The organism is Micromonospora avicenniae (assembly GCF_900156065.1).
In the GTDB taxonomy this organism is placed as follows: domain Bacteria; phylum Actinomycetota; class Actinomycetes; order Mycobacteriales; family Micromonosporaceae; genus Micromonospora; species Micromonospora avicenniae.
Map to the genome: position 1 here is coordinate 344,560 of NZ_FTNF01000002.1, position 57,391 is coordinate 401,950.

Here is a 57,391-nt window from a genome sequence, read left to right on the forward strand (position 1 = left end):
CGGCCGCCCGCCCCGGCGTTGTTCGGGGACTCGACGGCCGGCCGTCCCGGCGGCGGCCCGTCGCACGGCAGGCCCGGCGGCGGCCCGTCGCACGGCAGGCCCGGCGGCGGCCCGTCGCACGGCGGGCCCGGCGCACGGTGGCCGGGGACGTGGCGGAACCCGGCGACGGCGCAGAAAGCGTCGTACCCCGGGGGTATCCAGTAGGCAGCGCGGGTGGCGCCGGCCGCGGCCGGACTCCACGGGGGGCCGTGCGGGGGTCGCCGTTGTCAGCGGCGGTGCGGTCGGCCGAAGGGCGGGCCGTGACGCCGTACCCGCGACCGTTCCGGAGGACCGATGGCCTCGCCCCCGCCCGACGGCCCGCTGCTGTTCGGGCCGCTGCTCACCCAGCTGCGGCTGGCCCGTGGCTGGAGTCAGCGGCGCATCGCCGCCGAGCTGTGCGCCGCGGCCGGCATCCCGACGCTGAGCCGGCACGAGGTGTCCCGGTGGGAACGGCAGGTACGGGTGCCCGGCGACTTCTGGCTGCGCTGGCTCGCCGTCGTCCTCGCCGTGCCGGTCGAACTGCTGGCCGACGCGGCGACCCGCGCCCGCCGGCTCGCCCCGTCGGCGACCGGGCCGACCGGCGCCGGTCGGTCCCGCGCCGCGCTGCTCGGCCTGGCCCAGCGCTGGTGCGCCGACCCGCACGCCCCACTGTTGGTCACCGCGTCGGGGCGGTTCGCCGGGCCGAGCCGTTCGGGCAGCGGGTACGGCCCGGTTCCGACGCCGCCGACCCTCCCCGCCGACGTGCCCCGGCCACCGGGCCGGGCGTACGCCGTCGACCTGGCCGGGCTGCGGCGGCTCGACGACCTGGCCGGTGGGGTCGACCTCGCGCCGCTCGGCACGGACCGGCTCCGCCGGGCGGTGCGGGCGCTGCCCCGGTCGAGTCCGGCCGGTCGGCGCCGGTTGCTGCCCCTGCTCGCCGAGTCGGCCCAGCTCGCCGGCTGGCTCGCCGCCGACGCGGGTGACCCGGCCGGTGCGCTGGACGCGTACCGGCTCGGGCTGCGTGCCGCCGCGGCCGCCGGCGAACCGGCCCTCGCCGGGCACGTGCTCGGCTCGGCCAGCCACCTGCTCGCCGGGGCCGGCGACCCCGAAGGCGCCCTCCTGCTGGCCCGCACCGCGTACGCCGGCAGCCGACGGTGGGCCAGCGCCGGGTTGCGCGCCCTGCTGCTGCACCGGGTGGCGTTCGCCGCGGCGCTCGCGGAACGCCCCGACACCGCCGCGCAGGCCCTGCTCGCCGCCGACCGGGTCGGTCCGGCTCCCGCCGCCGGGCGTGAGCCGGGCTGGCTCTACTGGCTCGACGCGGCGGAGTTGGCGGCGATGACCGGACGGACCCTGGTCGCCCTCGGGCGGCCCCGGCGGGCCGAGGCCCTGCTGGGCGGGGCGGCGCGGGAGTCCGGGCGTCCACGCCGCGCGGCGGTGTACGGCGGTTGGCTGGCCCGCGCGTACCTCCAACTCGGCGAGGTGGAGCTGGCCTGCGAGACGGCGGGTACCGCCCTCGTCGACGCGGTCCGCGCCGGGTCGCCCCGGGCGCTGGCCCAGCTGGCCGAGGTACGGCGCGGCCTGGCCGCTCACCGCCGGGCACCGGCGGTCCGCCGTCATATGGCGCTGGTCACGGCCGCCCGCCCGTACCTGCCCCGCCCGCTCTCGCCGGGGCCCGGGCGGGGCCGGTGCGGGCGAGGTGGCGCCCACCCGGATACTGGCGGGTACCGGATGCCCGACCGGACCGGCTAGCGTTCTCGCGTGAACGACGCAGCTTCCGTCTCCCCCGTCGACCGTGCCGGACTCCGGCAGCGAGTCGACAAGGCCCTCACCGAGTTCCTGGCCAACCAGCGGATCTGGATGGCCGGTGTCGACGACGCCCTGGCGCCCCTGGCGGAGGTGATCGAGGCGTTCGTGCTGGGTGGCGGCAAGAGGCTGCGGCCGGCGTTCGCCTACTGGGGCTACCGCGGTGCGGGTGGTGTCGACAGCGACCAGGTGCTGGGCGCGCTGGCCGCGCTCGAGCTGGTGCAGGCCAGCGCTCTGATCCACGACGACCTCATGGACCGTTCCGACACCCGGCGCGGTGAGCCCGCGGTGCACCGCCGATTCGCTGCCCGGCACCGGCGGTCCGGCTGGGGCGGCGACCCGGACGGGTTCGGCGACGCGGCGGCGATCCTGCTCGGCGATCTCTGCCTGGTCTGGTCCGACGAACTGCTGCACTCCGCCGGGCTGGAACCGCGCATGGTGGCCCGGGCCCGTCCGGTCTTCGACGAGATGCGTACCGAGGTCACCGTCGGGCAGTACCTCGACGTCCTCGCTCAGGTGACCCGGGACACCTCGGTGGAGCGGGCCGGCAAGGTCGCCCGTTACAAGTCGGCGAAGTACACGGTCGAGCGGCCGCTGCTGCTCGGCGCCGCGCTGGCGGACGCCCCGGCGGACGTCGAGGCGGCCTACTCGGCGTACGGGTTGCCGCTCGGTGAGGCGTTCCAGCTCCGCGACGACGTGCTCGGCGTCTTCGGCGACCCGGCGCAGACCGGCAAGCCGGCCGGTGACGACCTGCGCGAGGGCAAGCGGACCTACCTGGTGGCGGCCGCGTTGGAGGCGCTCGACGACGCCGACCGGGAGCAGCTCCGGACCGGGCTGGGCGACCCGGGACTGGACGAGGAGGGAGTCGCCCGGTTGCGCGGGCTGATCACCAGGAGCGGCGCGCTGGCCCGTACGGAGCAGCGGATCGGCATGCTGACCGACAGCGCGCTCGCGGCGCTCGCCACGGTCGACCTGGACAGCGAGGCCCGCCAGGCACTGGTCGACCTGGCCGCGGCCGCCACCCGCCGCACCGACTGACCCCCACCCCTCCCCTGGGTTCCCGGGCCCCTGGCCCTTCCCGGGGGCTCCCGAGGCTCCCGAGGCTCCCGAGGCTCCCGAGGCTCCCGAGGCTCCCGAGGCTCCCGAGGTCGATCATGAAGTTATTGCTCCGAAAACGCCGGTGCTGCCGGTAATAACTTCATGATCGACGCGCCCCGCGCCCAGCGCCGGCGCGCCACGCACCCCGGGGCCCGGGGCCGGGGCCGGGTGGGGTTAGAAGCCGAGGGCCTGGGCGCGGCGTTTGACCTCGCGGGCCTGGTCACCGCCGAGGGCCACCGCCGGGGTTCCCGGCAGGGTGTCGTCCGGCTCGTAGAGCCAGCGCAGCGCGGCCTCGTCGTCGTAGCCGGCGTCGGCCAGGAGGTTGAGCACGCCGGGCAGGTGCTTGAGCACCGTACGGTTGGCCACCAGGTCCGCGGGCACCCGGCGGACGCCGTCGCGGCGGACCGCGAGCAGTTCCCGGTCGCGGACCATCTGGTGCACCTTGCTGATCGACACGTCGAGGCGCTCGGCGACGTCGGGCAGGGTCAGCCAGCCTGTCGCGTCGACGGGACCAGCCTGGTCGGGGCCGGCCGCGGCCCGGTCGGCGGGTAGGGATTCGGTCACCTGAACACCCTGCCACGGGGTGACCCCGGCAAGCCAAACGGCACCCCGGATGCGCCGAACCGGCACGGAAAGTGACAACATCGTCGCCGACGTCGATGGCGGGTTGGCCCGTACACCAGCCGGCGGAGCTGACCGAGAGGAACGTTCGAGCAGGTCAGTGCCGTTTTGTGCGGCGGCTGAGCGCGGCGGACCGACGAGGTTCGACCTCGGCTGTAGCATCCTGTTCAACCTTTGCCCTCCGGACACATAGACTTCCTGCCGATGGACACACAGGTCGCCGACACGTTGCTGGGCTCGCTGATAGACGGGCGCTACCGCATTCGCGGTCGCGTGGCCCGTGGCGGGATGGCGACCGTGTACACCGCCACCGACGAGCGTCTCGAACGCACCGTCGCAGTCAAGATCATTCATCCGACCCAGGCTCCCGAGGCTCAGGCCCGGATCGCGGGGTTCGTGGAGCGCTTCACCGACGAGGCGAAGACCATCGCCCGGCTCACCCATCCCAATGTCGTCGCGGTCTACGACCAGGGCACGCACGCCGGCCTGCCCTATCTGGTGATGGAGTACGTGCGCGGCCGCACGCTGCGCGAGGTACTCGCCGAGCGGCGCCGGCTCAACCCGGACGAGGCGCTGGCCATCTTCGAGCAGATGCTCGCCGCGATCGGCGCCGCGCACCGGTCCGGGGTGGTCCATCGCGACGTCAAGCCGGAGAACGTGCTGGTGGCCGAGGCCCCCACCGGCGGCATGGCCAACCTGGTCGACAGCGTCGTCAAGGTGGCCGATTTCGGCCTGGCCCGCGCCGTCGAGGCCAGTGCCGAGGAGGAGAGCGGCAACCAGCTCATGGCGACCGTGGCGTACGTCGCCCCGGAGCTGGTCACCAAGGGCTACGCGGATCCGCGTACGGACGTCTACTCGGCCGGCATCGTGCTCTTCGAGATGCTCACCGGCCGGGTGCCCTACGACGGTGGCCGGCCGGTCGACATCGCCTGGCAGCACGTCGATCGTGACGTGCCGTCCCCGTCGACCCTGGTTCCCGGCCTGCCACCGGTCCTCGACCGCCTCGTCGCCCACGCCACACGCCGCGACCCGGGGGCGCGGCCCGCCGACGCCGGCGCGCTCCTCGCCGAGGTGCAGGTGGCCCGCGACGACCTGGGCAACTCGAACGGCCACACCACCGTGCTGCGTCGGGTCACCGCCGCGCCGCCGGTCTCCGAGCCGACCATGGTGGTCGCGGCGGTACGTCCGGCCGAGCGACCGGCGTGGGCCCGGCTGCCCGAGGGCGGCCAGCGGGCCGGCCGACGGCGTGCCGCCCCGGAGGAGAGCGACGGCCTCGGCTCCCGGTTCGGTGGGCTGTTCACCAGGCTGGCGGGGGAGAATCGTGGCCGCCTCGCGCTGATCGCCGCCGCGGCGGCGATCGTGCTGGTCGCCGCGCTCGCCGGGTGGTACCTCACGATGGGTCGCTACACGGACGCCCCGCAGCTGGTGAGCCTGACCAAGGCGGAAGCGGAGGCACAGGTCGCCCGCGCGGGCCTCGTGCTGAAGTACGCCGAGCCCCGCTACGACGCCACCGTCCCGAAGGACAGCGTCCTGCTTCAGGTCCCGGCCTCAGCCGATCGGATCATCAAGGGCGGCACCATCACGCTGACCCTGTCCCTCGGCCCGGAGCAGTTCCCGGTGCCGGATGTGGTGGGCAAGGAGTTCGAGCTGGCCGAGGCGGATCTGGTCAACGCCGGTCTGGTGGTGGTCAAGGGCACCGCCCGCTACGACGACAACCTGCCCGCCGGGGTGGTGGTGGCCACCAACCCGAAGGTGGGCGCCGAGGTCAAGCCGGGCGCCAAGGTGACGGTGATCCTCAGCAAGGGCAAGGCCCCGATCAGCGTGCCCAACCTGGTCGGCAAGAACCTCAACGAGGCACGGAGCGCCCTGTCCCAGCTGGGCCTGGTCGCGGTCGAGAACTACAAGGACTCGGACAAGCCCAAGGACGAGATCATCGGGCAGAGCCCGTCCGACGGCACCGGCGTGGAGCGGGGCGCCGAGGTCAAGCTGGACATCAGCAAGGGCCCGCCGCTGGTGGTGGTGCCGCGGGTCATGGACCTGCCCTGCCAGCAGGCCAAGCAGGTGTTGGAGAGCCAGGGCTTCCCGGTGACCGTCCAGTTCAACCCGAACGCGGTCGTCCGGTTCCAGAACCCGAATGAGAACTCGCAGGTGCCGCCCGGCACCCCGGTCACGATCGGATGTCTCTGACATGCCGGTGATCGGGGGACGTCCGGTCGGCACGCACACGCCGACCTCGGGCGGCCTGGCCAAGGCGGCTCTGCCCTACCTCGACGCGACAGGCGCCGAGGTGGTCCAGGTGTACGTGTCCAACTCCCGGGGCTGGGCGTTGCCGCCGGGCGATCCCGCCCAGGACGAGCTGTTCCGCGCCGGCTGCGCCGAGCGGGGCGTGCCGGTCTTCATCCACGCGTCCCTGCTGGTCAATCTCGGCTCCCCCACGCCGGCCACGGTCGAGCGGTCGGCACAGACGCTGGCGCACGCGCTGCGCCGGGGCGCGGCGATCGGCGCGCAGGGTGTGGTGTTCCATGCCGGCAGCGCGGTCGACGCCGGGCACGCCGAGGCGGCGATGCGGCAGGTCCGGGAGGCGCTGCTGCCGCTGCTGGACTCGGTCGCCGCGTCCGGTGGGCCGATGCTGCTGGTCGAGCCGAGCGCGGGCGGCGGGCGATCGCTCGCCTCCCGGGTCGAGCACCTCGGCCCCTACCTGGACGCGGTCGACCGGCACCCGTCGCTCGGCGTCTGCTTCGACACCTGCCACGCCTGGGCCGCCGGGCACGACCTGGCCGTCGAGGGCGGCATGACCGCCACCCTGGACGCGCTGGTGGCCACGGTCGGGGCGGACCGGCTGCGGCTGGTGCACGCCAACGACTCGAAGGACCTGTGCGGCTCGACCAGGGACCGGCACGAGAACATCGGCAAGGGCAGCATCGGCGAGCTTCCGTTCGCGGAGCTGATGACCCACCCGGCCACCGCCGGTGTGCCCGTCGTGGTGGAGACCCCGACGGAGAAGCACGTCGGCCACGACGCCGACGTCGCCACCCTCAAACGCCTACGCCCCTGATCCCTCCCCGCCCCCACCCCGCCCCCTCCCGCCCCTCCCCGCCCTCACCCCGCCGCGGTGATCAAGAGGTTTGCGTCATCCGCGGCGCGTTTCCCGACGCGAACCTCTTGATCACCGCGGGTCGAGGGGAAGGGGAAGGGGAAGGGGGTCGAGGGGAAGGGAAGGGAAGGGAGGGGGGTGGGTCAGGCGCGGAGCACCTGGGTCAGTACCTCGATCGCCCGGTCGATACCGGCGTCGTCGACGTCCATGTGGGTGACCAGCCGGGCGGTACGCGGGCCGAGCACCGAGATCAGCAGCCCCGCCTCCCGCGCGGCGGCGGCCAGCGCGTGGGCGTCGAGGGGGGACTTGGACAGGTCCAGCGGCACGATGTTGGTGCGCGCCGTGGTGGCGAGCACACCGAACGGTGCGATCGCCTCGGCCAGGCGGGCGGCCTTCGCGTGGTCCTCGGCGAGCCGCTCGACGTGGTGCGCCAGCGCGTACCGGCCGGCCGCGGCCAGGATGCCGACCTGCCGCATGCCGCCTCCCATCCGCTTGCGGATGAGCCGCGCCCGCTCGATCTTCTCGGCGCTGCCGACGACCAGCGAGCCGACCGGCGCGCCGAGGCCCTTGGAGAGGCAGACCGACATGGTGTCGAAGAGCCGGCCGTACTCGATCAGCGGCACCCCGTCGGCGACGTGGGCGTGCCAGATCCGGGCGCCGTCACAGTGCAGCGCGACCTGCGCGTCGTCGGCCACGCGCCGCAGCTCACGCAGGGTGGCCAGCGGGATCACCCCGCCGCCGCCCCGGTTGTGGGTCTGCTCGACGGCGATCGCCCGGGTCGGGACCGCGAAGTAGCCGTCCGGGCGGATCATGGCGGCGATCAGGTCCGGGTCGATGTCCGCGCCGACCGCCGGCCAGGTCCGCGACGAGATCCCGCCGTACGCTGCCGCGGCGCCGATCTCGTAGGTGACCACGTGGGCGTCCGCGTCACAGAGCAGCTCGTTGGCGGGTGGCACCACCAGCTGAAGGGCGATCTGGTTGGCCATCGACCCGCTCGGGGCGAAGAGCGCCGCCTCGTGTCCGAAGAGCGCGGCGACCTCGGCCTCGAGGGCGATGACGGTCGGGTCCTCGCCGTAGACGTCGTCACCGACCTCGGCGGTGGCCATGGCTTCGCGCATCCCCGGGGTGGGCCGGGTGACGGTGTCCGAACGCAGGTCGATCAGGCTGTCAGCCACAGTTGTCCTTTCGGCTGCCGGCCGCGGGGCTCGCAAGCTCACCGCTCACCTCAGCCACAGTCGTCTCTTCGGCTGCGACTGTGGGGCTCGCAAGCTCACTCCTCGCCTCAGCCACGCAGCATCTCCGCTACCAGGAAGGCCAGCTCCAGCGACTGCTGGGTGTTCAGTCGCGGGTCGCAGGCCGTTTCGTACCGGCCGGGCAGGTCGAGATCCTCGATGCCCTGGGCGCCGCCGAGGCACTCGGTGACGTCCTCACCGGTCAGTTCCACGTGCAGGCCACCGGGGTGGGTCTCCAGGTTCCGGTGGACCTCGAAGTAACCGAGCACCTCGTCCACGATGCGGTCGAAGTGCCGGGTCTTGTAACCGTTGGACGACTCGTGCGTGTTGCCGTGCATCGGGTCGCACTGCCAGACCACCTTCGCGCCGGACGCGGTGACCTTGGCCACGATGGGCGGCAGCGCGTCGCGTACCAGGTGGTTGCCCATCCGGCTGATGAGGGTGAGCCGGCCGGGGATGTTGTCCGGGTTGAGCTTCTCGCAGAGCTCGATCGCCTCATCCGGGGTGGTGGTCGGGCCGAGCTTGACCCCGATGGGGTTGGCGATGCGGGAGATGAAGTCGATGTGGGCGCCGTCGATCTGGCGGGTGCGCTCCCCGATCCAGAGGAAGTGCCCGGAGAGCCCGTACGCCCGGCCGCCGGAGACCCGGGTCAGCGCCCGGTCGTACTCCAGCGCGAGCGCCTCGTGCGAGCAGTAGAGGGTGACGGTGCGCAGCGCTTCGTCGTCGGTCATCCCGCAGGCCCGGATGAAGGCGATGGCGCGGTCGATCTCCCGGGCGATCGCCTCGTAGCGCTCGCCGGCCGGGGACCGCTTGACGAAGTCCTTGTTCCAGTCGTGCACCGCGTGCAGGTCGGCCAGCCCGCCGGCCAGGTACGCCCGGAGCATGTTCATGGCGGCGGCGGAGTTCGCGTACGCCCGGATCATGCGCTGCGGGTCGGCGACCCGGGCCTCCGGCGTGGCCTCAAGCGAATTGATCATGTCGCCGCGGTACGCGGGCAGCCCGCGCGCGTCGGTCGGCAGCGACCGGGGCTTGGTGTACTGCCCGGCCACCCGGGCGACCTTGACCACCGGCAGGGAGGCGCCGTAGGTGAGCACGATCGCCATCTGGAGCAGGGTACGGGCGTTGGCCAGCAGGTGGCTCTCGGTGTTGTCGGCGAACGTCTCGGCGCAGTCGCCGCCCTGGAGCAGGAACGCCTTGCCCTCGCACACCAGCGCGAGCCGCTGCCGGAGCTGGTCGACCTCGTAGGGGGCGACCACCGAGGGCACGGTGTCGAGCACCTTGCACACCTCGGCCACCTTCGCCCGGTCCGACCACGGCGGGATCTGCTGGCGGGGCAGGTCGCGCCAACGGTCCAGGCCGAGAGCCGCGTCCTCCGCGGAGTCGACGGTCGGACGGCTGGTCTGCAGCCCGGGGCCGCCCACCGCGGGATGGCTCAGCTGATGCCACTCATGGCGCATGACAGAAAGCGTACGGCGACGGCGGTGCGGGCCGGTCGTCGAGGGGCATCGTTTCCGGCAACTGGGAGGTCAACCGGCGGGCCCGGGATCGACGCAGGTCAGGACGCGGGCGTGCCGGACGGGCTGGGGGTGGCGCTGCCCGGCGCCTCTCCGGCGATGCACCAGTCGGCCCCGTCCCGAGTGACGGTGAACACCAATGGCCGGATGACCTTGCGCGAGCCGACGGCCACCGTGACGGAGACGTTCACCTCTTGACCCCGAGGGCCGGACCGGATGTCGGTGATGGCTGCCTCCGGCACCTTGAAGTGGTCCGCGAAGTCGCCGTTCGGGCCGGTGGCCGCCGCGTCGAACGCGTCGTGCATCACCGCGCAGAGCTGGCTGCGCCCGGCGTCCACGTCCTTGGCGACCACCGCGTCGAGGTAGGCCTGCACCCGCTCGCGGGACTTGGCGTCGGCCTCCTGCGCGGGCGCCTGGTCGGGCTTCGGTGGTTCCCCGGTCTCCCCGCCGAGGCCGCAGCCCGCGAGGGCGGACGGCAGCATCGCGAGCGCGAGGGCGGCACCCGCCAGTCTCCGGTGCGTCACACCCATCAACCCCTCCCCTCGGCCGCGGCACATCGAGCCATGCCGAGCGGCGAGTCTGTCACATCGCCCTTGAGGGTGGACAGGGGCACCCGCGACGCCCGGTACGACACGCCGGGCGGGGAGGGACGGTGCCGGTCCCTCCCCGCCGTGTGGGTGGTGCGTCGGCCCACGGCTCAGCCGAGACCGCCCTTGATGGCGCCGATCAGCTCGCCGTTGCCGGTGTCACCGGAGAGCTCCCAGAAGAACGCGCCACCGAGGCCCTGGTTGTTCGCGTACGTCATCTTTCCGTTGATCGTGGCGGGGGTGTCGTAGCTCCACCAGTTGCTGCCGCACTTGGCGTACGCCGTGCCGCCGACCGTGCCGGTGGCCGGGCAGGTGTTCTTGAGGACCTTGTAGTCCTCGATGCCCGCCTCGTAGGTACCCGGGGCGGCGCCGGTGGCGGTGCCGCCCGGGGCTGCCTGGGTGACGCCCGTCCAACCCCGCCCGTAGAAGCCGACGCCGAGCAGCAGCTTGTTCGCAGGGACGCCCTTGCCCTTGAGCTTCTGGATCGCCGCGTCCGACCAGAAGCCCTGCTGCGGGATGCCGGGGTACGAGGTCAGCGGCGAGTGCGGGGCGGTCGGGCCCTGCGGGTTGAAGGCGCCGAAGTAGTCGTACGTCATCGGCATGATCCAGTTGAGGTGCTGCGCGGCGCCGGCGTAGTCGGTCGCGTCGATCTTGCCGCCGTTGCTGCCGTCGGCGGTGATCGCCGCGGTGACCAGGGCGTTCGAGCCGAACCTGGCACGCAACGCGGAGACGACGTTCTTGAACGCGTTCGGGCCGCTGCTGTCGCAGCTCAGTCCGCAGGCGTTGGGGTACTCCCAGTCGACGTCGATGCCGTCGAAGACGTCCGCCCAGCGCGGGTCCTCGACCAGGTTGTAGCAGCTCTCGGCGAACGCGGTCGGGTTCTGCGCGGCCTGGGTAAAGCCGCCCGACCAGGTCCAGCCGCCGAAGGACCAGATCACCTTCAGGTGCGGGTACATCTGCTTGAGCTTGCGCAGCTGGTTGAAGCTGCCGCGCAGCGGCTGGTCCCAGGTGTCGGCGACGCCGTCGACGCTGTCCGCGGCGGTGTACGCCTTCTCGTAGTCGGCGTAGCTGTCACCGATCGCGCACCGGCCGCCGGTGGTGTTGCCGAAGGCGTAGAGGATGTGCGTCAGCTTCGACGCCGAGCCGCTCGTGTGGATGTTCTTCACGTGGTAGTTGCGGGCGTACACGCCCCACTCCGCGAAGTAGCCCACGATCTTCTTGCCACCGGGGTCGGGCGGGGTGGTCGGGGGCGGCGTGGTGGGCGGCGGAGTGGTCGGCGGGGTGCCGCCGCCTCCGCAGGAGGCGCCGTTGATGGTGCAGTTCAGCGGAGCCGCGTACGGGCCGCTGCCGTTGTAACCCCAGCTGAACGAGGTGCCGGGCGCGAGCGGCCCGGCCCAGCTCTTCTTCACCGCGACGTAGTGGTTGCCGCTGCGGGTCACGTCGGCGTCCCAGGAGCTGCTGATGCTCGAGCCCGCGGGCAGATCGAACTCGATGCGCCAGGTGCTGACCGCAGCGTCGGAGCCGTTGGTGATGGTCACCCTGGCCTCGTGGCCGGTCCCCCAGTCCTGCACCTTGGTGAACGTGGTGGTCACGCTTCCGGCTCCGAACGCGGTGGCGACCGGCGCGAACGTGGCGGTCAGCGCAACCACGGCGCCGACCCAGAGAGTTCGGCGAAGTGATCCCTTCATGGCGGCTCCCCAACAGTTAGGAAACTTTCCAGAATGTTGGTGAGACGCTACTCACGGTGTCATCACTTAGTCAAGATGCACATGTTTCGATTTCTTGAGGGCTCGAAAGACCGCCCACGTGAACCTCGACCCGGCCGAGGAACCGCGCCGACGGACAGGGTGCGAGTGGGCGGCGATAACCTCGACCGATGACTGTCTTCGACATTCCGATCGACGCCCTGAACGGCGGCCCGGCCGACCTCGCCCAGTACCGCGGACGCGCCCTCCTGGTGGTCAACGTCGCCTCGCGCTGTGGCCTCACTCCGCAGTACACCGGCCTCCAGGCCCTCGCCGACGAGTACGCGGCTCGCGGCCTCACGGTGCTCGGGGTCCCGTGCAACCAGTTCGGCGGGCAGGAGCCGGGCACCGCCGAGGAGATCAACGACTTCTGCCAGGTCAACTACGGCGTCACCTTCCCGCTGACCGAGAAGGTCGAGGTCAACGGGCCCGACCGGCACCCGCTCTACAGCGCGCTGGTCGACACTCCGGACGCCGACGGTCACACCGGCGACGTGCGGTGGAACTTCGAGAAGTTCCTGGTCGCCCCGGACGGCACGGTGGCCGCCCGCTTCGCTCCCACGGTGACGCCCGACTCCACCGAGCTGCGCGCCGCGGTCGAGAAGGTGCTCCCCGGGCCGGCCTGAGCCCCGACCGCTACCCGGACGAGTGGCCGGCCGCGACGCAGCCGGCCACCACCGAGGCCCGGCAGTACCGTGTGCGACGTGGGAACGATCACGCTTACCGGCCGGCCGATGAGGAATTCGGGCCACGGTGGACGGAGTTGGCACCAGACATGACGACCTTGGGACTCATCGGCAGCGGATACATCGGCGGCACCCTGGCCCGGCTCGCGGTGGACGCCGGCTACGACGCGGTGCTCAGCAACTCGCGCGGGCCGGAGACACTGCGCGACCTGGTCGACGAACTCGGCCCACGGGCCCGGGCGGCCACCCCGCTGGAGGCCGCGCAGGCCGGCGACCTCGTGGTGGTGAGCGTCCCGCTGAAGGCGTACACCGCCGTGCCGCCGGAGCCGCTGGCCGGCAAGGTCGTGCTGGACACCAACAACTACTACCCGCAGCGCGACGGGCAGATCGCGGAGTTGGACTCGGGCGCGACGACCAGCAGCGAACTGCTTCAGCGTCACCTGCCCCAGGCCCGGGTGGTCAAGGTCTTCAACAACATCCACTACCGGCACCTGCGGACCCTGCCCCGTCCGGCCGGTGCGGCCGACCGGAGCGCGCTGCCCATCGCCGGCGACGACGCGGACGCGAAGGCGGCAGCGACCCGCTTCCTGGACCAGATCGGCTACGACGCCGTGGACGTCGGTGCGCTCGCCGACGGCCGGCGCTACGAGCCCGGCACCCCGGCGTACGGGGTCATCTACTCCGCCGACCCGACCGACTGGGAGCACGAGGCGCCGGCCGGCTCGGAGAAGGTACGGCAGGCGCTCGCGGCCGCCGACTCCGCCGCCTGATCCGGCAGCGACGCCGTTTGACGATCGCCTGACGCGGCGGGACCGGGCTACTCGCCCGGTCCCGCCGCGTCCTCGCCCCTCCGGCGCACCGCTGCCGACCGCGGCCGTTCCACCAGCAGACCCGTCGGTGACGGCCACGGCCGGCGCTGCAGCAGATGAGGTGTTTTTCGGCGTGTCGGGCTGGTGACGGTTGCGTGCCAGTCCCGTGGACGGGACGCTATCGCCCGGACGCACCCCGACCGGACGCACCCCGGAGGCGACATGCACCTGCGCCGCGCCACGCCACGCCGCCTGCTCGCCGGAGCCGGAGCACTCCTGCTCGGCGTCGCGTTCCTGACCACCACTGCCGCGCCGGCGAGCGCGGCCGGCCCCGGCTACGTCCGGCTCGCCCATCTCTCCCCCGACACCCCCAGCGTCGACGTCTACCTGGCCGCCCCGGACGCGGCGGAGCCGCAGGTCTTCCCCGGCGTGGGCTACGGCGTGGTCTCCGACTACCTGCCGCTGCCCGTCGGGCGGTACGCGGTGGCGATGCGCGAGGCCGGCGCGCCGGCCAGCGATCCGCCGGTGCTCACCACCGAGGTCGCGGTGGCCAGCGGTGCGGCGTACACGGTGGCCGGGGTGGGACGCTACGCCGACCTCGGGCTGCGCGTGTTGCACGACGACCTCAGCGCGCCGGAGGGAGGCCAGGCCAAGGTACGCGTCGTACAAGCCTCCGTACGTGCGCCGGTGCTCGACGTGGCAGTCGCCGAGGGGCCGACCATTGCCAACGGCGTCCAGTTCGCCACGACGACCGACTACCAACTCGTCGAGCCGGGCCGCTGGCGGCTGCGGCTGTCCGGCAGCGGCGGACCGACCACGCAGGCAGAGGTCCGGCTGGCCGGCGGCACCGTCTACTCGCTGCTCGTACTCGACGCGAAGGAGGGCGGGCTCACCACCGAGCTTCGGCGTGACGCGCAGGGCGGCAGGGTGGTCCCCTCCGGTGGGGTGGAGACCGGAGCCGGTGGCACCGCCGGTCCGGCGCGCTGGACGTACCCGGCCGGCACCGCTGGACTGGCCGGCCTGGCGCTGGTCGCCGGCCTGGTACTGGTCCGCCGCCGGCGGCGTACGACCTGGTGAGCCCCGCACGCGGCCCGGCGGTCCGCCGGCACCGGCGGCCCCGGCCGCCGGTGGCCGCGCTGGTCGCGTTCGGCGCGGCGCTCTGCCTGGCCGCCGGGAGCGGGGTCAGCCTGGCCGCCACCGAGCCTCCGCCGCCCGCCGGGCGCGAAGCGCCGCCGGCCGCCGCCCACCCGCCGGCCGCCGGCGGGCAGGCGTCCCGCGGTGGGCGGCCCGGCTGCGTGGGCGGGTGCGGATCGGCCCGTCCCGCGCCATCCGGCACGCCCACCCGGGTACGCGTACCCCGCATCGGCGTCGACTCTTCGCTCACGGTGCTCGGCCTGGACCGTGACCGGGCCTTGGTGCCGCCGGCCGACTTCGGCGTCGCCGGCTGGTACGGCGGCGGCCCGGCACCGGGCGACCCCGGCCCGGCGGTGATCGCCGGGCACCTTGACTCGCGTCGCGGCCCGGCCGTCTTCGCTCGCCTCGACGAACTGCGCGCGGGCGACACCGTCGAGGTGCGGCGCGGCGGGCAGTGGCTGTCGTTCCGGGTCACCGGATCGCTGCGCACCCGCAAGGACCGCTTCCCCACCGCCGCCGTGTACGGTCCGACGCCCGGCCCCGAGCTGCGCCTGATCACCTGCGGCGGCGACTTCGACCGGATCCGCCGCCACTACGTCGACAACCTGGTGGTCTTCGCGGTCGCTGAGCCGACCCCCGCCCAGCGGTCGACGGGTCACTCCCGGTCGACCCGCCCGGTGCGCCGGTGACGGGCCAGGGCGGTGTACCCGCCGACCAGCAGGCCGGGCAGCGCGCCCAGCAGCCAGTCGACCGGGCGTGGTGCCTCCACGAGCCGGCCCACCAGACCGCGGACCTGCGGTGAGCCGGTGACGAGGTACTCCCCCTCGTCGCCGGAACAGGCGACGGTCCACCGCCCGGGCGCGGGCATCCGGAAGGTGCCCACCCAGCGGTAGTCGACGCTGTCGCCGTAGCGCACGGTGCCGAGCACCGGCGAGAGATCCACCCTCGTCCCGTCCAACGACACGGCGTGGCAGTCGCGGACCTCCGTCGGCCCGACGGCGAAGACCGCCAACCGACCGGCGTCCGCCACGGGCAGCTCCGCGGCCGACCCGACGGTGGCGCTGGTACCGATCCCCTCGGCGAAGTCGCCGGTCGCGTGCAGCGCGCCGGTCCCGATCACCACCGGGGCCAGCGCCAGCCCGGCGACGATCAGCCCGACCGCGTAGGCGTACCACCGCCGAACTGGCACGACAGGACCGGCCGCCGGGCCGCCGGCGGCGTCGTGCGTCTGGTGCTCGGCACAGCCGGCCGGGCCGCCGCCCCCGCCGAGGCTGCCGTCCACGGCCGGGCCGGTCGCCACGACCGGGCCACCGGCCCCGCTCGGCCGGCGCGCGGCTGACCCGGCGGCAGCCAGCACCGCGACCAGTACGCCGCCGGCCAGGACCAGTCCGGCCGGCCAGTGCCGGTAGGTCCACGTCACGCACTCCGCGGGCACCACGCTCACGCAGCCGGGCACATCGTGCGGCTGCCCCACGCCGAACAGCCAGGCCGGGGCGGCCGAGAACGGGCCGACCCGGACACCAGACCTACGTGACGACAGCTCGGCGAGGGCCAGCACCGCCAGCAGCAGCGCCAGGAGCACCGGTTGCCGCCACAGCGCGCCGAGGGCGACACCGAATGCCCCGGCCAGTAGTGCGAGCGCCAGGCCCCGCCCCGGCAGGCCGTGCAGCGCACCGTCGACCGCGACCGGTACGACGAGGCGGTGGTAGAGCTGTGCCGCCGCGAGATAACCGACGGCGAGCAGCCCGGTTCCGCACAGCCCCACGGCGAGCCGCACCGAAAGGCGGTCGGCGGGACGACGAGCGCTGTAGCGGGCCGCGAGCAGGAACGCGCCGACCGAGGCGACCAGGACCGAGGCCGTGGTCACCGTACGCAGGTCCGCCCGCCAGCCCGTGCGACGGGTGGCGTCCAGTACGGGCAGGGTGAGCAGCAGGGCGGCGGTGGCGACACCGATGACCCGGCCGGGGCGCGGCAGGAGGCCCCGCGCCGCGTGGCGCAGCGCCCCGCCGCTCATACCGGGCGGCGACCGGCGAAGCCGCACTCGACGCGGTGGTACCAGCGGACGTCCGGATCCCCCTCCAACCAGCACCAGAGCACCGGCCGGCCGTTCCGCTCGCCGGCGAAGTCGAGCAGCACCGGGGCGATGCCCTTGACCCGGATGTCGTGCTGGTGCAGCTCGTCCAGGACGGCGTGCAGCCGGGCCTCCAGGGCCTTGGCCTCGGCCCGGCCGCCGAACGGGCTCGTGCCGTGCTCGGCCAGGTCGGCGTGAAGTTCGGCCAGGTCGGCGCGGAGCCGGATCAGCTCGTCGACACGCGGGCGCAGGGTCGCGACCAGGTGCCGCGCCTGGGCGAGGGTGAACATCCGGCAAGTATGGCCGTCCGCGCGCGTTCCGGTCACCCGCCGCTCCCATTGGCGCGCCACGACTGTAGCTAACCTTCCTTGACGGGGCATCGAGGTGTAGCTAAGTTTCGAGCAACCGACGGGAGGTGGACCGTGGAGCGCAGACGATTCCTGACCGGTGCGAGCGCGGTGACCGCGGGGGTGGTGGCCGCGGCGGCGCCCGGCTCGCCCGGGCTCGCGACGCCCGGGATCCGCCGGGTGGAGACCGGCCTCGACGTGCTGGTCCGGTCCGGCTTCGCCGAACTGGCCGGCCAGCGGGTCGGCGTGATCTCCAACCCCACCGGGGTGGACTCGGCGTACCGGCACCTGGTCGACCTGATGCACGACTCGGGCGAGGTACGGATCGCAGCGGCATTCGGCCCCGAGCACGGCTTCCGCGGCTCCGCGCAGGCCGGCGGCAGCGAGGGCACCGGAATCGACGCCCGGACCGGGATCACGGTGTACGACGCGTACGGCGCCTCCCAGGCGAAGTGGGAGAGCATGTTCGCCGAGGCCGCGGTCGACACCGTCGTCTTCGACATCCAGGACGTCGGCGCGCGGTTCTACACCTACATCTGGACGATGTACACCTCGATGGCCGCCGCCGCCCGCACCGGCAAGCGGTACGTGGTGCTGGACCGCCCTAACCCCATCGGCGGACGGGCCGGCGGCCCGATGATGACCCCGGGCTACACCTCGGGCGTGGGGCTCAAGGAGATCGTCCAGCAGCACGGGATGACCGTGGGCGAGCTGGCTCGCTTCTTCAACGCGACGTTCCTCCCCGCCGAGGTCGGCGGTCCCGTCGACCTGCACGTCGTCCAGTGCCGCCACTGGAAGCGCAACGCGCTGGCCGCCGACACCGACCTGCCCTGGGTGATGCCGAGCCCGAACATGCCCACCCCGGACACCGCCCTGGTCTACCCCGGTACCGGCCTGTTCGAGGGCGTCGCCTCGATCACCGAGGGCCGGGGCACCTGCCGGCCGTTCGAGCTGATCGGCGGCCTGGCCGACGACTTCGACTACCACTGGGGAGACCGGCTCAACGCCCGCGACCTGCCCGGCGTCGAGTTCCGCGAGGCGTACTTCACGCCGACCTCGGCGGGGCAGAAGCCGGCGCTGCTCAACAAGCTCTGCGCGGGCGTCGAGGTGAAGGTGGTCGACCGGGCCGTCTACGACCCGATCCGGACGGCGGTCGCGATGCTGGTGGAGGCGCACCGCTACCCGGCGTTCGCCTGGCGGCAGGACTCCTGGGACACCGCCCGGCCGTACTGGATCGACAAGCTCACCGGCTCACCGCGGCTGCGCACGATGATCGACGCGGGGGCGGACGTGGACGACGTGGTCGGCGCCTGGGCCGACGAGCTGGCCGCGTTCGAACGGGCCCGCCGCCCCCACCTGCTCTACTGAGGACGCAGCCCCGGGGGCTCAGTCGGCCTGGCTGGCGAGCTCCCGGGCGCGGTCCCGGGCCGCTTCGAGGGCAGCGAGCAGGGCTGCCCGTACGCCGTGCTTCTCCAGCTCGCGTACGGCGGAGATGGTGGTCCCGGCGGGCGAGGTCACCGCCTCGCGCAGCTTCACCGGGTGCTCGCCCGAGTCCCGCAGCATCACCGCCGAACCGATCGCGGTCTGCACGATCAGCTCGTGCGCCACCTGCCGGGGCAGCCCGAGCAGGATGCCGGCGTCGATCATCGCCTCGACCAGCAGGTAGAAGTACGCCGGCCCGGAGCCGGAGAGCGCGGTGACCGCGTCCTGCTGCGACTCGGGCACCCGGACGGTCGCGCCCAGCGGCTTGAACATCTCCTCGGCCAGGGCCAGATGCTCCCCGGTGGCGTGCGCACCCGCGGAGATGGCCGTCATCGCCTCGTCGACCAGCGCCGGGGTGTTGGTCATGACCCGGACGACCGGGGTGCCCTCGGGCAGCCGCCGGTTGAAGAAGGCGGTGGGCAGGCCGGCGCAGAGCGAGATCACCAGCTTGTCGGCCGGGACCTTGGGGCCGATCTCCTCCAGCAGCGCGCCGGCATCCTGCGGCTTGACCGCGACCGCCAGCACGTCGGCCTCGTCCACCGCGACGAGGTTGTCCACCACGCGTACGCCGTACCGGCTCGCCAGTTCCTCGGCGCGGGCCGAGCGGCGGGCGGTGGCCAGCAGCCGGTCCGCCGGCCAGCCGGAGCGCAGCAGGCCGGAGAGCACCAGCTCACCGATCTTGCCGGCACCGATCACCGCGACAGTGTGCACCCGGGCTGGCATCCCGCCGTACCCCCTTCTCGCCAGGACGGTGTCGCGGCGGCCGTGCGGCCGCCGCGACACCGTGGCGGTCGATCAGCTACCGAAGAAGACCTCGGCCTCGGCGTACCGCTCCAGCGGCACGGTCTTCAGCTCGCGGGTCGCCTCGGCCAGCGGCACCCGGACGATGTCCGTGCTCTGCATCGCGACCATCTTGCCCCAGTCGCCCTCGTGCGCGGCGTCGATCGCCTGAAGGCCGAGGCGGGTGGCCAGGACCCGGTCGAACGCGGTCGGGGTGCCGCCGCGCTGGATGTGGCCCAGCACGACCGTGCGGGCCTCCTTGCCGGTCTTCGCCTCCAGCTGCTCGGCGAGCCACTGGCCGATGCCACCGAGGCGGACGTGGCCGAACGCGTCGAGCTCCTGGTTCTGCAGGACCATCTGGCCCTCCAGTGGCTGGGCGCCCTCGGCGACCACCACGATCGGGGCGTACTGGTGCTGGAAGCGCTTCTCGACGTAGCCCGCGACCTGCTCCACGTCGAAGTTGCGCTCCGGCAGGAGGATCACGTTCGCGCCGCCGGCGAGGCCCGCGTGCAGGGCGATCCAGCCGGCGTGGCGGCCCATGACCTCGACGACGAGGGTGCGGTGGTGGCTCTCGGCGGTGGTGTGCAGCCGGTCGATCGCCTCCATGGCGATGTTGACGGCGGTGTCGAAACCGAAGGTGTAGTCGGTGGCGCCGAGGTCGTTGTCGATGGTCTTCGGTACGCCGATGACGTGCACGCCGAGCTCGTAGAGCTTGGTGGCGACGCCGAGGGTGTCCTCGCCGCCGATCGCGATCAGGGCGTCCACACCCTGCTCGGCGAGGTTGTCCTTGATCCGCTCGACGCCGTTCTCAATCTTGAACGGGTTGGTCCGGGACGAGCCGAGAATCGTGCCGCCGCGCGGCAGGATGCCGCGGACCTCCGCGATGCCGAGCGGCTTGGACAGACCCTCCAGCGGGCCCTTCCAACCGTCCTGGAAGCCCACGAACTCGTGACCGTACGTGGCCACGCCCTTTCGGACCACCGCGCGGATGACCGCGTTCAGACCAGGGCAGTCGCCACCGCCGGTGAGCACGCCGATACGCATGATCTGCTCATCCTCCTGGAGCATCAGGTGCAGCCCCGGTAAGCCCCAGGTCAGGTGTCGGATCAGACATCGGCGCCATTGCCGGCCCGGGGCGGGCCGTCACTGCGCACTGTAGTCCGCCCGCCCCGGCGGCGACAGCGCGCCCCGCACGGTCCGCCCTGGAACGGGATGTTCCGTGCCGGACCTCCCGGTTTCCGCTCCGACCGCTGGTCGTCGTCACGGCCGACCACCGCCGCCGGGCGGCAGGGGTTCGCCACCGCCGGTCGCGGTGTGCGCTCAGCCGGCGGTCATCGCCCGCCAGCGGGCCAGATTGTGCCGCGCGTCGACCAGCGCGTCGTGCCGGGCCGCCTCCGCCTGCGGCAGTGGCGGGCGACCCCGGTCGTCCCAGAGCTGCCGCAGCTCCTTGGTGAACCGCGGGATCTCCCGCGGCAGCGCCGGCATCGCGCCCCACAGCTGCGCCAGCACCACGTGGTCGTACGCGGCGTACCAGGCCCACAGCTCGATCTGTTCGTTGGGGCGACCCCGGACCGGCTCGACCAGGAACTCGTACAGCTCGTCGCGGATGCGCTCGCGGGAGCGCCAGGCACGGTCGGCCGGCGAGGGCAGCTTGTCCAGCACGTTGCGGCGGACCCACGGAATCGCCCGGGAGTCGTCGAACTCGGTGGAGACGGCGTAGAACTCGCGGCCGTACTCGTCGACGACGCCGATCGAGACGAGGTCGACGACCTGGCCGTCCTCGATGAACTCGCAGTCGTAGAAGTAGCGGTAGACCATCACCGCCATCCTCGCCCACCGCCGGTTCGCGGCGCCGCCCGGGGTGTCGCACGACGGCCGGCCCCGGGCGCAAGCCCCTCGCCGCGGCCGGCCGCGATCGGGATCGTCCCGAATCCCGCGCGGCCGGTCGCGGCCGGGATGCCCCTCCCCAGGCCCCCCCAGGCGCATTCGCCACCTGACCTTGCCGGTCGCCGCAGCTCGGGACTGTCACGGAAGTGATTTGAGGGGTGTACAGCAAGCGACACGACCGTCATGATCTGATGTGTACCGCTTACCGGCGCCGAACCGGTGTCAATTCACCTGCCGTACAGGCCCGTCAGGTGCACCGGTGTGCGAGTTGTGGTCCTTGACCGGGGAGGGGTTGGGCCGTGGAGGGGGTTCGCCTTCCGGAGCCGGGTGACGCGCTCACGGGCGTGGAGATGTTCGCCGGGCTCGAGCCGGAGGTACGGCAGCGGGTCATCGCCGCCGCCGTGCCGCGCACGTACCGCAAGGGCCAACTGCTCTTCGTCGAGAACGATCCGGGCGAATCGCTCATCGTGCTGCGCCGCGGCGCGGTCGCCGTCTTCCGCACCGCCCCGACCGGTGAACGCGCCGTGCTGTCGGTCATCCGCCCACCGGACGTGCTGGGCGAGGTCTCCCTGTTGGACGCCTCCACCCGTTCCGCCTCCGCCGAGGCGATCGAGGACTGCACCGCGCTCGCGCTCTCCCGGGGCGCCTTCATGGAGCTGGTGCACTCCAACCCGCGCATCCTCGACGCGGTGATGCGCTCGCTCGGCGGACTGATCCGCCGTCTCACCGAGCAGAACGCCGACCATGTCTTCCTCGACCTGCCCGGCCGGGTGGCCAAGACCCTGGTCCGGTTGGCCGGCGAGAGCCAGGCTCCCATGATCACCATCGAGCTCAACCAGAGCCAGCTTGCAGAGATGGCCGGCGGCTCCCGGCAGAGCGTCAACCAGGCGATCGGCTCGTTCGCCAGCCGTGGCTGGCTGCGTACCGAGGGGCGCCGCATCGTGGTCACCGATGTGGCGTCGCTGCGCCGGCGCGCCGGCATGAACGACCGCTGACGCCGGCTCGGTCACGCCCCTCGTGCCGACGGCCCGGCACCGTCCCCATCGGAGCATCCGATGCGTCCGACACGGACGGCACCGCCGACAGCGACGGACCGGGCCGGCGAGCACCCGCCCGCCGGCCCCGTCCGTCGCCACTCAGTTGCCGGTGTCGTCGGCCGGCGGGGCACCGGGCCCCGGGCCGATCTTCGTAGGATCGGTCGGCTTGGGCGACGTGGGCGTGGTCGTCGTCTCTCCCGACCCGCTCGCCTGACCCTCGGGCTCTTCCACCATGCCCTGCTCCTCCAGCTCGGCGAGAATGACCGCGTCGACGTCGATGGTGTCCCCCGCAGCCCACTGCCTGCCAGCCGGATCGGTCCACGGGGCGGACAATCGCACCTGCACGGCACTCTCCTGACGTGAAACTTCTTGGTACGGAAGACTAGCCCCGACCGATCGGTCGCGAGGCCCGCCCGCACGTCGGGTACCCGACTGGGTCCGAGCGCCGCGATACTGGGCTCTCTCGCGTACGGAGCTGGACATCGACCTGAAGTGTGGACACTGCGCGCGGACGGCTGGACCGGAAGACCGCTTCTGCGGCGGGTGCGGTCAGCCGCTCGCCGTGAGCTGCGCTCAGTGCGGGCACGCCAACAGCACCGAGGTCAACTTCTGCACCGGCTGCGGGCACCCGCTGCGCGACCACGTCGTGACCGTCCAGGAGGACCGGCGGCAGGTCAGCGTCCTCTTCGTGGACATCGTGGACTTCACCGCGTACGCCGAACGGGCCGACCCGGAGCAGGCTCGCGGTCTGCAGCAGACGTACTTCGCCACGGTGCGGCGGATCGTGCACCAGTACGGCGGAGTGGTCGAGAAGTACATCGGCGACGCCGTCATGGCGCTGTTCGGCGCGCCGGTGGCCACCGACAACGACGCGCTGCGGTGCGTACGCGCCGGCCTGGAGCTGCAACGCAACCTGGCCCGCCAGCCCACCGGTCCACAACCGGCGCTCGGCTTCCGGGTCGGCATCGCCACCGGCGAGGCGCTTGTCGACCTGTCCGCGACCCGGGACGGCGGTCAGGCGTTCGTCACCGGGGACGTCGTCAACACGGCGTCCCGGTTGCAGTCACTGGCCCCGTCCGGTGGCGTGGTGGTGGACGAGGCCACCTGGTCGGCCACCCGCCACGAACTCGAGTACGCCGACCAGCCGCCGGTCACCCTGCGCGGCCGCTCCGCGGTGAGCCGAATCTGGCTGGCCGTCCGGGCCAGGCCGCACCGCGACCCGCACACCGCCGAGCTGACCCCGATGGTGGACCGGGAGCACGAACGCGGCCTGCTGGTCAACGCGCTGCACCGGATGGTGAATGAGCGGACGTCGCAGCTGGTGACGGTCTTCGGTCCCGCCGGGGTGGGCAAGAGCCGGCTGCTGCGCGAACTCGCGCGGCACGCCGGCAGCCTGCCGGGTCCGCCGATCACCTGGCTCGTCGGGCAGTGTCCACCGTTCGGCGAGAACGTCACGTGGGCGGCGCTCACCGACATCGTGAAGAGCTGGGTGGGGATGCCGGGGGCGGACGACCCGGTGGCGCTGCGTGACCGGCTGCGGGCCCGGCTGGGTCAGCTCGCCGACCCGCACGCGGTACGGCTGGCCGAGGCGCTCGGCCCGCTGCTCGGCCTGCCGGGGGAACGACTCACCCTCGTCGAGACCGAGGCGGCGTGGCGGCGGTTCCTGCTCGCGCTGGCCGCCGCCGGGCCGACCGTGCTGGTCTTCGAGGACATGCACTGGGCGGACCAGACACTGCTCGCCTTCGTCGAGCAGCTGGGCGCGACGGCCCGCGGCGTGCCGATGCTGGTGGTCGCGACCGCACGGCCGGAGCTGCGGGAGCGGCAGCCGGCGTGGACCGGCACGATCAGCGGCGCCATGTCCATCTCGGTGCCACCGATGCACGACTCCGACATCGACACCCTCTACTCGCTGCTGCTCGGGAAGGCGACGCTGCCGGCCACGCAGCGCACCCCGCTGATCGAGTTCGCCGACGGCAATCCGCTCTACGCGCAGGAGTACGCCCGGATGCTGCTCGACGGCGGCCTCCTCGACGCGGTCGGGTCGGTTGGGCCGGTCGGCGGTGCGGAGATGCCCCGGACGGTGCAGGCGGTCATCGCCAACCGGCTCGACCTGCTGGACCCGGCCGACCGGGCGGTCCTGCAGGCCGCGGCGGTCGTCGGCGTGCAGTTCTGGGCCGCGCCGGTGGCCACCGCCCTCGGCCGGCCGGTGGCGTGGGTGGAGCGCGCGCTGGACCGGCTGCAACGCCGCGACCTGGTGTACGAGCAGCCCAGCTCCACGATGCCGGGCCACTCGGAGTATCGGTTCCGGCACGTCCTGGTGCGGGACGTCTGCTACCAGCGGCTGCCCCGGGCCGAGCGGGTGCTGCGGCACCACCACACCGCCGACTGGTTGGAGCAGCTCGCCGACGGCCGGCAGCACGACCTGGCCGAGGTGCTGGCCAACCACCGCTGGGCGGCGCACGAGATTGCCCGCACGGTCGGCGTGGACACCGCCCCGTACGCGCTGCCGGCGCGCGGCGCCCTGCACCGGGCGGCCCGGCGGGCGTACGAGCTGCACGCGCTGGACACCGCGGCCACGCTGGTCGGGCGGGCGCTCGCGCTGGAGCTCCCGCCGGACCCCGCGCTGGAGCTGTTCGACGCCGAGCTGGCGTTCTACCGCGACGGTGACGCGTTCCTGGTGGCCGGCGGCACGGACACGCTGGCCCGGCTCGCCGAACGGCTCACCGGGACCGGCGACCGGACGGGGGCCGCCCGGGCCTGGACGCTGCTGGCCACCGCCGCCTGGAGCCGGGCCGACCGGCCGGCCACCCTGCGCTTCCTGGACCGGGCGATCGGCCTCTACGCCGAGTTGCCGGACAGCCAGGAGAAGGCGGGGGCCCTGCTGGAGCTCGCCCGGGTGCACATGCTCAACGCGGAGACCGACCCGGCGTGCACCGCGGCCCGGGCCGCGGCCGCCCTCGCGGAGCGGCTGCAGCTGCGGGAGGCGCAGGCCAACGCCCGGATCACCCTCGCGGTCGCGCGCTACATAACCGGCTCCGGCGACGCGTACGCGGAGCTGGCCGAGGTGACCGAGGACTGCCGGGTGGAGCGGCTGGCCAGCCGCCGCCGGGCGGTGCAGAACCTGGCCTGGGCGTTGCAGGAGGAGGGGGACCTGGCCGGGTCGGCCCGGCTGGTGGACGAGCAGCGGACGCTGGACCTCGGCGGTGAGCACAGCATCGCCACCAGCTTCGAGGATCAGTGGGCCCGGGCGTACTACGCGGGCGAGTGGACGTCGGCGCTGGCGATGGCGGCGGAGTCGACGCGCCGCCCGACGGCGGAGTGGGACCTGCACATCGTGGCGGTGTCGGGGTGGATGCGGGGCTTGCGCGCCGCGCGGCCGGGCCGGGACACCGAGCCGGCCGGCGACGGCGCGGACCTGGTCGAGCAGGCGGTGGTCGCGGCCCGCCGCAGCGGCTTCCACCGGGTGCTGCGCTCCACGCTGGCGCACGCCGCGCTCTGCCGAGCGGTGGAGGGTCGCCGGGACGAGGCGATGGCGTTGCTCACCGAATTGGACGAGGACTGGCGGAAGACCCAGATGATCCCGTTCGCCGAGTGGGTGCCGGCGGTCGGGCACGTCGCCGGGGTGCTCGGCTCCGACGCGGCCCGGCTGGTGCGGGACCTGCTGGCTCGGGCGCCCCGGATGACCCCGTGGGCCCGGGCGGCCGGTCAGGTGGCCGACGCCGTGCTGGCGGGGTGCGCCGGCGATGCCCGTACCGCCGCCGGGCTGATGCAGGGCGCGGCGGCGAGCTACGCCCGGATGACCGATGTGACCGACGAGATCATCACGACGGCGCTGTCGGTCGGTCCGCTGTCGACGATCGACCCGGCAGGCGCGGCCACGGCCCGGTCCCGGCTGCACGAGTTCGCGATACGCAACGACGCCGTCGGGCTGCTCCGGTTGGCGGGCGCCGGGTGACCGGGGTCAGGCGGCCACCGGTTCGGCCGGGGCGGGCGGCTGGTTCTTCACCTTCTGCGCGTAGACGTCGACGTACTCCCGGCCGGAGAGTTCCATCAGCTCGTACATGATCTCGTCGGTGACCGCCCGCTCGACGAAGCGGTCGCCGGTCATGCCGCGGTAGCGGGAGAAGTCGAGCGGCGTCCCGAAGCGGATCCGTACCCGGGCGATCTTCGGGATCAGCTTGCCGGGCGGCTGGATCTCGTCGGCGTTCAGCATCACCACCGGCACCACCGGCGCGCCGCTCTCCAGGGCCAGCCGGGCAACTCCGGTCTTGCCCCGGTAGAGCCGCCCGTCCGGCGACCGCGTGCCCTCCGGGTAGATGCCGGCGATCCCGCCGCGCCGTAGCACCTTGAGCTGGGTGTCGAGCGCGGCCCGGGCCGCCCGCCCGCCGGAGCGGTCGACGGGAATGGTGCCGGTGCTGACGAAGAACATCTTGGTCAGCCAGCCCTTGACCCCCTTGCCGGTGAAGTACTCGGCCTTCGCGACGAAGGTGACCTTCCTCCGGACCATCAACGGAGTGAAGATCGAGTCGGAGAAGGAGAGGTGGTTGCTGGCCAGGATCACCGGACCGGCGGCCGGCACGTGGTGCAGCCCCTCCACCTGCGGACGGAAGACCACCCTCAGCAGCGGGCCGAGGAGCACGTACTTCATCAGCCAGTAGAACACCGGCGTCCCTTCCCAGTGGCGGTCGCGACGTCGCCCGGCCGCTCGGCCTGTCGGTCAGGAGGCCGGCCGGTCGTCAGGTGAGAAGCCTACGAATCGCGGGCACCGCCCACAACGATCGATCAGGCTCGTTCGGAAATCACCGGCACGGCAGCCAACTGGCCGCGGTTGACGGTCGTTCGAGGCATGGTCGACTCGGCTTCAAGGAAGTCGGGGTGTCCCGCTCACCCGGACCGACCGAGTTCAATGAAGTCGAGTCGATCATCCCGCCGGCCGCCGAGTTTTCCGGAGCCAATCGGAGTAGCGGTAAGCCGGAGTAGCGGCGAGCCGCAAGCCCACCCGGGCGCATTCCACCCCCTCCCACCTCCTGACGCCCTCCGCACAAACGGACATACGACCCCGCCCGCGACCAGCGGCACGCCCGCCGAGTTTGGAAGACGCGACACAACGCACTCCCGCAACAGGGTCGTGACGTGTCACGATTCAAAGCACGGCGTGCGAGTCCGCGCCGAGGGGCTGGGGCGGCCGCGCCGAAGGCGCGTTGAGGAGGGTGTCCGGTGACAGCGGGTGGGGCCCGCCGGGGACGGCGGGACAACGGGCTCGACGCGAGCGAGTACGCCGTCGCCGGCGACGTGGATCCACGCGTCGGCGAACACCTGCTGGACGTCCTGGCCGCCGGTGGTATCGCCGCGTACCTCCAGCCGTCGGCCGATCTCAATCCGGTCACCCGCACCACCACGGTGCCGGCCCGGCCGGTGGACCGCCTCTACGTCGACCGTTCGCATCTGACGACCGCCCGCGACTACCTGAGCCAGCTCGCTGACGAGGGCACGCCGGAGCAGCCCCGCCCCGACGAGCCCGACATCGACGCCGAGTGGGCCCGGATCGTAGCCGGCTTCCACACCACGCCCGCCGCCGGCGCCCATCCCTGGCCGGCCGCCGAGGACATCGACGAGTCCGGCGGCCCGACCGGGGGCCCACTGGCCCGGGCCGGCACCGACGAGACCGGCCCGACCGCCACCGACGTCCGCCGCCTGCCGTACGCGGCCGACATCTCGGGCGTGTCGCTCGGGCGCTCCGACCGGCACGACGAGCCGTCGCTGCTCGACGGGCTGGACACCTTCGGCGCCGACCTGCCGGACGACGAGGAGGACCGCTACACCCCGCCTCCGCCGCCGCCGCTGCCCCGGATCTCCAAGTACGCCGTGGTCGGCGTGCTCGCCGTGGTGGTCGGCTTCGTGCTCTTCCTCTTCCCGTCGTTGCTGCCGGTCGACCGTTCGATGGTCACGCTTGTCGGTTTCACCGGCATCCTCGCCGGTTTCGTCACGCTGGTCTGGCGGCTGCGTCCCGGCGGCGACGAGGACGACCGCGACCCGGACGACGGCGCGGTCGTCTGAGCGGTCGGTCACCCGGAGATCACCTACCGCATCTCGGGACGGCGGCCGCCCGCAGCGGACGCGCGAGTGGTGTAACTTACGGTCAGTAGGAATACCGCTGTACGTCACCTCCCTCCGCTGACTGACCGGTTTTTCCTTCCTCGTGGCGGTCAGTCCCCTGCTGATCGGAATGCCCGAGATGCGACATAGTTCACTGGTGGTGGTGGCCAACCGCCTGCCGATAGACGACAGTGCCGCCCCCGACGGCGCGTGCGAGTGGCGGCGCAGTCCCGGCGGGTTGGTGAGCGCGCTGCACCCGCTGCTGCGGCACACCCCCGCGACCTGGGTCGGCTGGGCCGGCGGCACCGGAGCCGCCCCCACTCTGCCCGACGTCGACGGCGTGCGTCTGCGCGCCGTCCCGCTCACCGCCGAGGACCAGCGCGATCACTACGAGGGGTTCGCCAACTCGACCCTCTGGCCGCTCTACCACGACGCGGTCGAGCAGCCCGAACACCACCGGCGCTGGTGGGAGGCGTACCAGCGGGTCAACCGGCGGTTCGCCGAGGCCGCCGCGGACGTCGCCGAGCCGGGCGCGGTGGTCTGGGTGCAGGACTACCACCTGCACCTGGTCCCCGGCCTGCTCCGCGGGATGCGGCCCGACCTGCGCATCGGCTTCTTCCTGCACGTGCCGTTCCCGCCACCGGAGCTGTTCATGCAGCTCCCCCGCCGGGCCGAACTGCTACGCGGCATGCTCGGCGCCGACCTGATCGGGTTCCAACGCGTCCAGGCCGCGCACAACTTCGCCCAGCTCGTGGCCAAGGTGCTGAACCTGCCCGCCACGGACCGGCGGATCGGCGTCGGAGAACGGGTCGTACGCATCGGCGCGTTCCCGGTCTCCATCGACACCGCCGAGATGGCCGCGCTCGCCGCCCGTCCCGACGTCGCCGCCCGGGCGCAGCGGCTGAGGCAGGACCTCGGCCGCCCCGAGCGCGTGATCCTCAGCGTCGACCGCATGGACTACACCAAGGGCATCGAGCAGCGGCTCAAGGCGTACAGCGAGCTGCTGGCGAGCGGGCACGTCAAGGTCCGCGACACGGTGCTGGTGCAGGTCGCCGTGCCGAGCCGGGAGCGGGTCGGCCAGTACCAGATCCTGCGGGAACGGGTCGAGCGCGAGGTCGGCCGGATCAACGGCGAGTTCGGCCGGGTCGGGGAGCCGGCGATCCACTACCTCACCCAGCCGTTCGACCGGGCCGAGCTGGCCGCCCTCTACCGGGTCGCCGACGTGATGGCGGTGACCCCGCTGCGCGACGGGATGAACCTCGTGGCCAAGGAGTACGTGGCCGCCCGGGTCGACGACACCGGAGCGCTGCTGCTCAGCGAGTTCGCCGGAACGGCCGCCGAGCTGTCCCAGGCGTACCTGGTCAACCCCCACGACCTGGAAGGGCTGAAGGAGGGGCTGCTCGCCGCGCTGCGCGCCGCCCCGGCCGACGTGAGCAGACGGATGCGGGCCATGCGGGCGCACCTGCACGAGCACGACATCCGGGCGTGGGCGCGCTCGTACCTCAGCGCGCTGGACGAGACCGGCCCGCTGGTGCAGCGGATGGTGGCCGCGACGGACGCCCTGCCCACCCAACCGGCCCGTTCCGCCGCCCGGGTCGAGCACCACCCGGGCGGCTGACCCGATCAGCGCGCCACCGGCTCCTTCTCGAGCCAGTCCAGCAACGCGTCGACCGGCTCGCGCCAACGCGCGTCGAGCATCAGGTCGTGCCCCATCCCGGGGAAGAGCAGCGGCGCCGAGCCGTAGCGCCGGGCCACCCGGTTGAGCGCGGCGGGCGGCACGACCCGGTCGTCGGGGCTGCCCAGCACCAGCACCGGCGGGTCCCCGACCGGCGGCTCCAGCTCCGGACCGGAGAGCAGCTGCCACTGGGCCCGCCGGCTCGCCCGGCCCAGCGCCGACACGTACCGCCGGGCCTCCGCGTCGGGCAACTCACGGCTGAACAGCTGCGCGCGGCTGAGCCGCAACCGCCCGCCGAACGCCGCGGGCAGGGTGCCCGCCGGGTTGCGGCGCAGCGCCGCGCCGAGCGTCCCCCAGCCTCCGAAGACCGGCGAGACCAGCACCGCCGCCCGGGCCGGATAGCGGGCCAGCGCGTGCGCCACCACGAGCGCCCCGGCACCGTGCCCCACCAGCACCGCCTGGCGCGGCAGGCCAGCGGCCGCCTGGACCACGTCATGGACGTACGACCGCAGCGACGTCCGCGCCGCGGCTTCGCTGCCACCCTGCCCGCGCAGGCTCAGCGCGTGCGCCGGGAACCCACGGGACACGGCGTGACTCAGCCAGTGCTCGGCGAACGCCCATGCCCCGTGTCCGAAGCCCGGTACGAAGAGCAGCGGCGGACGCCCCTGCTCCGGCTCCGGGATCGCGCTGACCACCTCTCGCCGGACCGGTCGGACCGGCCGCGCCCACTCCTGCCCCCGGATGATCCGGACCTTGCTCACGGATTCAGCCCTTCGTTCGCGACTGCGGGGCTCGCAGACCGACCGTGCCCGCTCACTTGCCCTCCAGGGAGTCGAGGGCGCGCTGGACGGCGCGCAGGTACTCCACGTGGCCGACCTCGAACCAGTGCCGGGTGCTGTCCTTCACCGGGCCCGAGTAGCGCTCTCCCGCCCGGGCCTGGACGGTCGCGGCGAACGCGGCCGCCCGGTCGGGGTGGGTACGGCGCAGCTGGAGCAGCCGGGCGAACAGCACAGCCTGCCAGTGCGCCAGTGTGAACAGACCCGAGTCCGGCTGGAGCAGGCCGACCACGGCCAGCGTCGGGTGGCCCGGCGCGAACGCGTTGAGCCAGAGGTTGGGGCGGCCGGTGCCGGAGTCGTCGCCGAGCACCAACGGATCGAGGAAGTCGAAGCGCGGCAGGTAACCCGTGGCGAAGACGACCAGCTCCGGTTCGATCTGCCGGCCGTCGGTGAGCTGCACGCCGTACGGGCTGAAGCGGGCGACGTCCGGCACGGGCGTGATCGCGCCGTGCCCCACGTGGTAGACGAGCTGGCTGTTCGCGATCGGGTGGGTCTCGTACACCCGGTGGTCCGGCTTCGGCAGGCCGAAGCGGGTCAGGTCGCCGACGGTGAGCCGCAGCGTCGAGTGGTAGAGCCACTGCCGCATCCGTAGCGGCACCCGCAGCGCGAGCAACGCGTCGTTGACCTGGTCGGCGGGGCGTCCGAGGACGTACTTCGGGGCGTACCAGTAGCCGCGCCGGGTGGAGTGCCAGCACTGGGACGCCTGCTGCGCCGCCTCGACGGCGATGTCGCAGCCGGTGTTGCCGGCGCCCACCACCAGGACCCGTTTGCCGCGCAACTGGGCCGGATCCTTGTACGAGGACGCGTGCATGACCTCGCCGCGGTACTCCTCCAGTCCCTCGTAGCTCGGCAGCTTCGGCGACCAGTTGTGCCCGTTGGCGACCACCACGGCCGCGTAGCGGGAAGTGCGCTCGGGGCCGTACCCGCCGGTGCTGCGGGTGGTGACGTCCCAGCCTTCCCCCTCGACCGGTTCGACCCGGATCACCTCGGTGCCGAACCAGATGTGCGAACGCAGGTCGAAGTGGTCGGCGTACCGCTCGAAGTAGGCCAGCAGCTGGCTGTGGTGCGGGTAGTCCGGCCAGGAGTCCGGCATCGGGAAGTCGGGGAACTGGGTGAACGGCCGTGACGAGATCAGGTGCGTGCTGGCGTAGACCGGGCTGCGGTCGTGGCGCCAGTTCCACGCGCCGCCGACCCCGGTCTCCCGCTCGTAGCAGTCGACTCCGAAACCCTGTTCCCTGAGGTTCTTCATGGCGGTCAGGCCGCTGGCCCCGGCGCCGATCACGCAGACCGTGTCGCCCCGGTCGGAGACCGGGCGGCCGTCGCGGCTCAGGGCGAGCGTGGTCGCCTCCGGTTCGGGCCGGTCGGTGGAGGTGGACACCGGAACATCTCCTTCGTGCGGCACGGGCGCCGGTCGCCGCGAAATCCTCTCCACATCGGAGCCGGTTGTCCAGCCCTGGCGCGTACCGCGTCGTCGCGGTCGCCACCTTGTGCCCGGCGCGGTGCGGCCGGCGTGGCCGGGCGGTCTCAGCCGGTGACCGGCAGCAGCAGGTCGACCAGGACCGGGAAGTGGTCGCTGGCCCGGCGGGTCTGCGGAGTGTCCACCACGTCGTAGTCGACCACGGTGATCCGCGGGTCGACGAAGAGCGCGTCGATTCGCCGGCGGGGGTCGGCGCAGGAGTAGGTGAGCCGGTCGGCGCGGTCGGCCGCCACCGCCGCGTCGGTGAGCCCGCGGGCGATGGTGGCCCAGGCCGGAGCGTCCGGTCCCTCGTTGAGGTCCGCGCCCGCCACGACGGGCGTGGCCGCGGCGTCCAGCTCCCGCTTGAACAGGGCGGCCTGCCCGGGACGCTCGGCCGGGTCGGTGGACAGGTGCGACCCGGCCAGGGTGAACCGGGCGCCGCCGGCGACCACGCAGTCGGCGTACGCGGCGCCGCGCAGGTGCCGCCCCGGGGTGAGCGGGAACTGCTGGCACCGGGTGGCGAGCACCCGGACCCGCAGACTGGTCAGCAGCAGATTGCCCAGCGCGGGCAGGCCGCCGCCCGCCACCACCAGGCCGAACGACTCGGCGAGCGCGGCCGACTTGTGCCGCCAGCGGAACCGCCGCGGCCCCTCCTGCACGATCACCACGTCCGGGGCCGCGCCGCGCACCACCGCGGCCAGCGCGGCCGCGTCGTCGCGCTGGCCGTGGACGTTGTACGACACCACTCGCAGCGGCACACCGGAGCTTTCCGTCACGGCGCCCCGCCCGCCTACATCCGCCGGGCCAGGTCCGCGGCGCCGATGACGCCCGCGCGGTTGCCCAGCTCGGCCGGGCGGATCTCGGCGACCGGGAGCCGGCTGCGCTGGGCGAGCGATTCGAGGTAGGAGCGCCGGGTCGGGCCCATCAGCAGGTCACCGGCCTCGATCACACCGCCGCCGACGACCAGCACCTGCGGGTCGAGGATCTGGGCCATGTCCGCCAGGCTGGTGCCGAGCCAACGGCCGACCTGGGCGAAGACCTCGATCGAGACCGGGTCGCCGCCCTTGGCCGCCGCGGTGACCATCGGTCCGGTGATCGCCTCGGCCTCACCACCGGCCAGTTCCAGCAGCGCCGCGGCTCGGTTCGGCTCCTGCCGTGCGGCGGCGCGCGCGAAGCGGACCAGCGCGCTGCCGCTCGCGTACTGCTCGATGCAGCCGAGCCGCCCGCAGCCGCACTGGTGGCCGTCCGGCACGGTCAGCATGTGGCCCAGTTCGGCGGCGATGCCGTGCGCACCGCGGACCAACTCGCCACCGAGCACGATGCCGCCACCCACTCCGGTGCCGATGGTGAACATGACCATCGAGTCGTCGGCGTGCCGGGCGGCCCCGTGGCGGAACTCCGCCCAGGCGGCCACGTTGCCGTCGTTCTCCACGATCACCGGCAGGCCGCTCTTGTTGCTGACGTAGTCGCGCAGCGGCTCGTCGCGCCACGCCAGGTTCGGGGCGAAGAGCACGGTGGAACGGCTCGCGTCGATCCAGCCCGCGGCGCCGACGCCGACCGCCTCGATCGACCGGCCCGCGGCCAGCTCACTGACCAGGTCCGTGATGACGTCCCGGGTCTTGGCGACGTCCTCGGCGGGGGTGTCCCGTCGGGCGTGCACGAGCACCTTGCCGGTCTCGTCCACGACACCGCCGGCGACCTTCGTGCCACCGACGTCGATCCCGATGGTCAGCGTCACCGCTGCCGCTCCCCTCTGCTGTGCTGCCCCGCCCGCGCCGGCAGTGCCGGCGAGTGCGGGATGTCCTTGGTCAGGCCCCGTCGCCCGGTGCGTCCGCGCCCACGTCACCGGGGGCACGCGACGCGGGCACCACGGGCCGGTCGGCCGCCGGTGCGGCCGACCCGGCCTCGTCGACGGGCGGCACCGTGGCGGCCGGGGCGGTCGCGTCGTCCGCCCGGGTCGCGGCGGACCATACGTCCTCCGCCGACACCGGCTGAGAATCATGCCCCTTACGGGTGGCCTCGCGCCACACGAGGTCGGTGTCTGACGCGCCACCCGCCGGCGCCGGGTGCGGGGGCGCGGGCTGCGGGGACGGATCCGCGGAGGCGAACGCGCGCAGGAGACTTGCCACGCCGGCCGCCAGATCGCCCGCGCCGGTGGCGAGTCTCTCGGCGAATTCGGGACTCGGGTCACGAATCGCGGCGATACCGCGACAGACCGGACAGATGCAACACTCGGCCGTTCCGGTGGCGAAGCCACCACCTTCCGGGCGGGACTCCCCTTCCGGACGGGGCCCCCCGTCCGGCCGGCCGCTGTGACCGAGGACACCGCTCAAGATCCCACCGAGCGGGCCCCAGGGCCCCGCGGCGGGGTTCGCGGCGGCCAACCGCGCGGTCGCCAGCAGCGTGGCGACGAGTCGCTCCGCCTCCTCCCGGGCCGAGCCCGGATCCGTTGCCACCATGGTCGGCTCCTCTACCGTGGCGGCCGGGCCGCCGGACGCGTCACTGCGCCGCACCGGGTGCTTCTACCCGGCGCTTGAGCTGCTTCAACGCGGTATCCATGATCATTTTCTCTGCCTTGCGACGAAACATGCCGAGCATTCCGACGGAGAGCTCCACCTCGAGCGTGTAGGTCACCGTGGTCGTGCCGTCCGGGTTCCCCACCAGGTCGTACGAGCCCTGCTGCGCCCGCTGCATCTTCGACGGTGCCACCAGGTGCCACTCGATCCGGGTCAGATCCTCGGCATAGGCGTAGGCGAGCACGTACTCGTCGGCCATCACGCCGGCGTCGATGGTGAACCGGACCTGGCTGGCGTAGCCGTCCTCGTACTCCTCGATCACCTCGACCCGGCGCATCGCCTCGGTCCATTCCGGGTAGCGCGAGAAGTCGCAGATGACCGCCGCCACCTGATCCGGTGGTGCGTCGATGACGATCGACTGGGTGGAGGAGTCCGCCATGGGGGGAGGCTACCCGGCTCAGGGGCACGCCCGGCCGTCCCGCCCCCACGCCACACCCGGCAGGAACCTACCCGGAGCGCCTGGACGGCGGTACGGGTAGGTTTCGACAGAGCCGACCCGTGGGTGGCGGCCGGCCGACCAGTGCGAGCACGAGGGAGTGCAGGGTGCGCGAGTTCTCCGTCCCGCCGATCGTCACCGTCGGCGACTCCGCCAACCTCACCGACCCCGTCTGGGACAACGCGGAGATCGCGCCCGACACCGTGCAGTTCGTCCGGCCCACCGGGGCCGGCGACGGACCGGCCTGGACCGACGTCACCTGCCTGCAGTTCCGCGACGAGGTCGCCGCCGTGGCCCGGGGCCTGGTCGCGGCCGGCGTACAGCCCGGTGACCGGGTCGGGCTCATGAGCCACACCCGCTACGAGTGGACCCTCGTCGACTACGCGATCTGGGCCGCGGGCGGCGTCACGGTGCCGATCTACGAGACGTCCAGCGCCGAGCAGGCCGCCTGGATCCTCGCCGACTCCGGCGCCGTGGCCTGCGTGGTCGAGACCAACGCCCACGCCACCCTGCTCGCCGGCGTCCGCGATCGCCTTCCGGACCTCGGCAACGTCTGGCAGATCGACCTCGGCGCGGTGGACGATCTGGTCGCCGCGGGCGCGTCGGTCGACCCGGCGGAGATCGACCGGCGCCGCGCGGCGTGCCGCGCCGGCGACGTGGCCACGATCATCTACACCAGCGGCACCACCGGCCGCCCCAAGGGCTGCGTCATCACGCACCGGAACATGTACGCCGACATCGCCAACGCGGTGCCCGTGCTGCCGAACCTGTTCAACCCGGGCGCCTCCACGCTGCTCTTCCTCCCCCTGGCGCACGCCTTCGCCCGGCTCATCCAGGTCGGCGTGGTGCACGCCCGGGCCACGATGCGGCACTGCGGCGACCCGAAGAACCTGGTCGCGGAGCTGCAGGAGTTCCGCCCCACCTTCCTGCTCTCCGTTCCCCGCGTCTTCGAGAAGGTCTACAACGCGGCCCAGCAGAAGGCCGAGGCCGACGGGAAGGGCGGCATCTTCGCCCGCGCCGAGCGGGTGGCCATCGCGTACAGCGAGGCGTTGGAGTCCCCCGGCGGACCGGGCTTCGGGCTGCGGGCCCAGCACGCGCTCTTCGATCGGCTGGTCTACCGCAAGCTGCGCGCGGCCCTCGGCGGCCGGTGCCGGGACGCCATCTCCGGCGGCGCCCCGCTCGGCGCCCGGCTGGGCCACTTCTTCCGGGGCATCGGGGTGACGGTGCTGGAGGGGTACGGGTTGACCGAGACGGCGCCTGCCGCCGCCGCGAACCTGTCCTCGGCCACCCGGATCGGCACGGTCGGCCGGCCGCTGCCCGGCGTGAGCATCCGCATCGAGGACGACGGCGAGATCCTCATCGCCGGCGAGCTGGTCTTCGACGGGTACTGGCGCAATCAGGAGGCGACCGCCGAGGTGCTCGCCGACGGCTGGTTCCGCACGGGCGACCTGGGCCGGCTCGACAACGACGGCTACCTCAGCATCACCGGCCGGAAGAAGGAGATCATCGTGACGGCCGGCGGCAAGAACGTCGCCCCGGCCGTGCTGGAGGACCAGGTCCGGGCACACCCGCTGGTCAGCCAGTGTCTGGTCGTCGGCGACCAGAAGCCGTTCATCGCGGCGCTCGTCACCCTCGACGAGGAGGCGCTGCCGCGGTGGCTCGAGTCGGCCGGACTGCCCGCCGACACGCCGGTGGCCGAACTGCGCGAGCACGAGGGGCTGCGCGCCGAGATCCAGAAGGCCGTCGACGCCGCCAACGCCACGGTCTCGAGGGCCGAGTCCATCAAGGTGTTCCGGATCCTCCCCCGCGACTTCACCGAGGCGACCGGCGAGTTGACCCCGTCGCTCAAGGTCAAGCGCCAGGTCGTGCACAAGACGTACGCGGCGGAGATCGCCGAGATCTACCAAGGCTGACTACCATCCGTCACGTGCCCGCCTCGACAACCGCCGCCCGACCTCACCCCCTCGCCGCCGCCGCGCGCCTGGTGATGCTGGCGCTGGTCGCCGTGCTGACCCTCTTCGCCACCCGCGAGCTGGTCCAACTCTGGTGGATCGCGCTGCTCGCCGTGGCCGGGCTGCCCGCCCTGCTGGCTCCGCAGCACCGGGTGATCGCCCCGCTCAGCCGGGTGGCGGAGGTGGTGGTGCTGGGGCTGGCCGCCAGCCACGTGGCGGCGGTGGCCCTGGTGGGCGGGTCGATCCACGGCCTCGGGGCGTCCGCGGTGCTGCCGTACCTCGCGGTGCCGGTGACCGTCACCGCGCTGCGCCGCCGGTTCCGGGAGGGCGCCGCGCTGCTCGCGGTGGCCGCCGCCGCCCTGCTGGTCAGCGGCGTGCTCACCGAGGTCGACGGGGAACGGCAGATCACCCAGCCGGGCTACCTGGCCGTCTGCGTGCAGTGGCTGATCCTCGCGGTGCTCGGGCTCTACGCCGCGCACACCCTGCACCGCGTGATGCAGGCACGCGGTGACGGCAAGCCGCAGCCGTACGCCGAGGCGACCCGCCTGCTCACCCAGCTGCGTACGGTGGCCCGGCAGCTGCCCGGCGCGACCCTGGACCCCGGCGGGATCTCCGAGCATCTGCTCGAGGAGCTGCGCAACGTGGCGCCGGGCGACCGGGCGGCCGTGCTCTCGGCCAGCGGCGGGGGGCGGCTCGTGGTGCTCGCCCAGGTCGGGGTGGACCGGGTCGACTGGGAGACCACGCTCGACGCGGACTCGGCGATCGCCGACGCCTGGGCCAGCCAGCAGCCGCAGACCGCAGGCCGGTCGCAGGCCCGGTCGCACCCGGGCGGCGACGTCTCCGCGCTGATCGTGCCGCTGGTCGCCGGCGTCCGTACCGTCGGCCTGGTGGTGCTGGAGGCCGACGCAGCGCACGCCTACCCGTCGCCGGTGGTGTCCCGGGTGACCGCCCTGACCGGCCCGGCCGCGCTGCGGCTGGAGGCGGCGCTGCTCTTCGACGAGGTCCGCTCGCTGGCCACCAACGAGGAGCGGCAGCGCCTGGCCAGGGAGATCCACGACGGTGTCGCCCAGGAGCTGGTGATGGTCGGCTACGGCATCGACAACGCCCTGGCCACCGTCCACGAGGACGCGGACGAGACCGCCGAGGCGCTGCGTACGCTGCGCGGTGAGGTGACCCGGGTGATCACCGAGCTGCGGCTGAGCCTGTTCGAGCTGCGCAGCGAGGTGGACCGGCACGGCGGACTGGCCGCCGCGATCGCCGAGTACGCCCGCACCGTCGGCGCGTCCGCCGGCCTGCGGGTGCACCTGTCGCTGGACGAGTCGACGGCCCGGCTGCCCGCCGCCACGGAGGCGGAGCTGCTCCGTATCGCGCAGGAGGCGGTGACCAACGCCCGCAAGCACGCCGGGGCGTCCAACCTCTGGGTCACGTGCGAGGTCGACCCGCCGTACGCGCAGATCGAAGTGTCGGATGACGGTCAGGGGATCGCTGACCAGCGGCCCGACGGGCGGTACGGTCTTGCGATCATGGCCGAGAGGGCGGAACGTATCCGGGGCCGGTTGGAGATTCGGCCACGGCGACCGAGCGGCACGACCGTGGCGGTGGTTCTCGGCACCTCGCCCCGGCGCGATAACGTGCGCGGTAGCGCAGCAGCAGAAGGGGAGTAACCCGAGGATGACCACAAGCCCGACACCGGCCGCCCGTACCAAGGTCCTTCTGGTCGATGATCACGACCTGATTCGGAAGGGTCTGCGGCACGCCTTCGAGCGGGACCGGCAGTTCGAGGTCGTCGGCGAGGCCGCCACGGCGGCGGAGGGTGTCCGCCAGGCGGGGGCGCTGCAGCCGGACGTGGTGATCATGGATCTCCGGTTGCCCGACGGCAGTGGCCTGGAGGCGACCCGGGCGCTTCGCAAGTCCAGCGCCTCCATGGGCATCGTGGTGCTGACCATGTACGCCGGCGACGACCAGCTCTTCGGCGCCCTGGAGGCCGGCGCCTCCGCCTTCGTGCCGAAGACCGCGCCGGCCGACGAGGTGGTGGCCGCCGCCCGGCATGCCGCCTCCTCGCCCAGCGCGTTCACCGCGGCCGACCTGGCCGAGGCGATGAAGCGCCGGCTGGCCCCCTCCGGCCCGCAGCTCTCTCCTCGTGAGGGCCAGGTGCTGCGGCTGCTCGCCGACGGCATGAGCGTCGCGGGCATCGCGAAGCAGCTCTTCGTCAGCGAGTCCACCGCCAAGACCCACATCTCGAAGCTCTACGAGAAGCTGGGTGCGGCCAACCGGGCGCAGGCGCTGATGACGGCGCTGCGGCTGGGCCTGCTCGAGGCCCCGGACGCGCCCAAGTTCTGATAGTCGCGCCGCCACCGGCGGCACGTCTCGGGACGCCCTGGATCCGCGCCGGCCGGACCGCCGGCGCGGATCTCTCGTATCGACCGGCGTCGCCTGCCGAAGTGGTGGCCGAGGCGTGCCGCGAGGCGGAACTGCGGGCGATCGGCTGCGACGCCGGCCAGGGGTGGCACTTCGGGCGTCCCGCGCCGGCGGAGCGGATCCTGGAACGCGTCGGCTGACCAGTCGTAGACATTGTCTACGCCCACCTGGTAGACAGTGTCCATGTCGGATTCGGAGCCGGACGTCCGCACGCGGCTGGTCGCTGCCGGGGTGGACCTGGTGCGCGACGAGGGACACGGGGCGGTCTCCCTGCGGGACATCGCCCGCCGAGCCGGTGTCTCGCACGGTGCGCCGCGACGCTACTTCCCCACCCATCTCGACCTGCTCTCGGCGATCGCCCGGCAGGGGTACGCCGACCTCGGCGACCGGATCGCCGCGATCGTGCGCGGCGCCGGACCGGACCCCCGCGAACGCCTCCTCGCCCTCGGCCGGGCCTACCTCGACTACGCCGCCGCGCAGCGCGGCATGTTCGAGCTGATGTTCCGCCACGACCTGCTGAACAGCGGCCGGCTCGGGCTACGCGACACCAGCCTGCCGCTGTTCACCCTGCTGGTCGACCTCGTCGCGCAGACACGGCGGCCGACCGACGCCGAAGCCACCGTCCTCGCCGGCGCGCTCTGGGCCAACCTGCACGGCCTCGCGCAGCTCTGGGCCTGGGGAAGCCTCCAACTCGCGACCGGTGCCACTGACGACGACGCGCTGCTGCGGGCCACGCTCGACGCGCACCTCGGCCCCGCCACCGCCTGACCCGCCCCGCAGCCGATCGGAGGAACCGTGCCCCTGCTCTACGACCTCGGCAAGCTGACCGTCGGAAACGCCCTGCGGCTCGGCTGGCAGCCACGGGTGGAGGGGCTCGTGCACGTGCCCCGCCACGGCGGCGCCATCCTCGCCGGCAACCACCTCTCCGTCGCCGACGAGCTCTTCCTGGCCGCTGTCACGCCCCGCCGTATCGCCTTCTGGGCCAAGTCGGAGTACTTCTCCGGCGGCGGTCTCCGCGGCTGGCTCAGCCGCCGCCTCGTCGGCGGCATGGGTGCCATCGCGGTCGAACGCGCCGGTGGCCGGGCGGTGCTCACCGCGTTCGACGCCGCCGTGCCCGTGCTCCGCGCCGGCGGTCTCGTCGCCGTCTACCCGGAGGGCACCCGCTCCCCCGACGGACGGCTGCATCGCGGCCGTACCGGCGTGGTGCGGCTGGCCCGGGACGCCGAGGTGCCGATCATCCCGGTCGGTGTCCTCGGCACCGCGGAGGTGCTGCCGATCGACGCGCGGCTGCCCCGCCGGCACCCGGTGACGCTACGGTTCGGTCCACCGATCCCGGTGGCCGGGCGCATCCACGGGCCACGCGACATCCGGACGCTCACCGACGAGGTGATGGCGGCGATCCAGCAGCTGACCGGCCAGGAGTACGTGCCCCGGTACGCCCCGAAGCGGGAGAAGCTGGCCGCCTGAGCGCCTGCGGTCGGTGGCCCGGCCCGGCAGGTGCGGGTCGCCGGTCAACCGGCGAGCAGGGCGGCCATCCGCTGGGCCTGGGTCTCCCAGCGCCACTCCTGCTCCACCCAGGCCCGACCGGCGGCACCGAACTGGCGGGCCAGGTCCCGGTCGGCGAGCAGCCGGGAGACCCGATCGGCGAGCTGGGCGACGTCACGGCCGTTCACCACGTACCCGGTCTCCCCCTCGCGCACCGCGTCCGGCGCGCCACCGGAGTCGCCGGCCACCACCGGCAGGCCGGTCGCGGACGCCTCCAGGTAGACGATGCCGAGGCCCTCCACGTCCAGCCCGCGGTTGCGGGTGCGGCACGGCATCGCGTAGACGTCGCCGGCCGCGTAGTGCGCGGGCAGTTCGGCCGCGGGCACCGACCCGGTGAAGACCACGTCCCGGTCCACACCGACCTGGCGGGCCAGCTTCTCGAGCGCGGCCCGGTACGGCCCACCACCGACCACCAGCAGAGCGGCGTCGGGGACCCGGCGAATGATCTCCGGCATGGCCCGGATGAGCATGTCCTGGCCCTTACGCGGAACCAGCCGGGACACGCAGACCACGACCGGCCGGTCGGAGAGCCCGAGCCGGGCCCGCACCGGCTCGCCGTCGACATCCGGGTGGTACGTGTCGACGTCCACCCCCGGCGCGAGCCGGTGCAGCTCGGTGAGCCCGGTCAACGCCCGCGCCAGCCGGACCCGGGTGTACTCGCCGAGGTACGTGGTCACGTCGACGCCCCGCCCGATGCGACGCAGCGCGGCGCGGGCGCCGGGCAGCGCGGCCCAGCCGATCTCGTGCCCGTGCGTCTGCGCCACCGCTCGGCGGATGCCCGCCCGGCGCCGTAGTCCGCCTGCGAGCAGCCCGAGCGGGGCCGCCGCGCCGAACCACACCGTGTCGCAGTCGTACGCCCGGGCGAGCCGCGCGGCCCGCCGCGCCACCAGCGGGGTGGGCAGCAGCACCCGGGTCCGTTCCCGGATCACCTCGAACGGCTGATCGGCGTCGAACTTCTCCGCCCCCCGCCAGGTGGACGCGTAGACCACCACCGAGCCGGTGGGCTGGCGCACCGCGAGGTTGTGCACGAAGGACTGGATCCCACCGGGGCGGGGCGGGAAGTCGTTCGTCACCAACAACGTCCGGCTCATCTGCCGGCCTCCCTGGCGTAGGCGCGGGCGGCGGCCATCCGCTCGACGGTGGACGGGTGGGTGGCGGAGTACAGGTACTCCCAGCGCGGCGGATCGGGGTCGGCCAGGTTGACGGTGGCCAGCCGGCGCTGCATGGACTCGAAGGCGGCCGGGTCCTCGGTGAGCGCGAGCGCGTGCGCGTCGGCACGTGCCTCGACCCGCCGGGAGATCAACGCCTGGATCGGCGTCGCGACCAGCCCGACGACCGTCACCAAGGCCACCAACAGCGGGAACGCGCGCGGCTGGGCGACCGAGTCGACGCCGGCCAACCTCAGCAGTGGCGCCCACGAGCCGATCAGGTAGAGCGCGACCACCGCCGCGGCGGCGCCGAGCGCGCCGGTCAGCGTGCCCACCGTGACGTCGCGGTCGCGGGCGTGCCCCAACTCGTGCGCGACGACTGCGGTCACCTCCTCCGGTGGGGCCTCGCGCAGCAGGGTGTCGTAGACGACCACGCGTCGGGTCGGCCCGATACCCGAGACGTACGCGTTGACCGCCCGCGTCCGGCGGGACGCGTCGGCGACCAGGACGTCGCGCACCGGCACCCCGTCGCGCGCCGCCAGCGCGATCAGCTCGGTACGCAGCGGGCCCTGCTCCATCGGGGTGAACCGGTTGAACACCGGTTCAACCAGCACCGGCAGGACGAAGGAGAGCAGCACCACCAGGCCGGCCGCCCCGGCCGCGCCGAACGCCCACCACCAGCGCGGGGCGAGCCGGATGACCGCGTAGAAGCCGAGCAGCGCCACCGCGCCGACCACCGCGCTCACCGCGTACGACTTGAGTAGGTCGATCACCCAGCCACCCCAGCCGTTGGTGCTCAGCCCGTAGCGGGTGAGCACGGCCTGCCGCCAGGCGGAGAACGGCAGGGTGACCAGGTCGGCGATGAGCACCACGGCGAGACCGCCGAGCACGGCCTGGGCGATCCAGTGCCCGCCGAAGGGGCGCCCGGCCAGCTCGATCAACCGGCTGCCCAGCGGGGTCAGTCCGAGGGCGAGGGCGATCAGCAGGCCCACGGCGATGCTCGCGTAACCCCCCGGGCGCAGCGCGGCCCGGAACTCGCGCCCGTGGGCCACCTGGTCGGCCGGCAGGGCGCGCAACGCGGCGAGCTGGTCGGCGCGGGGTGCCGGTGGGCGGTTCCAGGGGATCAGCAGGGCGGTGGTGACCACCAGCGCGAGGGCCAGCCCGGCCAGCGCCAGCAGCGCCCAGCCGCGCGGGCTCATCGCGGCACCCCGCCGCGCGGGCGCCCGTTACCGCCCCGCGATACCCGCGTCATCCCGCGCTCCTCCCGCTGTGACCGCCAATCCTAGGGCTCCCGTCCCCCACCGGGGCGGCGGTGCCCCGCCTGCTCGCGTCGAACGACCGCCGGGACGCGAGAAACGCGATCCCCGCACCGGTACGCGGCGCCACGGATCGCCTGTCGTGCCGCCGCCACCTCGATACGGCGCCCCATCGACCGCACCGGAAGCTGCCGGGGACGGGCCGGAGCCGGGCGGCGTCGACGCGCTGGAGTGGGAGTCAGGCGATTCGGCGGCGGCGCAGCGGCCGGGGCTGGGCGGCCGGCGGTCGCGGCGCGGGCAGCACATCCACCTCGAACCCCGCCCGGACGAACATCTCGATCGCCCGGGACTCGGCCGCGCCGAGGTCGGCCGCGGTGGAACTCTCGTCGAGCAGGGCGGTCACCAGGCAGCCGGAACAGCCGGCACCCCGGATGCGACACCGCTCGCAGTCGATGAGCATGAACGCCTCCTGACGGGCTGCGGCGGCCGGGCCGACCCAACGTCGCCACCCGACCACCATCGGTCACGCCAACGGTAGGCGCCGGGTACGACAGAACCGGACAACGAGCCCCGAACCCTCGCTGATCAACTCGACGTCAATGAAGTCGGGGCATCAGCGGCGATGGCTTCACCCCGACTTCATGGAACCCGGGTGGATCACCAGAGCCGGCAGGTGCGCGGACAGCGAGGCCGGACCGCTCAGGAGCGGGCCAGGCGGCGCAGCAGCGAGTCGGCGCCGAGCGGGTACGCGCCGTGCCGGCGTACCCCGTCGGCGACCTCGCGGTCGGAGGAGATCACCACCACCGGCCGGCCGGGCGGCTCGGCACGCACCAGACGCCGGATCAGGTCGTCCGCGGTCTCCCCCTTGCGGGAGAAGAGCACCCGCACGCCGCGCGGGGTGGGCGGCAGCCCGGGGATGCGCTCGGCGCCGTCGAAGACCACTGTCACCTCGTCGCCGGTCTGCGCGGCGATCCCCCCGAGCCCCGTGATGAGGCGCTTGCGCTGCTGCTCCAGCGACATCTCGCCGAAACCGCGTTTGGTGACGTTGTAGCCGTCCACCACGAGGTGCGCCCGAGGCAGGGCGAGCAGCTGGTCCAGCCGGGCCGGGTCGTCGGTGTCCCGGGCCCGCGTCGCGGCGCCGGCCGCGGTGCCGGGCTGGTCGGCGAACGCCTCGGCAACGAAGTCGGCCGGGAGGGTGTCGACCGGATCGAGCGCCAGCTCGCGGCGCAGCCCGACCGAGGCCTGGCTGATCGTCTCCAGCAGCAGCCACAGCCGGGCGTCGTCGACCGAGCGTGCCTCCTTGGCGCTGGAGCGGGCCGCGCCGGCGACGGCCTCGGCCTCGGCCAGCCGGGCCCGGACCCGGCGCAGCTCCGCTTCGGAGTCGGCGGTCACCCGGGCCGCCCGGCCACGCTCGGTGGCGAGCAGCTCGTTGGCCCGCCGCTCCCGGGCCTGTGTCTCGCGGAGGGTACGGGCCAGCTGCCGGGCCTCCTCACGCTGCTGGCCGAGTTCCTCGCGGACCCGGGCCAACTCGTCTCGGAGCTTCTCCGCCTCGACCCGGGCCACCGCCCGGTCGTGCTCGGCCCGGGTGGCCCGCTGCTCCGCCTCGCGTACCAGCTCGGCGACGACCGCGCTGTCCGCCTCGGCGCGTACCGCCGCGCCGCTCGCCTCGATCAGGTCCCGCCAGCCGCGCGGCCGGGCCAGATAGGCGAGGGCCGCCACCTCGACCGGGTCGGCAGCGGCCGGGGCGGTGCCCTCCACCACGGCGGCGCCGAGGTCGCCGGCGTCGGTCAGTACCCGGGCGCTCACCCGCTGCCGGAAGAGCGGGTCGGCGGTGAGCTGCGCGGCGATCGCCGGAGCGCCGAGCCGGGCCCGGCGGTTGGGCGCGAACTTGGCCACCCGGCGCAGCGGCACGGGCACCTCGTCGGCGGGGAGACCGGGCAGCACCGCGGCGGTGAGGGTCACGATCCGCTGTCGCACCGGCTCGGGCAGGACCGGCTCCGGCTCCGGGGCGGCGTCGCCTACCGGGCCGGCAGCGTCCGTGGCTGCCTCGACGCCGCCGTCGGCAGGGGTCACAGCCTCGTCCGATCCGGCCGGCCCGCCCACCTCACCCGTGTCGCGCGCAGCGGCGGCCCGGCCCTCCGGCGGGAGGTGGTCGTCGTACGGCTCGGTGAGGGGCATGTGGCAAGTCTCCCACCGCAGCCGGGCCCACCGCCCGGTGAGTGAGCCGATCTCTCATCCTAGCCTGGTGGTAACTGGTGGGGCTGCTGAGAACGGAGTGTCGGACCGGAACGTTACGGTGCCGCGGATGGCACAACCGGAGTACGTCCAGCAGACGCTGGCGGGCCTCGACACCGCCCCTGGCGGCGGTATCGACCCGGCCCTGCCGCTCTACGCGACCACCTTCGTGGTGGTCGACCTGGAGACCACCGGCGGTGCTCCCGACGGGGGTGGGATCACCGAGATCGGCGCGGTCAAGGTGCGCGGCGGCGAGGAACTGGGCGTGCTCGCCACCCTGGTCAACCCGGGGCATCCGATCCCACCGTTCATCACCGTGCTGACCGGTATCACCCAGGCCATGGTGGTGCCGGCACCGCCGATCGAGCAGGTACTGCCGAGTTTCCTGGAGTTCATCGCCGACGCCGTGCTGGTCGCGCACAACGCGCCGTACGACGTCGGCTTCCTGAAGGCCGCCTGCGCCCGGCACGGCTACCGCTGGCCCAACCCCCGGGTGCTGGACACGGCCGCGCTGGCCCGCCGCGTGCTGACCCGCGACGAGGTGCCCAACCGCAAGCTCGGCACCCTCGCCGCATACTTCCGCACCGCCACCCCGCCGAGTCACCGTGCCCTGGACGACGCCAAGGCGACCGTCGACGTGCTGCACGCGCTGATCGGCCGGCTCGGCGGGCACCGGGTGGAGACCGTCGGCGACGCGATCGAGTTCGCCAAGGCGGTCACGCCCACCCAGCGCCGGAAGCGGCACCTGGCCGAGGGGCTGCCGAAGGCGCCGGGCGTGTACATCTTCCGCGCCGCCGACGACCGGCCGCTCTACGTCGGCACCTCCGGTGACATCGCCACCCGGGTTCGCAGCTACTTCACCGCGGCGGAGAAGCGGGCCCGGATCTCGGAGATGCTCGCCGCCGCCGAGCGGGTCGAGGCGGTCGAGTGCGCGCACTCGCTGGAGGCGGAGGTCCGGGAGCTGCGGCTGATCGCCGCGCACGCCCCGCCGTACAACCGCCGGTCGAAGTATCCGGAACGGATGCTCTGGCTCAAGCTCACCGACGAGCACTACCCGCGGCTGTCGGTGGTTCGCGAGCTCGCCCCCACCGACCGGGCCTACCTCGGGCCGTTCACCTCCCGGCGTACCGCCGAGCTGGCCGCCGCCGGCTTCTACGACGCGGTGCCGTTGCGCCAGTGCACCCACCGGCTCTCGCTGCGCACCGTCACGCCGGCCTGCGCCCTGGCCGAACTGGGTCGCTGCCCGGCGCCGTGCGAGCACCGGATCAGCCCCGAGGCGTACGACGAGGACGCGGCCGCCCCGTTCCGCGCGGCGACCGCCGACGACCCGCAGGTGGTGGTGGACGCCCTGCTGGCCCGCATCGAGACGCTCTCCCACGACCAGCGCTACGAGGAGGCCGCGGTGGTCCGCGCGCGGCTGGTGGCACTGTTGCGCGCGGCGGTGCGGATGCAACGGCTGGCCGCGCTCACCGGCATCGCCGAGCTGGCCGCGGCCCGTCCCGCCGCCGGCGGCGGCTGGGAACTGGCGCTGGTCCGGCACGGCCGGTTGGCCGGTGCCGGAGTGTCCCCGCCAGGCGTCCATCCACGACCGACGCTGGCCGCGATCCGCGCCACCGCCGAGACGGTTCTGCCCGGTCACGGGCCGGTCCCACGCGCCTCCGCGGAGGAGTCCGAACGGATCCTGTCCTGGTTGGAACGGCCGGAGACCCGGTTGGTCGAGATGTCCTCCGGATGGTCGTCCCCGGTACGTGGCGCGGCACGGTTCCGCGACCTCCTGGCCAAGGCGGAAGCCGCTGCGGCCCATCAACTCTCGACCGAACGCTCATGACCAACTGACCGATCGGACTACGTCTACTCCCTTAGTCTGTTAGAGAAGTGCATTCCTGCCCGATTCGTGGGCCTGCTCCCGGTTGCCGGTCGCCCGGCGGCCGCGGGGCCGGGGTGAGGAGGTGTCCCTCGTGGACGTCGACGCCGGACACGGCGCCGCCCTGGGGGGCGCGCTTCCCACCCGACCAGGTGACCTGCCACTGACCCGCCGACTCCGGTCGCTGCTCAACTGGCCGACCACCGAGTCCGACCCGGTCAGCCAACTGGTACGCGCACACCGTGCCATCCACGCCGGCGCCGACCCCGCGGTGCTGCGCCGGGCGTACGCGATCGCGGAGACCATGCACCGTGGCCAGTTCCGTAAGAGCGGCGAGCCGTACATCACCCACCCGCTCGCGGTCGCCCAGATCTGCGCCGACCTCGGGATGGACACCACCACCCTGGTCGCCGCGCTGCTGCACGACACGGTCGAGGACACCCGCTACACGCTCCAGGCCCTCTCCGACGACTTCGGGGCGGAGGTGGCGCACCTGGTCGACGGGGTCACCAAGTTCGACAAGGCCTTCTACGGCAAGGCCGCCGAGGCCGAGACGATCCGCAAAATGATCATCGCGGCCGGCCGGGACGTCCGGGTCCTGATCATCAAGCTGGCCGACCGGCTGCACAACATGCGTACCCTCGGCGTCCGATCGGCCGCCTCCCGGGAGCGGATCGCCCGCAAGACCGAGGAGGTGCTCGTCCCGCTCTGCGACCGGCTCGGCATCCAGACGCTGAAGCGGGAGCTGGACGACGTGGTGCTGCTGCACCTGCACCCCGAGGAGCACGCCCGCCTCGCCCGGCACGTGCACGACCGACCCGGCTGGGACGCGTACCTCGCCCAGGTGGTCTCGCAGGTCAAGGTCGCGCTGCGCCGCAGCCGCGTCGACGCCGAGGTGGCTCCCCGGCCACGGCACCTCTACTCGATCTGGAAGGACACGGTCGCCGGCGATCACAACGCCCCGTACGACCTGCCGCGCATCGCCGTGGTGGTCGACGGCCCCCCGACCGACTGCTACGCGGCGCTCGGCGCCGTCCACGGGCTCTGGCGTCCGATGCCGGGCCGGTTCAAGGACTACATCGCCTCGCCCAAGAACAACCTCTACCGCTCTCTGCACACCAGCGTGTGCGGGCCGCGGGACCGCACGGTCGAGGTACTCATCCGCACCGAGGAGATGCACCGCTCGGCCGAGTACGGCATCGCCGCCGAGTACCGCTTCCCGCGCACCGGCGGCGGCACGGGCGGCGCCGAACAGCTCGCCTGGCTGCACCGGGTGCTCGACTGGGAGCAGGACGCCGCCGACCCGGCCCAGTTCCTCGAGTCGCTGCGTTGCGACCTGGCCGAGCGGCAGATCGAGGTCTTCTCCGAAGGGCGGCAGGTCGTGCTGCCGGCCGGCGCCACACCGGTCGACCTCGCGTACGAACTCGGCACCGACCGGGGTGACCACTGCCTGGCCGCCCGGGTCAACGGGAGGCTCGCCCCGCTCTCCTCCGAGCTGGAAGAGGGCGACGTCGTCGAGATCTTCACCGAGAACGACGCTGACAACGGCTTCGAGGCGGAGGTCGCGCCGCGCGGCCCTCGCCGGGAGTGGCTCAGCTTCGTGAAGTCCCCGCACGCGCAGATGCAGATCAACCGCTGGTTCGCCGAACACACCGAACCGGGCATCTCGATCAACGACAAGGTACGCCTCGGCCGGGCCACCCTCGGACTCACGCTCCGCCAGCACAACCGAGGGCTGGCGAGCGACCTGCCGCTGCTGCGCCTTGCCGAGGAACTCGGGTACCCCGACCTGGAGACTCTGCTGGTCGCGGTCTTCGACCGGGTGATCGAGCCGAACGAGGTGGTCCGCCAGCTCATCGACCTCGTCGACCACCGCCAGTGACCAGTAGCCCCCGCCGGGCACGAGCCGCATTCGTGACCATTAGCCTGGTGTCATGATCCCCCGCTCGCGCGCCACCGGCAGGGCCATCGGCTATCAGGTCTTCTACCGGCTGCCGCTGCCGCTACGCCGTCGACTGGTCCGGCTGGCTGTGCCGAAGTACATCGTCGGCGCGGTCACCCTGGTTCGCGACGCCGAAGCCGAGGGAGCGGGACGCCTGCTCCTGCTCCGCCAGCCGCCCGGCAAGGGCTGGACGCTGCCCGCCGGACTGCTGCAACGGCGTGAGGCCCCGGTGGTGGGCGCGGCCCGCGAGCTGTACGAGGAGTCCGGCATCCGGCTCTCCCCCGCCCAGCTCAGTCCGGCCGTACCCAACGCGGTCGTACACGCCAAGGGCTGGGTGGACGTCGTCTTCACCGCGGAGGTGCCGGCGTCCACCACCGAACTGAAGGTCGACGGGGCCGAGGTCTTCGAGGCCGCCTGGCATCCGCTGGACGACCTGCCCCAGCTCAGCTGGGCGACCGCCCGCCTGCTCGCGCACTACGGCATCGGCCCCCTGGTGGGGCAGTTCCCGCCGCCCGTACCCGACACGAAGGTGTGAGCGTGGTGCCGGCCGGCGTGGACGACCTCTGTGCGGTGGTGCTCGCCGCCGGTGAGGGGACCCGGCTACGGCCGCTCACCGAGCGGCTGCCCAAGGCGCTCTGCCCGGTCGGAAACGTGCCGCTGCTGGACCGGACGCTCGCCCGGCTCGCCGGACTCGGTCCGTCCGGGCCGCCCCGGGTCGCGGTCAACGCCTGTTACCTGGCCGACCAGGTGGTCGAGCACGTCGGGAACCGCGCCCACCTCTCGGTCGAGCCGGGTGACCCGCTCGGCACCGCAGGCGGGGTCGCGAAGCTGAAGGACTGGATCGCCGGGCGGCCGGTGCTGGTCGGCAACGCGGACGCGTACCTCGCCGACCCGGCCGCCGACCCCGGACCGGACATCGCGGCGCTGCTCGCCGGCTGGGATGGGAACGAGGTACGGCTGCTGGGTCAGCCGGCCGCCGATCCCGGCGCACCCGGGACGTTCGCCGGGTACGCGTTCACCGGGTTCTCGCTGCTGCCCTGGCGGTTCGTCCGCGACCTGCCGGTCGAATTCGGTGACCTGGTACGCGCCGTGTGGCGGCCGGCCGAGGCGGCGGGCGCGCTACGGGTGGTCCCCTACCGCGGCACCTTCTACGACACCGGCACCCCGGCCGACTACCTCGCGGCCAACCTGCACGCGGCCGGCGGTGGCACCCTGGTCGACCCTTCCGCCACGGTCACCGGGCCCTGCCGGGAGGCGGTGGTCGGGGCGGGCGCCGTGGTACACGGCGAGGTCGTCCGATCGGTGGTCTGGCCCGGCGCGACGGTGCGGGCCGGGGAGCGGCTGCACGAGGTCGTCCGGGCCGGTGACGACCTGACCGTACCGGCCGGCCGGGCATCCGCCAGGATCTAGGGCGCCTGCCTCGACGCCGTCCGGCGTCGCCCCGGCCCGGCCCAGCCGGGCGTGGTCTGATTGGACAGGCCCTAGAGTGAGCGACGACGTCGACGAACGGAGAACCTTCCCGTGATCACCGCGATCGTGCTGATCGACTGCGCCACCGACTCCATTCCCGAGGTGGCCGAGACCCTGGCCAACCTTCCCGGCGTCAGCGAGGTCTACTCGGTCGCCGGTCACGTCGACCTGATCGCCGTGGTCCGCGTACGCGAGTTCGACCAGATCGCCGAGGTGATCGCGGGCAGCATCTCGAAGGTGCCGGGGGTGAGCAACACCGAGTCGCACATCGCGTTCCGGGCGTACTCCCAGCACGATCTCGAGGAGGCGTTCGCGATCGGTCTGGCCAACGCCGACTGACCGCCCCGCCTTCACCGGCCGCCACGGCCCGGCCGGCCGTGGCCGGCGTGCCGGGTCCGTCACGGGCGACTGAGGGTGGACGAGCAACGGCCGGCCCATCGGACGATGGACCGGCCGTTCGTGCTTCCCGAGGTCAGCTCACGCCCGGAGCCGGAGTCTCGGTGGTGCCGCCGCCCGGAGCGGGCGACTCGGTCTCGGTACCGCCCGGAGCCGGCGACTCGGTCTCCGTGCCGCCCGGAGCCGGCGACTCGGTCTCCGTGCCGCTGGGGCTCGGCGTACCGGAGGCGCTGGCCTGCGGGACCGGGATACCCAGCTGCTGAGCCAGCTGGACCAGCTCGTCATAGTGCGTCTGGAGGGCCGGCAGCGCGGTCTGCGCCAGTTGGATCACCGACTGCTCGGAGCCCTGCGAGATCTCCGTCTGGGTGGCCTGGATGGCCTGCAGGTGGCCGGCCAGCTGTGCGGTCACCCACTCCTTGTCGAAGTTCTTGCCGCTGGCGTTGTTCAGCCGGTCGATCACGGCCTGCTGGTCAGCGGTGGGCCCCTTGGGCAGCTGCACGTTGAGCTGGGAGGCGGTCTGCTGCACCGTCTGGTCCAGCTGCGTGTGGTCGGTCACGAACATCTTGCCCAGGTCCTTGACCCGCTGGTTCTGGCCCTTCTGCTGGGCCAGTTCACCCGTGGTGATCTCGAACAGGTTGACCTGGTGGATCGCCTGCAGGTACTGGGTGTCCTGCTCCGACGGTTGTGCCTTGGCCTGCGCTGCGGCGGCCGGCGCGACACCGACCAGCACCAGCGCGGCCAGCAGGCCGAGACGTTTGATACCCAACATGCTTCCTCCCCGTGAGACGTTGGACCGCACGGATACCCGGCTCACCGGGGTTATTCCTGCGATCCCCGCGCGCGAGGGGACGGCCCGGTCGGGTGCCGGCGTCCGCTCTGCGCCGACTCAGCCCGCTTCCGGCCGGGGCGGCGCGGGGCACAAACGGGACGTGGCGCCCACCGGAGTGATCCGGTGGACGCCACGTCCAGGTGGGTCGAGGTCAGCGGTGCGACTCGGAACCGCTGGTGATCTCCTCGCGCTCCGGTCGGGGCTCGACCGGCGGGTGCCCCGGCGAGACCGGCGCCTCGGCCGGCTTCTCGATGGGGTAGAAGAAGCCCCGGATGGCCGGGCCGAGGGCACCGAGCCGGTTCATCTTCTTCGGCACCACCCAGCCGGTGTACTCCAGCGCGCCGTGGCCGTCGTGGTCCTGCGCGCTCAGCGGCTGGTGCACCTCGACGAACCGGCCGTCCGGCATGCGCCGGATGATGCCGGTCTCCACGCCGTGCGCCAGCACCTCACGGTCGTGCTGCTGCAGACCGAGACAGAGCCGGTAGGTGACGTAGTACGCCAGCGGCGGCAGGATCAGCAGGCCGACCCGGCCGGCCCAGGTCATCGCGTTCAAACTGATCTGGAACTTGTCCGCGATGACGTCGTTGGCCCCGGAGAGGGTCAGCACCAGGTAGAACGCGAGGGCCATGGCGCCCGCCGCGGTCCGGGCCGGGACGTCGCGAGGCCGCTGGAGCAGGTTGTGGGTGCGGTAGTCCTTGAGGTGCCGGGCCTCCAGGAACGGATAGAGCGTGGAGAGACCGACCAGGATTCCGGGCAGCACGACCGTCGGCCAGAACAGCGGCGGGATCACGTAGCCGTCGCCCAACGGGATAGTGATCTGCCAGGCCGGCATGAGCCGGGTCGAGCCGTCCAGGAACATGACGTACCAGTCCGGCTGGCTGGCGGCGGAGACGACCCACGCCTCGTACGGGCCGAAGAGCCAGATCGGGTTGATCTGGAACAGACCGCCCATCAGCGCGATCACGCCGAAGACGATCATGAAAAAGCCGCCCTGCTTGATCGCGTACCGCGGGAACATCCGCTCGCCGACCACATTGCCGTTGGTCCGGCCGGGGCCGGGCCACTGGGTGTGCTTCTGCGTGAATACCAAGCCCACGTGGACGCTGATCAGCGCGAGCAGCAATGCCGGGATGAGCAGCACGTGGGCGATGAAGAACCGGCTGATGATGATCGTGCCCGGGAACTCCCCGCCGAAGATCGACGAGGTGAGCCAGGAACCGATCACCGGGATGGACAGCATGATCGCCGACGCGATCCGCAGACCGGTGCCGGAGAGGCCGTCGTCCGGCAGCGAGTAGCCGGTGAAGCCCGCCAGGAAGCCGATCCAGAAGAGCAGCGAGCCGATGATCCAGTTCGTCTCACGCGGCTTGCGGAACGCGCCGGTGAAGAAGATCCGCAGCATGTGCACGACGATCGCGGCCATGAACAGCAGCGCTGCCCAGTGGTGCATCTGCCGCATGATCAGACCGCCGCGGACCTCGAAGGAGAGGTTCAGGCTGGAGGCGTACGCGGCGGACATCGGGGTGCCACGCAGTGGCGCGTAGCTGCCGTTGTAGACCACCTCGGTCATCGACGGCTCGAAGAAGAAGGTCAGGAACGTGCCGGTGAGCAGCAGGACGATGAACGAGAAGAGCGCGATCTCACCGAGCAGGAAGGACCAGTGGTCCGGGAAGACCTTGTTCAACACGTGGCGCAGCGGGGTGGCCGCCCGGAAGCGGTCGTCGAGCCCGGCCGCAGCCTTGCCCGGCGCCGCCGCCAGGTCGAACTTACGACGCTTCATGGCCGCTCCCAGAAGTCTGGCCCGACGGTCTCGGTGTAGTCGGACTTCGCCACGAAGAAGCCCTCGGAGTCTACCTCGATCGGCAGCTGCGGCAGTCGCCGGCTGGCGGGGCCGAAGACGGGCCGGGCGTTGTCGGTGATAAGGAACTGCGACTGGTGGCACGGGCAGAGCAGCCGGTTGGTCTGCTGCTCGAAGAGGCTGGCCGGGCAGCCCGCGTGCGTGCAGATCTTGGAGAACGCCGCGTAGTTGCCCCACATGTAGTCGCCGTGGCCGACCCGCTCGTTGGCCTGGCGCGACTCCTTTGCGTCCTCGTCCCGCAGGTGGATCAGCAGCGTCGGCGAGTCCGCGTGCCGGTTGCTGATGCCGTTCTCGATCCCGGGGAAGACGGTCAGCTGACCGCCGGAGCTGATGTCCGCGGGGCGGACCGGACGGCCGTCCTCACGGACCAGCCGGATCTTCTGGCCACCCTCCGCCGGGGCGAACCCGGTGGTGAACATCTGGTTGTTCTTGTGCGGGTTGGAGATCAGCCCGCCCACCAGCGGCGCGGCGGCGACCGCGCCGACCGGCACGAGGCCCGCCAGCAGCGAGATGCCGAGCAGCGGGCGGCGCTTCACGCCCATCTCGTCCGCCATGTAGAGCATCGTCTGGCCGGTGATGCTGCGCTCGTCCTCGGGGACCTGGCCCTCGTGCCGGTCCTGGATCGACACCTCCTTGGGCAGCAGCTTCTTGCCCCAGGTCAGGATGCCGAAACCGATGCCGAGCAGGGAGAGGCCGAGGGTGACACCGAGCAGCGGGTTGTACCACTTGTCGCTGCCACGGCCCGGGGCGTACTCCCACGGCCACCAGATGTAGATGACCAGGAAGGCCGTCCCCACCAGGCCGGAGAGCAGGAAGAGCCAGGCGACCAGCCGGACGAGCCGGCGTTCGGCCTTCGTGCCCGGCACGACCTGCGGCTCGTAGTGGACGATCTCGATGTCGTCCCGGCGGGCGCCCTCACGGACGATGTCGAAGCGGGTAAGCCCGGGGGTGTTCACGTCGAGCGGTTCCCGGCCCTGCTGGGCCTGGTGCTCGGTGTGCGTGCTCATGCCGTCACCTCGTTACGGGCGGTGCCGTGCGTCGGCACCGCAGCACTGGATCGAAGAGTCCGCTCGGTCACGACTTGCCCGCAATCCACAGGCTGGCGAAGACGAGCGCGACGATGCCGACCAGGAAGATCGCCAGACCCTCGGTGGAGGGGCCGTACCGGCCAAGGTTGAAACCACCCGGGTCCTGGTCGTGCTTCAGGGTCTCCTGGATGTAGGCGATGATGTCGGCCTTCTGCTCCGGCCGGAGCTGGTTGTCGCCGAACACCGGCATGTTCTGCGGACCGCTGAGCATCGCGGCGTAGATCTGCCGGTCGCTCGCCGGGCGCAGGCTCGGGGCGAACTTGCCCGAGGAGAGCGCGCCGCCACCAGCGCCGAAGGCGTGGCACTGCGAGCAGTTGATCCGGAACAGCTCACCACCGGTCGCGATGTCGCCGTCGGAGTGCAGGTTGGTGCCCTCGGGAAGCTCCGGGCCACCGCCGAGCTCCTGGACGTACTGCGCGAGCTGACGAGTCTGCTCGTCCGTGAACAGCGGCGGCTTGCGGTGCGCCTGAGCCTCCTGGCGCGCCAGCGGCATCCGGCCGCTGCCGACCTGGAACTCGACCGAGGCCGCGCCGACGCCGATCAGACTCGGCCCTCGTCCCTCGACACCCTGCGCATTGCGCCCGTGGCAGGTCACGCAGCTCACGTCGAACAGCGCCTTGCCCTCGGCAGCGGCGCTGCTCATCGGCGGAGCGTCCTGAGCCTGCGCGCCGGGGGCAAAGAGGGTGTAGGCGCCGCCGGCGAGCGTCAGCGCGGCGAGCAGCCGGACCGCGGCACCCAGCCGGCGGCGGCCCCTGCTGCGCGCCGCGGGCCGCTCGCGCAGCCGCGCGAGCAGACCGCGTCGGCGGTCGTTGTCAGAAGTCATGACCTGTGTCCTTAACCGGTTGGACCTTCTCAGGGGACGGAGCAACGGCGCGGTTCGTGACGCGCCAAGATCACTGAAGCCAGTAGATCATGGCGTACAGCGCGATCCACACCACATCGACGAAGTGCCAGTAGTACGACACGACGATCGCCGAGGTGGCCTGCGCCGGCGTGAACCGGCCCATGGTGGTGCGGATCATGAAGATGATGAAGGCGATCAGACCGCCGGTCACGTGCAGACCGTGGAAGCCGGTGGTCAGGTAGAACATCGACCCGTAACCGTCTTCGTTGATCTTCACGCCCTCGCTCACCAGCGTGCGGTACTCGTTCAGCTGGCCGAGCACGAAGATCAGGCCCATCACGAAGGTGATCGTGAACCAGCGCCGTAGCGCGTGCACGTCACCCCGCTCCGCCGCGAAGACGCCGAGCTGGCAGGTCACCGAGGACAACACCAGGATCACCGTGAACGTGGTCGCGTACGGGATGTTCAGGTGCTCGGTGTGCTTCGCCCACTGCTCCGGCGCCGCGGCGCGGATGGAGAAGTACATCGCGAACAGCGCCGCGAAGAACATGAGTTCGCTGGAGAGCCACACGATCGTCCCGACGCTGACCATGTTCGGTCGAGTCAGAGAGTGGATCCGGCTCTTGTCAATGGCTGGGGCCGCAGTCACGCGGTCATTATTGCCCCTGACCGGCACCCACGATCAGCGGGGGGCCAAACCGGTGGTCAGGGTGGCCCGATAGTGGTCGTCCGGTTCGCCTGGCCTAGCCTGAAAAGCGTGCTGCACGTCGATCCGATCTTCGCCGCCACCTCGACTACCTCGTCGTTCGTCGCCGGGGCCGTCTCGGCAACGCCCCCGGTCGCGGCCGGCGGCGAGGCGCTCCCGCCGCCGTTCACCATCGGCGCCGTCCTGACCGAGACCCGGCTGGACAGCTGGCTGGCGCTCGGTCTGGTGCTCGCCGCCGGCCTCTACCTCTACGGCGTACACCGGCTGCGGGTGCGCGGCGACCACTGGCCGGTCGCGCGGACCGTCTTCTTCCTCGGGCCCGGCCTCGGTGGGATCGCGCTGGTCACGGTGAGCGGGCTGCACGCGTACGACACGGCGCTGCTGAGCGTGCACATGGTCCAGCACATGATGCTGTCGATGGTGGCGCCGATCTTCCTGGCCCTGGGCGCGCCGATGACGCTCGCCCTGCGCACCCTGCCGCAGCGACCCCGCAAGCGGCTGCTGGCGATCGTGCACAGCCGGATCGCGCGGATCTACAGCTTCCCGCTGGTGGCGTTCGCCATCTTCGTGGTCAACCCGTTCGTGCTCTACTTCACCGACCTGTACCGGTACACGCTGGAGCACGCCTGGGCGCACGAACTGGTGCACGCGCACTTCATCATGACCGGCTGCGTGTTCTTCTGGCCGCTGCTCGGCCTCGACCCGCTGCCCGGTCGCTGGCCGTATCCGGCCCGGGCGCTGCTGATGCTGCTCTCGGTACCGTTCCACACCGTGCTCGGGCTCACCATCATGCAGAGCACCACACTCTTCGGCGGCGACT

The 57,391-nt window shown here is 72.9% G+C and carries 51 protein-coding genes (1 of these 51 cut by a window edge); 24 read left to right on the plus strand and 27 right to left on the minus strand.

Going from position 1 to position 57,391, the window contains the following annotated elements:
* The first annotated feature begins 333 nt into the window (after positions 1-333).
* Both BXA10_RS04850 and BXA10_RS04855 read left to right on the plus strand, forming a co-directional pair.
* Positions 334-1,767 (plus strand): helix-turn-helix domain-containing protein, encoded by a 1,434-nt coding sequence (locus BXA10_RS04850; protein ID WP_076467926.1) that lies wholly within the window; start codon positions 334-336, stop codon positions 1,765-1,767.
* 9 nt (positions 1,768-1,776) lie between these two features.
* Positions 1,777-2,859 carry a polyprenyl synthetase family protein gene (locus BXA10_RS04855; RefSeq protein WP_076467928.1) on the plus strand — a complete coding sequence of 361 codons (1,083 nt, stop codon included), beginning with the start codon at positions 1,777-1,779 and terminating at the stop codon, positions 2,857-2,859.
* A 234-nt stretch (positions 2,860-3,093) separates the two neighbouring features.
* Here BXA10_RS04855 and BXA10_RS04860 read toward each other — a convergent pair whose 3' ends face one another.
* On the minus strand, positions 3,094-3,483 hold the full coding sequence (locus BXA10_RS04860; protein ID WP_076468295.1) for an Rv2175c family DNA-binding protein: 390 nt from the start codon (positions 3,481-3,483) through the stop codon (positions 3,094-3,096).
* A 261-nt stretch (positions 3,484-3,744) separates the two neighbouring features.
* Here BXA10_RS04860 and pknB point away from each other — a divergent pair, with 261 nt between their 5' ends.
* Complete coding sequence (pknB, locus tag BXA10_RS04865) at positions 3,745-5,727, plus strand: Stk1 family PASTA domain-containing Ser/Thr kinase (protein ID WP_076467930.1); 1,983 nt, start codon at positions 3,745-3,747, stop codon at positions 5,725-5,727.
* Between the two features lies 1 nt (position 5,728).
* Positions 5,729-6,595, plus strand: coding sequence for a deoxyribonuclease IV (locus tag BXA10_RS04870; RefSeq protein ID WP_076467932.1), 867 nt, complete (start codon positions 5,729-5,731; stop codon positions 6,593-6,595).
* 182 nt (positions 6,596-6,777) lie between these two features.
* Here the strand turns inward: BXA10_RS04870 and BXA10_RS04875 are convergent, their stop codons facing one another.
* The 4 genes from BXA10_RS04875 to BXA10_RS04890 all read right to left on the minus strand — a co-directional run bounded on the left by BXA10_RS04875 (position 6,778) and on the right by BXA10_RS04890 (position 11,655).
* Positions 6,778-7,809, minus strand: a complete 1,032-nt coding sequence (locus BXA10_RS04875) for a threonine aldolase family protein (protein ID WP_076467934.1) — start codon at positions 7,807-7,809, stop codon at positions 6,778-6,780.
* A 107-nt stretch (positions 7,810-7,916) separates the two neighbouring features.
* A complete protein-coding gene (locus BXA10_RS04880) occupies positions 7,917-9,323 on the minus strand; it encodes a class II 3-deoxy-7-phosphoheptulonate synthase (RefSeq protein ID WP_076467936.1) in 1,407 nt (468 codons plus the stop codon).
* A gap of 98 nt (positions 9,324-9,421) precedes the next feature.
* Entirely contained in the window at positions 9,422-9,910 is a 489-nt protein-coding gene (locus BXA10_RS04885) for a hypothetical protein (protein WP_076467938.1), read from the minus strand.
* A 167-nt stretch (positions 9,911-10,077) separates the two neighbouring features.
* Entirely contained in the window at positions 10,078-11,655 is a 1,578-nt protein-coding gene (locus BXA10_RS04890; RefSeq protein ID WP_076467940.1) for a glycosyl hydrolase family 18 protein, read from the minus strand.
* A gap of 188 nt (positions 11,656-11,843) precedes the next feature.
* Between BXA10_RS04890 and BXA10_RS04895 the strand changes: the two genes are divergently transcribed.
* From BXA10_RS04895 to BXA10_RS04910, 4 genes are all read left to right on the plus strand, one after another.
* On the plus strand, positions 11,844-12,338 hold the full coding sequence (locus BXA10_RS04895) for a glutathione peroxidase (protein WP_076467942.1): 495 nt from the start codon (positions 11,844-11,846) through the stop codon (positions 12,336-12,338).
* 149 nt (positions 12,339-12,487) lie between these two features.
* A complete protein-coding gene (locus BXA10_RS04900) occupies positions 12,488-13,168 on the plus strand; it encodes an NADPH-dependent F420 reductase (RefSeq protein ID WP_076467944.1) in 681 nt (226 codons plus the stop codon).
* Between the two features lie 261 nt (positions 13,169-13,429).
* Positions 13,430-14,284 carry a DUF4397 domain-containing protein gene (locus BXA10_RS04905; protein WP_076467946.1) on the plus strand — a complete coding sequence of 285 codons (855 nt, stop codon included), beginning with the start codon at positions 13,430-13,432 and terminating at the stop codon, positions 14,282-14,284.
* A complete protein-coding gene (locus tag BXA10_RS04910) occupies positions 14,281-15,030 on the plus strand; it encodes a class F sortase (protein WP_245828132.1) in 750 nt (249 codons plus the stop codon). Before BXA10_RS04905 ends, BXA10_RS04910 begins: the two co-directional genes overlap by 4 nt.
* Here the strand turns inward: BXA10_RS04910 and BXA10_RS04915 are convergent.
* Together BXA10_RS04915 and BXA10_RS04920 are read right to left on the minus strand one after the other, a co-directional pair.
* Positions 14,997-16,355, minus strand: coding sequence for a hypothetical protein (locus BXA10_RS04915; protein ID WP_076467948.1), 1,359 nt, complete (start codon positions 16,353-16,355; stop codon positions 14,997-14,999). The genes BXA10_RS04910 and BXA10_RS04915 overlap by 34 nt on opposite strands.
* Positions 16,352-16,702, minus strand: a complete 351-nt coding sequence (locus BXA10_RS04920) for a DUF2203 domain-containing protein (RefSeq protein ID WP_076467950.1) — start codon at positions 16,700-16,702, stop codon at positions 16,352-16,354. The genes BXA10_RS04915 and BXA10_RS04920 overlap by 4 nt, the downstream gene beginning before the upstream one ends.
* A 132-nt stretch (positions 16,703-16,834) precedes the next feature.
* On the opposite strand from BXA10_RS04920, the gene BXA10_RS04925 reads away from it, so the two are divergent.
* On the plus strand, positions 16,835-18,127 hold the full coding sequence (locus BXA10_RS04925) for an exo-beta-N-acetylmuramidase NamZ family protein (protein ID WP_076467952.1): 1,293 nt from the start codon (positions 16,835-16,837) through the stop codon (positions 18,125-18,127).
* Between the two features lie 18 nt (positions 18,128-18,145).
* Here BXA10_RS04925 and proC read toward each other — a convergent pair whose 3' ends face one another.
* The 3 genes from proC to BXA10_RS04940 form a co-directional block, all read right to left on the minus strand.
* A complete protein-coding gene (gene proC, locus BXA10_RS04930; RefSeq protein WP_076467954.1) occupies positions 18,146-18,964 on the minus strand; it encodes a pyrroline-5-carboxylate reductase in 819 nt (272 codons plus the stop codon).
* Positions 18,965-19,036: 72 nt separating this feature from the next.
* On the minus strand, positions 19,037-20,065 hold the full coding sequence (locus BXA10_RS04935) for a 6-phosphofructokinase (RefSeq protein ID WP_076468299.1): 1,029 nt from the start codon (positions 20,063-20,065) through the stop codon (positions 19,037-19,039).
* Between the two features lie 276 nt (positions 20,066-20,341).
* The gene (locus tag BXA10_RS04940; protein WP_076467956.1) at positions 20,342-20,839 is read right to left on the minus strand and encodes a polyadenylate-specific 3'-exoribonuclease AS; all 498 of its coding nucleotides are present in this window, start codon (positions 20,837-20,839) and stop codon (positions 20,342-20,344) included.
* Positions 20,840-21,258: 419 nt separating this feature from the next.
* On the opposite strand from BXA10_RS04940, the gene BXA10_RS04945 reads away from it, so the two are divergent.
* The gene (locus BXA10_RS04945) at positions 21,259-21,903 is read left to right on the plus strand and encodes a Crp/Fnr family transcriptional regulator (RefSeq protein ID WP_076468301.1); all 645 of its coding nucleotides are present in this window, start codon (positions 21,259-21,261) and stop codon (positions 21,901-21,903) included.
* Between the two features lie 141 nt (positions 21,904-22,044).
* Here the strand turns inward: BXA10_RS04945 and BXA10_RS04950 are convergent, their stop codons facing one another.
* Positions 22,045-22,290 (minus strand): hypothetical protein, encoded by a 246-nt coding sequence (locus BXA10_RS04950; protein WP_076467958.1) that lies wholly within the window; start codon positions 22,288-22,290, stop codon positions 22,045-22,047.
* 142 nt (positions 22,291-22,432) lie between these two features.
* Here BXA10_RS04950 and BXA10_RS04955 point away from each other — a divergent pair, with 142 nt between their 5' ends.
* A complete protein-coding gene (locus BXA10_RS04955) occupies positions 22,433-25,900 on the plus strand; it encodes an AAA family ATPase (RefSeq protein ID WP_175649124.1) in 3,468 nt (1,155 codons plus the stop codon).
* Between the two features lie 6 nt (positions 25,901-25,906).
* Here the strand turns inward: BXA10_RS04955 and BXA10_RS04960 are convergent, their stop codons facing one another.
* Complete coding sequence (locus tag BXA10_RS04960) at positions 25,907-26,608, minus strand: lysophospholipid acyltransferase family protein (protein ID WP_076467960.1); 702 nt, start codon at positions 26,606-26,608, stop codon at positions 25,907-25,909.
* A 554-nt stretch (positions 26,609-27,162) separates the two neighbouring features.
* On the opposite strand from BXA10_RS04960, the gene BXA10_RS04965 reads away from it, so the two are divergent.
* Both BXA10_RS04965 and BXA10_RS04970 read left to right on the plus strand, forming a co-directional pair.
* Positions 27,163-28,002, plus strand: coding sequence for a hypothetical protein (locus tag BXA10_RS04965; protein ID WP_076467961.1), 840 nt, complete (start codon positions 27,163-27,165; stop codon positions 28,000-28,002).
* A gap of 178 nt (positions 28,003-28,180) precedes the next feature.
* Entirely contained in the window at positions 28,181-29,659 is a 1,479-nt protein-coding gene (locus BXA10_RS04970; protein WP_076468305.1) for an alpha,alpha-trehalose-phosphate synthase (UDP-forming), read from the plus strand.
* Positions 29,660-29,664: 5 nt separating this feature from the next.
* On the opposite strand, the gene BXA10_RS04975 is transcribed toward BXA10_RS04970, so the two are convergent.
* The 6 genes from BXA10_RS04975 to BXA10_RS05000 form a co-directional block, all read right to left on the minus strand.
* On the minus strand, positions 29,665-30,477 hold the full coding sequence (locus tag BXA10_RS04975; protein WP_076467963.1) for an alpha/beta hydrolase: 813 nt from the start codon (positions 30,475-30,477) through the stop codon (positions 29,665-29,667).
* Between the two features lie 52 nt (positions 30,478-30,529).
* A complete protein-coding gene (locus tag BXA10_RS04980; RefSeq protein WP_076467965.1) occupies positions 30,530-31,930 on the minus strand; it encodes a flavin-containing monooxygenase in 1,401 nt (466 codons plus the stop codon).
* A 146-nt stretch (positions 31,931-32,076) separates the two neighbouring features.
* Positions 32,077-32,784, minus strand: coding sequence for an endonuclease/exonuclease/phosphatase family protein (locus tag BXA10_RS04985; RefSeq protein WP_076467967.1), 708 nt, complete (start codon positions 32,782-32,784; stop codon positions 32,077-32,079).
* 14 nt (positions 32,785-32,798) lie between these two features.
* A complete protein-coding gene (locus BXA10_RS04990; RefSeq protein WP_076467969.1) occupies positions 32,799-33,746 on the minus strand; it encodes an ROK family glucokinase in 948 nt (315 codons plus the stop codon).
* 70 nt (positions 33,747-33,816) lie between these two features.
* Positions 33,817-34,467, minus strand: a complete 651-nt coding sequence (locus BXA10_RS04995) for a hypothetical protein (protein WP_076468307.1) — start codon at positions 34,465-34,467, stop codon at positions 33,817-33,819.
* A 40-nt stretch (positions 34,468-34,507) separates the two neighbouring features.
* Complete coding sequence (locus BXA10_RS05000; protein WP_076467971.1) at positions 34,508-34,963, minus strand: SRPBCC family protein; 456 nt, start codon at positions 34,961-34,963, stop codon at positions 34,508-34,510.
* A 164-nt stretch (positions 34,964-35,127) separates the two neighbouring features.
* Here BXA10_RS05000 and BXA10_RS05005 point away from each other — a divergent pair, with 164 nt between their 5' ends.
* From BXA10_RS05005 to BXA10_RS05025, 5 genes are all read left to right on the plus strand, one after another.
* A complete protein-coding gene (locus BXA10_RS05005; RefSeq protein WP_076467973.1) occupies positions 35,128-36,933 on the plus strand; it encodes an AMP-dependent synthetase/ligase in 1,806 nt (601 codons plus the stop codon).
* 14 nt (positions 36,934-36,947) lie between these two features.
* A complete protein-coding gene (locus BXA10_RS05010) occupies positions 36,948-38,636 on the plus strand; it encodes a GAF domain-containing sensor histidine kinase (RefSeq protein ID WP_076467975.1) in 1,689 nt (562 codons plus the stop codon).
* A 7-nt stretch (positions 38,637-38,643) separates the two neighbouring features.
* On the plus strand, positions 38,644-39,312 hold the full coding sequence (locus BXA10_RS05015; protein ID WP_076467977.1) for a response regulator transcription factor: 669 nt from the start codon (positions 38,644-38,646) through the stop codon (positions 39,310-39,312).
* Between the two features lie 261 nt (positions 39,313-39,573).
* The gene (locus tag BXA10_RS05020; RefSeq protein ID WP_076467979.1) at positions 39,574-40,158 is read left to right on the plus strand and encodes a TetR/AcrR family transcriptional regulator; all 585 of its coding nucleotides are present in this window, start codon (positions 39,574-39,576) and stop codon (positions 40,156-40,158) included.
* A 27-nt stretch (positions 40,159-40,185) separates the two neighbouring features.
* Positions 40,186-40,857, plus strand: coding sequence for a lysophospholipid acyltransferase family protein (locus tag BXA10_RS05025; protein ID WP_076467981.1), 672 nt, complete (start codon positions 40,186-40,188; stop codon positions 40,855-40,857).
* Between the two features lie 44 nt (positions 40,858-40,901).
* Here BXA10_RS05025 and BXA10_RS05030 read toward each other — a convergent pair whose 3' ends face one another.
* The 4 genes from BXA10_RS05030 to BXA10_RS05045 form a co-directional block, all read right to left on the minus strand.
* The gene (locus BXA10_RS05030; protein WP_076467983.1) at positions 40,902-42,026 is read right to left on the minus strand and encodes a glycosyltransferase family 4 protein; all 1,125 of its coding nucleotides are present in this window, start codon (positions 42,024-42,026) and stop codon (positions 40,902-40,904) included.
* Positions 42,023-43,282, minus strand: a complete 1,260-nt coding sequence (locus BXA10_RS05035) for a M48 family metallopeptidase (RefSeq protein ID WP_076467985.1) — start codon at positions 43,280-43,282, stop codon at positions 42,023-42,025. The genes BXA10_RS05030 and BXA10_RS05035 overlap by 4 nt, the downstream gene beginning before the upstream one ends.
* A gap of 295 nt (positions 43,283-43,577) precedes the next feature.
* Positions 43,578-43,799 carry a hypothetical protein gene (locus BXA10_RS05040; protein WP_076468309.1) on the minus strand — a complete coding sequence of 74 codons (222 nt, stop codon included), beginning with the start codon at positions 43,797-43,799 and terminating at the stop codon, positions 43,578-43,580.
* Positions 43,800-44,038: 239 nt separating this feature from the next.
* A complete protein-coding gene (locus tag BXA10_RS05045; RefSeq protein ID WP_076467987.1) occupies positions 44,039-45,517 on the minus strand; it encodes an NYN domain-containing protein in 1,479 nt (492 codons plus the stop codon).
* Positions 45,518-45,644: 127 nt separating this feature from the next.
* Here BXA10_RS05045 and BXA10_RS05050 point away from each other — a divergent pair, with 127 nt between their 5' ends.
* The 5 genes from BXA10_RS05050 (at position 45,645) to BXA10_RS05070 (ending at position 51,189) form a co-directional block, all read left to right on the plus strand.
* Positions 45,645-47,402, plus strand: a complete 1,758-nt coding sequence (locus BXA10_RS05050; protein WP_076467989.1) for a DEDD exonuclease domain-containing protein — start codon at positions 45,645-45,647, stop codon at positions 47,400-47,402.
* A 130-nt stretch (positions 47,403-47,532) separates the two neighbouring features.
* A complete protein-coding gene (locus BXA10_RS05055) occupies positions 47,533-49,320 on the plus strand; it encodes a RelA/SpoT family protein (protein ID WP_076467991.1) in 1,788 nt (595 codons plus the stop codon).
* Positions 49,321-49,372: 52 nt separating this feature from the next.
* Positions 49,373-49,915: an NUDIX hydrolase gene (locus tag BXA10_RS05060; protein ID WP_076467993.1), complete on the plus strand. Its 543-nt coding sequence runs from the start codon at positions 49,373-49,375 to the stop codon at positions 49,913-49,915.
* A gap of 5 nt (positions 49,916-49,920) precedes the next feature.
* Complete coding sequence (locus BXA10_RS05065) at positions 49,921-50,790, plus strand: nucleotidyltransferase family protein (protein ID WP_245828143.1); 870 nt, start codon at positions 49,921-49,923, stop codon at positions 50,788-50,790.
* 111 nt (positions 50,791-50,901) lie between these two features.
* Positions 50,902-51,189: an Lrp/AsnC family transcriptional regulator gene (locus BXA10_RS05070; protein WP_076467996.1), complete on the plus strand. Its 288-nt coding sequence runs from the start codon at positions 50,902-50,904 to the stop codon at positions 51,187-51,189.
* Between the two features lie 133 nt (positions 51,190-51,322).
* On the opposite strand, the gene BXA10_RS05075 is transcribed toward BXA10_RS05070, so the two are convergent.
* The 5 genes from BXA10_RS05075 to ctaE form a co-directional block, all read right to left on the minus strand.
* Positions 51,323-52,015, minus strand: coding sequence for a DUF4142 domain-containing protein (locus BXA10_RS05075; RefSeq protein WP_076467998.1), 693 nt, complete (start codon positions 52,013-52,015; stop codon positions 51,323-51,325).
* Positions 52,016-52,226: 211 nt separating this feature from the next.
* Positions 52,227-53,855 (minus strand): cytochrome bc1 complex cytochrome b subunit, encoded by a 1,629-nt coding sequence (gene qcrB, locus BXA10_RS05080; protein WP_076468000.1) that lies wholly within the window; start codon positions 53,853-53,855, stop codon positions 52,227-52,229.
* On the minus strand, positions 53,852-54,940 hold the full coding sequence (qcrA, locus tag BXA10_RS05085; protein WP_076468002.1) for a cytochrome bc1 complex Rieske iron-sulfur subunit: 1,089 nt from the start codon (positions 54,938-54,940) through the stop codon (positions 53,852-53,854). Before qcrA ends, qcrB begins: the two co-directional genes overlap by 4 nt.
* A gap of 67 nt (positions 54,941-55,007) precedes the next feature.
* Positions 55,008-55,844, minus strand: a complete 837-nt coding sequence (gene qcrC / locus BXA10_RS05090) for a cytochrome bc1 complex diheme cytochrome c subunit (RefSeq protein ID WP_076468004.1) — start codon at positions 55,842-55,844, stop codon at positions 55,008-55,010.
* A 70-nt stretch (positions 55,845-55,914) separates the two neighbouring features.
* Entirely contained in the window at positions 55,915-56,514 is a 600-nt protein-coding gene (ctaE, locus tag BXA10_RS05095) for an aa3-type cytochrome oxidase subunit III (protein WP_076468006.1), read from the minus strand.
* 108 nt (positions 56,515-56,622) lie between these two features.
* Between ctaE and BXA10_RS05100 the strand changes: the two genes are divergently transcribed.
* Positions 56,623-57,391: the 5' portion of a cytochrome c oxidase assembly protein gene (locus BXA10_RS05100; RefSeq protein ID WP_076468008.1), read on the plus strand. Its footprint extends 215 nt past the window's final position; only the first 769 of its 984 coding nucleotides appear in the window; its start codon is at positions 56,623-56,625; its stop codon lies off the right edge, out of view.

Excerpts from the sequence above, each read along its gene's own strand:
- BXA10_RS04850 (WP_076467926.1), top strand. The coding sequence starts at position 334 with ATGGCCTCGCCCCCGCCCGACGGCCCGCTGCTGTTCGGGCCGCTGCTC.
- pknB (WP_076467930.1), top strand. The coding sequence starts at position 3,745 with ATGGACACACAGGTCGCCGACACGTTGCTGGGCTCGCTGATAGACGGG.
- BXA10_RS04870 (WP_076467932.1), top strand. The coding sequence starts at position 5,729 with ATGCCGGTGATCGGGGGACGTCCGGTCGGCACGCACACGCCGACCTCG.
- BXA10_RS04880 (WP_076467936.1), bottom strand. The coding sequence starts at position 9,323 with ATGCGCCATGAGTGGCATCAGCTGAGCCATCCCGCGGTGGGCGGCCCC.
- BXA10_RS04885 (WP_076467938.1), bottom strand. The coding sequence starts at position 9,910 with ATGGGTGTGACGCACCGGAGACTGGCGGGTGCCGCCCTCGCGCTCGCG.
- BXA10_RS04890 (WP_076467940.1), bottom strand. The coding sequence starts at position 11,655 with ATGAAGGGATCACTTCGCCGAACTCTCTGGGTCGGCGCCGTGGTTGCG.
- BXA10_RS04895 (WP_076467942.1), top strand. The coding sequence starts at position 11,844 with ATGACTGTCTTCGACATTCCGATCGACGCCCTGAACGGCGGCCCGGCC.
- BXA10_RS04900 (WP_076467944.1), top strand. The coding sequence starts at position 12,488 with ATGACGACCTTGGGACTCATCGGCAGCGGATACATCGGCGGCACCCTG.
- BXA10_RS04905 (WP_076467946.1), top strand. The coding sequence starts at position 13,430 with ATGCACCTGCGCCGCGCCACGCCACGCCGCCTGCTCGCCGGAGCCGGA.
- BXA10_RS04915 (WP_076467948.1), bottom strand. The coding sequence starts at position 16,355 with ATGAGCGGCGGGGCGCTGCGCCACGCGGCGCGGGGCCTCCTGCCGCGC.
- BXA10_RS04920 (WP_076467950.1), bottom strand. The coding sequence starts at position 16,702 with ATGTTCACCCTCGCCCAGGCGCGGCACCTGGTCGCGACCCTGCGCCCG.
- proC (WP_076467954.1), bottom strand. The coding sequence starts at position 18,964 with ATGCCAGCCCGGGTGCACACTGTCGCGGTGATCGGTGCCGGCAAGATC.
- BXA10_RS04935 (WP_076468299.1), bottom strand. The coding sequence starts at position 20,065 with ATGCGTATCGGCGTGCTCACCGGCGGTGGCGACTGCCCTGGTCTGAAC.
- BXA10_RS04940 (WP_076467956.1), bottom strand. The coding sequence starts at position 20,839 with ATGGTCTACCGCTACTTCTACGACTGCGAGTTCATCGAGGACGGCCAG.
- BXA10_RS04945 (WP_076468301.1), top strand. The coding sequence starts at position 21,259 with ATGTTCGCCGGGCTCGAGCCGGAGGTACGGCAGCGGGTCATCGCCGCC.
- BXA10_RS04970 (WP_076468305.1), top strand. The coding sequence starts at position 28,181 with ATGCGACATAGTTCACTGGTGGTGGTGGCCAACCGCCTGCCGATAGAC.
- BXA10_RS04995 (WP_076468307.1), bottom strand. The coding sequence starts at position 34,467 with ATGGTGGCAACGGATCCGGGCTCGGCCCGGGAGGAGGCGGAGCGACTC.
- BXA10_RS05000 (WP_076467971.1), bottom strand. The coding sequence starts at position 34,963 with ATGGCGGACTCCTCCACCCAGTCGATCGTCATCGACGCACCACCGGAT.
- BXA10_RS05015 (WP_076467977.1), top strand. The coding sequence starts at position 38,644 with ATGACCACAAGCCCGACACCGGCCGCCCGTACCAAGGTCCTTCTGGTC.
- BXA10_RS05020 (WP_076467979.1), top strand. The coding sequence starts at position 39,574 with ATGTCGGATTCGGAGCCGGACGTCCGCACGCGGCTGGTCGCTGCCGGG.
- BXA10_RS05030 (WP_076467983.1), bottom strand. The coding sequence starts at position 42,026 with ATGAGCCGGACGTTGTTGGTGACGAACGACTTCCCGCCCCGCCCCGGT.
- BXA10_RS05035 (WP_076467985.1), bottom strand. The coding sequence starts at position 43,282 with ATGAGCCCGCGCGGCTGGGCGCTGCTGGCGCTGGCCGGGCTGGCCCTC.
- BXA10_RS05040 (WP_076468309.1), bottom strand. The coding sequence starts at position 43,799 with ATGCTCATCGACTGCGAGCGGTGTCGCATCCGGGGTGCCGGCTGTTCC.
- BXA10_RS05045 (WP_076467987.1), bottom strand. The coding sequence starts at position 45,517 with ATGCCCCTCACCGAGCCGTACGACGACCACCTCCCGCCGGAGGGCCGG.
- BXA10_RS05050 (WP_076467989.1), top strand. The coding sequence starts at position 45,645 with ATGGCACAACCGGAGTACGTCCAGCAGACGCTGGCGGGCCTCGACACC.
- BXA10_RS05060 (WP_076467993.1), top strand. The coding sequence starts at position 49,373 with ATGATCCCCCGCTCGCGCGCCACCGGCAGGGCCATCGGCTATCAGGTC.
- BXA10_RS05075 (WP_076467998.1), bottom strand. The coding sequence starts at position 52,015 with ATGTTGGGTATCAAACGTCTCGGCCTGCTGGCCGCGCTGGTGCTGGTC.
- qcrB (WP_076468000.1), bottom strand. The coding sequence starts at position 53,855 with ATGAAGCGTCGTAAGTTCGACCTGGCGGCGGCGCCGGGCAAGGCTGCG.
- qcrA (WP_076468002.1), bottom strand. The coding sequence starts at position 54,940 with ATGAGCACGCACACCGAGCACCAGGCCCAGCAGGGCCGGGAACCGCTC.
- qcrC (WP_076468004.1), bottom strand. The coding sequence starts at position 55,844 with ATGACTTCTGACAACGACCGCCGACGCGGTCTGCTCGCGCGGCTGCGC.